A 57,671-nucleotide genomic window follows, 5' to 3' on the forward strand; every position below is an offset into this window, starting at 1 on the left:
GAAACGACCCGCCACGCGGATGTCGTTCTCCCGACCGCCACGAGTGTGGAAAAGGACGGAACGCTCACCAACCTCGAACGGCGCGTCCAGCGGACTCGACAAACGGTCCCACCACCGGGACAAGCCCGGCCGGACTTCGTCATCCTTCGAGACCTCGGCCAACGATTGATAGACGCTCGTGCCTTCGATTATTCGACCGTTTCCACGGTGTTCGACGAGTTGAGCCGGGTCGCACCGACTCATACGGAGATCTCATACGCAGATATCGACCGTCACGGGCGTCAATGGCCGTTCGACAGTGATGGCGTGCTGTATGAAGAGACGTTTGCTACCCCCAATGGGGTTGCTGTCTTCGGGAGCGCACAGCCGATGGTTGAACTCGACGCCGAGAGCGGACTCCAGCTGGTCGTCGGTGGCCGAACGAGCGAACGTCACGACGATCACCGTACGAACGAGCGGACGCTACGGATGCATCCCGCGGATGCGAGTGAGCGATCGATCGAGTCGGCCGATTCGGTCGCTGTCTCTCACCGATCGGTCACTGTCGAAGCCCCAGTGCAACTCGCTAGTGATCTCCGTCGCGGGACAGTGTATCTCCCAGCAGAGGTTGCAGATCCGCTTCTCAGGTGTGAGACGTCAACTGTCACCGTCAGACCGATCTCCAGTACAACACATACCCATCGATAAACAGGACGGCAAAGAGATCTCTCCATCGTTTTGACCTGTAGATGGCGTACGAACGGAACGTTGCTCGATGAAAGATAGGTCGTTTATCTTATACTACACTAGCGGTTTATAGGGTTGGACCCATGAATACCGGTTGGATGGTCCTTTTGGAGAACGTCCTCTTCGTATTCGTGGCCGGATTCACTACGGCCCTCGCAACCGGTCTCGGTGCGATCCCATTTTTCTTCTTCGATACGATCAGCGACCGCAGAAATGTCCTTCTTTGGGGTGTTTCGTCGGGGATCATGATTTCGGCGTCGGTGTTCGGACTCGTTGATGAGGGGTTGGCAAGTGGCACACCGTTGGATCTCGCCATCGGGACGGGCGTTGGTGTCCTGCTCGTTATCGTTGCCCACAATTTTCTCATCGACGCTGACATCGACCCACACGAGTACGAAAAAGCAGACTTCAACAAACTCGTGCTCATACTCGGGGTTCTTACCGTTCACAGTTTTCCCGAAGGCATCGCTGTCGGTGTCTCGTTTGCCGATCTCGGTTTGACAGACGGGGTTCATATTTTCGGTGTCTCCGTCCCGCTACTAGCTGTCTTTATGACGATCGCGATTTCGATTCACAACGTCCCGGAAGGCACTGCGATCTCGATCCCGTTGACATCGATGGGAGTTCCCAAGTGGAAGACGGTCTGGTGGGCGGTTTTTTCGAGCATTCCCCAACCGATCGGAGCCGTTATCGCGTTCGTTTTCGTCCGAACCGCACGAACGTTCCTCGCGTTCGGATTCGGCTTTGCTGCTGGGGCGATGATCACCCTCGTACTCACGGAGTTCGTCCCCGAGGCCCTGAACGTCGGGACGGACCTGCCAAATGGAGGGAAGCGTGAACTTATCGGTGGGATCGTCCTTGGGATCCTGCTGATGTTACCGCTCGCACTCGTTTGATTCCGGCGAAGAGCTTCATCGGCGCTGGAACTGCGAGCAGTTCCTTCCCCACTCCTGGTGGTGTATCACACGTTTCATATACCTGGCCACGAATCTTCTAGTATGAAGCGACGGCAAGTCTTGTCAGGGCTCGCCGCTGGCTTTGCTCTCGGCCCTGGCTGTCTGAAACCGTTCGACAGCGATGGAGAGAACGCTTCACAACCCGATTCGGACGGGCGGACACCGACGGCCAACGAATCTGATCGGCCGACGAACACCCAGACAGGAACGCAAAACAACAGTTCATCGCCGACCGGTTCATCATCCCATGGGGTGCTCATCGATACTACGAATCTTAAAACGTATACGAACGATGCGACCTCCTACAGCATCAAGTATCCCGCTGACTGGCAGCTTGCTTCCACCGAACCGAAGACCGTTCGAATCACTGATCCCGACAGCATGGCTCGCATGCTCATCCGGGTGAAAGACGGTGTTCCAAGCGTCGTGCCTCGTGAGACGATCATCACGACCGCTATCCAGCAGGCCAAACGAAGGTACTCTATCGATGAAGTTACTCGGCTGGATCAACGAGAGGTGACTCTCCCGAACGGTACGCCTGCTACGCTCGTCAAGACGCGGTTGCGACGGTCAGCAACCGATACAGTGATGCGGGGAACGTTCATCGTCGCTCACGTCGCCGAGACGGTCTATGCAGCGGGAGTTTTCGTCCCCGAAAAGGCCGTTACACCTTCCGTCGATGGGGCAATGACGGAACTCGTCACGTCGCTAACGATCCATTGATTCCGGAGCATACGTCTCCACGTTTTGTGTCTTTTCTTATGATCGTTCGAGCGGGTTCAGTCGGTCGATGCACTCCTGAAAAGCCAATATCCCCGGGGCGTCCACCTATTCGTGATCCAACGGCCCTTGGTCGACACGATTTTCCATCATGACTCTGCGGAGGAAGACGATGGAGAAACCGGTGCCAACCATCTCACAGCCCTAACTTCGGAGTGTAAACACGAATAGCTCCTCAGCAATTTTTGTTCTCTTGTTCATCGTAGAGATAAACCAGCCCAGATACGCATCAGGAATGGAGTTGGTATACGAGCTATCCCCGGTGCCAGTCGTCCATAGTGGAGATAGTTGGAGAGCGCTGTCGCTCCCCACTTTCCCGACGGGGAGAGTGGTTGCCTAGCCAGGCCCAAGTTGCAGATGGATCGTCACCCAATCAGCGAGCTCGCCAGCCGTGAGGACTGGCGGAGCGGTCTTGATGACCGGACTAGATGATGAGCCTTGCTGCCGGCCGATACCGTCAGGAAGCGGCGTACGGCTTTGAGCGTCGGCTTTGAGGCGTTCGCTGCCTGCCCGCTAGCATGGGACAACGGCTGGGTATTTGATTTCTTATGCATGACTGGACTCGAAATATGTATCTATATCGACAGTCTAAATTTCGCCGGTAGATATGCACGACGACCCTACCGAGCCGACTTCTGGCTTTCGAGAGTGATCGTGCATTGGAAATCTACTCCATCTTTGGCAGCTCTACAATCGAGTAGCATACGGAGAGGAAACCTGTATAGGTCTCAAACAATAAATCCTATACATATTTTAGATAGTAATATATTAAATAAATATAAAAAATATAGTTAAGGTTGAAATCAACATGAGTCGTTATCTGTTGTCGCTTCTCAGCAACGATCGTCGTGTTTGATCCGGATCAATCACGTATATCAATCGCTGTCTTGGATCAGTAACACGCTGGTGTTCCCCCTGCAATCACTGTAATAGCATCGATATGATGTGTTCTGGCTGTATTGGATCGGTTATTCGAGCAAACATCTCACCAAAGACTTAAGTCGGCTGCTTAAGTGGTCTGGGCTATGTCAGAATCCACTGACAGAACACGGCTGTCCCGTCCGACGGAGCTTCGTGTTGAATACGAAGAACGTCCGACGAACGTGGCTCCGGGAACGCGACCGCGGTTCTCGTGGCGAGTGGCGAGCGATCGGCGTGGCGGTCACCAAACAGCGTATCGGCTAATCGTCGGCCACGACCGTACGGCTGTCGAAAACGGAACCGGGACTGTGTGGGATTCCGGTCGAGTCGAATCCACGAAGGCGACGAACGTCGTCTACAGTGGTCCTCGACTCGCACCGGACACGGATTACTACTGGTCGGTGATCGTGTGGACGAACACCGGTACGACGGAATGGGCCGCTCCAGCGCGGTTCTCAACAGCTCTCGACAACGAGCAGTGGACGGGTGACTGGATCGCACATCAACCCGACGGTGGCGACACGAACGGATGGCGCAGCCAGTGGAACCCGACCGATTCAACCAGTAACGAGTGGGTCCAAATCGATCTTTGTGAACGTAGGGAGATCTCGTCCGTCGGTCTGCATCCGGCACAGCCGGTCGTCATCATCAGAACGCCGGACGATACGGTTGTGACGATGTCGTGGTTCGAGAACCCTCTCGATGGGTTCGGATTTCCCCGCGGCTACCGGATCGAGGTCGCCGATGATCCGGGCTTCGACGACGCTACGCTCGTCGTGGATACCACCGATTCGCTGGATGACGCTTCGGTCCGACGACACGAAGATCTCGACGCTCGTGGACGGTACGTCCGAGTGACAGCGACGGATCTATTCGATGTCCAGCCGTCGACGACCGTTGGTCACCGCGATACGGAGGTCGAACGACACACCGAACACGTTCATGCATGGCAGTGTTTCGCGCTTGCTGCGCTTACTGTCCACGATCGAACCGGTGAGAACCTCGCCCACGGTCGCCCCGTTACGGCCTCGTCGTCGGTTGAGACCGATACGTGGGGATGCGATCATCTCGTGAACGAACACGTAACGTCGCGGACCGCGTCTTCGTCACCGCTGTTGCGGACGGAGTTTACCCTCGATCGACCGATCGAGACGGCGCGAGCCTACGTTGCGGCCGTCGGCTACGGCGAACTCCACGTCAACGGCGATCGGGTGGGTGAGCGTCGCCTCGATCCCGCGTGGACGGACTACGAGCGGCGCGTCCTCTACGCCACCCACGACATCACGGACCAACTCACGGACGGAACGAACGCTTTGGGATTGTGGCTCGGACGCGGCTGGTTTTCGAAAACCCACGCATACTGGGTTGGTGATGGATCTCCACGAGGCCGGGTCGTTCTCACCGTGGAGTTCGAAGACGGTACGACTCACACGCTCACCACGAACGGTGAGTGGCGAGCGACCGAGAGTCCGATCCGTGAGAACGACGTTTACGACGGTGAATATTACGACGCGCGACACGAACAGGATGGATGGAGTTCGGCTGGCTTCGACGATTCGGCGTGGCGTCCTGCACGCGTGGTCGACGGTCCTGGTGGCACCCTCCGTCCCCAGCGGATCGAACCGATGGATGTCGTCGAGACGTTCGATGTTGAGGCAGTTCACGACCACCCAGCGGGACCCATTCTCGACTTCGGACAGAACCTTACAGGGTGGCTCGAAATCGAGATCGAGGGTGCTGAATCCGGTGCGGAGATAACACTCCATCACGCTGAGGCGCTCACCGACGACGGCGATCTCTCGACGATGGATCTCCGGACGGCGGACGCGCGGGACACGTACGTTGCGCGCGGGATAGGAATCGAGACGTACGAACCTCGGTTTACGTACCACGGATTCCGGTATGTTCAAGTGTCCGGCTATCCCGGCGAATTGGATCCGAACCGAGTGACTGCGAAGGTCGTTCACACGGCGATGGACCGGCGCGGGAAGTTCACCTGCTCGAACGAAGACTTGAATCAACTGCAACACAACGCCATCTGGGGACTACGCGGCAACACCCATTCGATTCCGGAAGACTGCCCCCAGCGGGACGAACGCTTCGGTTGGACTGGCGATGCACACATCTCGACCAGGGCGCTGTTGTTCAATTTCGATGCCGTACGATTCGATGAGAAATGGATCCGAGACCACGAAGACGCCGCGTCCCCGATGGGCTACGTCCCGGACGTGATCCCAAACAAGCACCAAGAAAATCCGGCAGATCCTACGTGGTCGATCACACGGGTGATGATACCGTGGTATCTCTATCTGCACGACGGTAACGACCGCATCCTCCGCGAGCAGTACGAGGGGATGCGGCAGTACGTCGACTACTGGTATTCAGTCGCGGATGATGGGATCGTTCCCAACGACTACGGCAAGTTCGGTGACTGGCTCGCCTTCGAGAATGCCGACGGCCGACGCGGACTGCCCCATGCCCTGTTCAACACCGCGTTCCTCTATCAGGTCATAGACACCTTTGTAAAGATCGCTGATGCTCTCGGCAACGAGCGGGACCGTGAGATCTATCGCGGCCGGGCTGACCACATCGCCACTGCGTTTACCGACCGTTTTTTCGATGCCGAGAAGGGTGTCTATGGTCCCGGTACGCAGTCGTCGTACGCTGTTCCATTGTTCGTCGGTTTAGTCCCCGATACGGAGACGGAATGCGTCGTCGAGAACCTCGTTGAGAAGGTGCGAACCGACGGTGAGCAGCTCACGACCGGTTTCCTCGGAACACGCCCCCTCATCCACACGCTCGCAACACACGGGCATGCGGATCTCGCTTACGAGATTGTGAGCCAACCGGACCAACCTGGCTGGGTGTACATGGTTCGAAACGGCGCGACGACCATGTGGGAACGCTGGAACTCCGATGAAAGCGTCGGTTCCGGGATGAACTCACTCAATCACTCGCCGTTCACCCATGTCTCCGAATTCTTCTATGCGATACTAGCTGGCATCCGGATGGGTGATGTTCCAGTGACAGAACATGTCACGATCGCTCCCACGCTGGTCGATGACCTCGACTGGGTAAACGCGAGCGTCGAGACGCCAAACGGAAAGCTCAAAGTCGCGTGGGACCGCGATGGGGACCGAAAATACCGGCTCACTGTGGGTATTCCGTGGAACACGTCTGCAACGATTCATCTACCGGACATCGGCGGTGCGATCGTGTCAGAGTCGGGAACGGTGCTCGAAGATAACACCGTCTCAGGTGTTCGTTCGATCGATCGAACGGACGGTACTCGGATGATCGAGGTGGGATCGGGCACCTACGAGTTCGTGGTCGAGCCGACGAGTTGATGCCGATTCGGCCGCCGACGCCCCGATTGATACTCCGACGACGTTTCAATACCAGTCTGAAGGTTTAGCGCACGGGTCAGGAAACGGTAATCGTGATCTCGTGGGTGGTGGTGTTACCCTCGTTGTCCGTGGCTGTCAGTGCGACGGTGTAGTTGCCGGGAGCGTCATACGTGTGGGCGTTCCACCAGCCGGTCGCAGTCGTACCGTCACCGAACGTCCAGTCTAACGCCGTGATCCACTGCCCGCTTCCCGACGTGTCCGTCACCTGGAACGTGATCTGCTCGCCGACTGATGCGGTGGTCGTACTGGGGTCTACCTCTGCGAGGACGGTACCCGATCCATCGTCATCCGTGGTCGTCGCCGCGACCGTCGTCGTCGCCGATTCGTTGCCCGCGCCATCGACTGCACGGACACCGATCTCGTAGCTCGTTCCTGCGGACAAGCTAGATACTGTCGTTTGGGTCATTCCCGCTGCAACGGTCTGGTTTTGACTTCCATCGACCGTCACTACGTAGTGATCTAGCCCGGAGCCACCGGTGTCCGAAGCAGTGTTCCAGGTGACGGTCACCGAAGAATTCGTCGTCGAACTCACCGATAGGTTTGTAGGTGTACTCGGCGCCGTCGTATCGTCATCCCCGCCCCCACTGCCATCGAGAGTGAGGGTGACAGTGGTGGTGCCTGCGGAATCGGTCACTGTCGTGGTCGTCGTGGTCGTATCGCCATCGGTTTCGGCAGTGATTTCGTGGGTTCCGAGGAACGCGGACGTAGAGTGGGTGCCCTGACTGTCGGTGGTAGCGGTCTCGTCGGTCCACCATTCATCGAACACCAGACCGGTCCAAACGTCGTACGCCGGTTTCTGCGACCAGTCCTGAGAGAACAATGGGGCTTCGTTTTCCCAGTGGCGGCCGTCCCAAAAGCCCCACATGATGAACGCGTCGACACCTGGATGGCTGAACGCCCCTCGAAGATAGTTCTCCAACATGTCGGCGCGCTCTTGGTCACTGGTCCAATCGTCGCCGTTGTACGTGTCGAATTCGGTGATTTTCACCCGAGCGCCGTGATCGGCCCATTTGTTGATCTCACTGGTGACTTGGCTGGCGCTGATCCGTCCGTCGGGATTGTCGTTGGAGTTGAACTCGCCGGTGCGCGCGGCGACGTGAGCCTGTAATCCGACCGTGTCGAGTTGGGTAGCGGCGGAGTTGATGTGGTCGATTTCGGTCTCATAGCGGCCGTCGGTGTACGCATACGGGAACTGATTGAAATCGTTGACACCGATGCCGACGTCCAATCCATTGGCGGCAATGACTGACGCAGCTTGACTATACCAATCGGCCAGCAACTGGGAGGTCCATGGGACGACCTCGCCGGTCCACGGTTCGTCAGTGTCGATCTGATCGCCGTAGACGCCCAGTTGGAGCTGATAGGTGTGCATGGCCTCGTTGACGATCTCCCACTCGGTGATGTCGTCGCCGTAGTGGGTGATGATGTCCTCGATATGCTGCATCGACCGGTCACGGATGGTTTGTGCGTCTTGGTTGTCGATGGCAGTTTGGATATCGTCTGGAATAGCACTTACACCATCGCGCCCCCAGATACAAACGTGGCCGCGCACGTTTAGTCCCTGATCGAGGAGCCATTGGGTTGCTTGGTCGGCTAACTGCTGTTCGTTCTCCCAAAACCTCCATTTGTGGCGGTTTTCTAACACAGTGGTGTTGAACAGCTCCGGGATGTACGTCCGATAGTTGTCGCCGGGACTGGAGTTGTTTATCAGGGTATTGGCGTTGACGGCAGTGCCGAAGTTGAAGGCGTGGGTTTGCTGTGATATAGCCACGTCGGCGTCAGGGACCGGAGACCCATCGGGATTTTCGACGACGATCTCCACGGTTCCAGTGCGGTGTTCCTGAATGCGTTCGTCGACCGTCTTCGAGGGATCGGCCGTTTCTGCCGTGGCCGGCTGGGACCCCAGTCCACCCAGAGCGCTGAGAACGCTCATACCGCCGAGTGCCCGCAGATACGCGCGGCGGTTGAGGTGGCTTTTTCGTGTCTCTGTCGCGTCGTCCGTCGATACCGATTGCTCATGATCGCTTGTCATGCTAACACATCACCCGTATGCAATTGATACATATACAATAATATAAAACTTATGTTCACAACAAATTTCATTTCTATATTTACACTATGCCTTCAATTCTGGATACGGAGTATGTAGACCAGTTGTTAGACGAAGCGAACGAAAACGGAACTCTGACAGTCCGATAGTGGGACAGTTTCTGGAAACCCCTTTTCGTCATGATGACTGCCTTCTATTCGCGTTTTTCGTCCGTCACTGCGTTCTCACCACACGTCTCTCTCGTCGATCGGTACTTGGTTATGGAATTTTCTATAGTGACAACCTCCGAACTCCCGTTCTCTTTATATCGAGGTGGATTTCAACCGTCTTTATTTGTTGTATGGGATTTTTATTCGGTGAATTCATCTAGTTAGGTAGGAGAAGTTCCGAATCAACGATTCGCACACGTTCTTCTATATAGGAACTCAACTGCTATGCAATAAAATACTCGAGGCTCGTATCGTACAGTATGTTTATGTCGGTCGTCGAGTGGTAGGCAAACGATATTCACTGGTCTTCTCGGCGAAGTCTCGCCCTTAGCTGTCTCATTCCCACGTAGGTAGCCGGTAAAGCGGATATTGATATTACACTGGTACGTCTGTAATGCTATTCCGTGCTGTCGATCATATCGGCTCCGGTATGTACGCAACAGAAAACCGAATCGGGTGTTTGCGAGTAGGCCGTTTCTAACGGACTGAAACGATGCGTCGGGATGGGGCTTCGATTACGGAACAGGCAAATCCACCCTCGGGAGAACACCATGGTTGATTTATCATGGCGAACCCTAACTTGTGGTGGTCTTCAGGATCGAAAAGACGTCTTGAGCGGTTGGTGAAAAAGGGGTTGCTCTTCGATTCACCGTTCCTGAACGACGAAATCAGCCCCCAACGAAGGAACTCCAGAGGAGGCTACCTGAAATCATCCGTGGCCGTCTTACGGTTGCTCACCTGATTGCTGATGACTGTGTAACCGGAGCTATCTACCGTCGGTCATGAGCGCTAACCGGTTGACCAACGATCACTTACCCACAGAGCGTTCTTTATTCAATCTCTGACGCAGTATTGGAATTAATTTCTAAATTACAATGTCGTGTCCCAGCGTGTGTAGTACACGTCGCGTTACTGGAGAGGGGTCGTATCGGGGTTCGCGTCCTCGGCGAGCGATCGCGGGAAAGACCGGATAATCCGGGGGAACCAGTCATGAATGAAGTTCTCGTCCTCGACAGTAATGGGCAGGCGGCCCTCAGCATCGTTCGGTCGCTTGGTAGGCACGGCGTCCGTGTCACAGCTGGAACGGAGCGGCGGTTCGCCCTCGGATCGGTCTCGAAGTACGCAACGGACACGTACCTCCACCCCGACCCGGCCGACGACTGTTATGCCTTTCTCGACCATCTCCGGACGCACTTAGCAGACAACGACTACTTCGCGGTCGTTCCGGTTACAGGGAAGACGACGTCACTTCTGTCCCGTCACAAAGCCGAACTCGAACGAACGGGAACGGTCGTCGCTGCTGAGGACTGGGAGACGCTATCACTCGTGTATGATAAGGCGAACACGTTCGATCTCGCCGCAACGCTCGATATTCCTGCTCCTGCGACGTTTACACCGGAGTCAGCCGACGATCTCGATCGGATCCGGGATGAACTGTCGTATCCAGCGGTGATCAAATCGCGGAGTAAAAGCATGTGGACTGCCAACGGAGAACATAAACTGAGCCGCGTCAACGACTCCTATTACGTCCGCTCACCGGACGAACTCTTATCGACCTACGAAACGATCCGTGAATCGAACGACGTGTTCGAGGAGTATCCGCCGCTGGTTCAGGAGTACGTTCCCGGTGAAACTCAGACTACCGTCGTTTTGGCTGACGAAGGCGAAATCCTCGCACATTTCCAAGAACGACGGCTTCGGACTGATCCACCGAGCGGGGGGAACTCGACGCTTCTTGACGGTGTCCGGAACCAGCGAATGTTCGAGCATGCCCGGTTGTTGATCGAACGATTGGAGTGGACTGGACCAGCACAGGTTGAGTTCATGAAACGTCCGAACGGGGAGTTTCAGCTCATCGAAATAAATGGTCGATACTGGGGATCGCTTCCTCTCGCGATAAACAGCGGGGTTGACTTCCCGTGGCTTCACTATCGACTGTTGCGCGGCGAGCGTCCACAGGTGGTGGGAAGCTATCGGACGGATGTCGTCCAACGCCGTCTGCTGTACGGTGATCTCAACTGGCTCCAACACCATCTCGCGGATGGTGATCTCCGTGCGTTCGGTCCGTTCTGTCGAGCATTCGTCGGTCCAAAGCACACATTCGTATCGATCGATGATCCACGTCCCACCGCCATCGCGCTCATCCAAGCAGTTGAACTTGGCACTGGACAGCTTTTGAAGACGCTTCACCTGACGTGATATGCGAGCCGTTGACAGACTTACGACTCGTGGCCGACGCACGCCCTCCTGCCGTAATAACACCTCTATATTTTCTTTTTCATTCTAATTGCTGGTATATCTGGGCTTTCAGCTTCGTTTGTGTTGATCTCCTCTTTTATCTCGAACCCACACGATTCATAGAATCCGACAGCGTTCAATGCTGCATATGTTTCGAGTGATTGTATGTTCTCTCTACGAGATCGCTTTTCGACATTTTCGATGAGGTTCTTTCCAATCCCGTTTCCAGTGTAGTTTTGATCGATGAAGATGCCAGAAAGATATCTTTCATCCAAACGAACGATAGAGAATCCAACTATCTCATCATCATCCTCCGCTATGATAGTATAATAATCATCATCGTCAAAGACTGCATGATCGATGTTCTCCGATCCATGATCGGATGACGCTAGCTGTTCTATCTGTTCTTCAGAATAATAGTCACCGGCTTGACTTCGGGTTGCAGCGACTTGTATTCGAGCCATCTCTGATGCATCGTCGACCCGTGCACGACGAAGTTCTATCATACCTATTGAACTGGTATCTATAATACTTATATGTTAGGTCTATTTCAATAAATATATGAAGTCTTATATATCATACTAGTAGAACGTTCTGAGTGGGATGTTCTGCACGCTAGATCCGTGGTCGATCTTGACATCAAAAAGGGAAGAACGTAGTGAAGAATCGGTACAACCATATGTACGAAGCAGTAGCATCTATCAACAGGAACGTTACAATGGCTCGGAAACTAGGAACGGAACGAACGCGGCGGGCTCTGCTCCGGAGTGGAGCGCTTGCGCTTGCTGGAGGGATTGCGGGCTGTACTGAAAGCTCAACGAACGCCGGTAACCCACAATCCACATCGACGGAAACGACGCCTCAAAGCACATCTACGGATAGCTCTGGTCGTTCATTTCCTTACCTCCACAGTGCATCAGGAACGACCGCATACGGTATTGCACTCGATGATAAGCCAGTGTTCGGACAGGACGATGCCCTCGTCGATATGTACTACTGGAGTGAACTGAACTGCAAGTACTGCAGCGAATTTGTGAAGAGGATCTTTCCGCAGATCCTCGAAAACGAAGTGGCAAATGGGACTCTCCGTGTCGTTGCGCTCGAACTTCCGTATAAAACGGAGAACTCGTGGCCAGCTGCTATTCTAACCACGTGTGTTTGGAAACAAGTCGCTGATACTGATCCGAACAAGTATTGGGAGTGGTATCAAACCATGTACGAGAAGCAAAAGGAACCAGGAAGTGGATGGGCGGACCAAGAAAACCTGCTCAATATCACGGAAAACGTAGGGATCGATCCATCTCCAGTCAAATCGTGTATCGATTCACAGGGAGACCAAATCAAACAAAAGATCGAAGAAGAGATCCCATCCCAGTCGAAGATACCGGGGACACCGGGCTTTATTCTTTTCAACAGAGATTCGGAGAAATCATCTAAGGTCGTCGGCACCCAACCGTACGAGACGTATGCAGCCAAAATCAAGGAAGTACAAGGAAACTGAATTTCAGTCATATGATGGGATATTAATGATATGAATCGATAGATATCTCGAACGTGAATCGTTCGATGATTCGAATTTGTCCGCTCAACTCGGGTACACAGCATATCACACCACTCTCGGTGTAGGAATTTGGATGGTTCTCTGAATCCGAGTAAGAGATGACGATATCGAAAATTCGATCAAGACGGAAATACCCTTGTGGTGCTATCACGACTATCAACACTTGCTTATGAGCGAAGACGATCCGTTCGAAGACCTCGACGTTCCAGAGGACCCGACGGCAGACCTCGATCGTTCGCTCCAGGAACTCACGGTGCGGACTGAACAGCGCAGATACGGGAAGGAAATGGTAATCATCGACGGATTCGAAACCGACACCGATCTCGATGATCTCGCGAGCGATCTCAAGTCGGCGCTCGGCACCGGTGGAACGGTCAAAGACGATCGTATTGAAATCCAAGGAGCCCATGAGAAACGGATTCGAGAACTACTTCGCGAACATGGGTATCAGGTCGAAGGATAGTTCTCGAAAATAAATTGGAATACAAGCTGTCAATCACGGATGGACGACGAGTTTACCGAAGATGTCGCGGTTCTGCATGTCTGCGAACGCCTGATCCGTGTCGGAAAGATCGTATTCGTCGTCGATCACAGGTTCGAGCGTACCATCAGCAAGGAGTTGAACGAGTGTCTGGAGATCCGTCTGTGTCCCCATCGTACTTCCGATGACGTGTTTGTGGTCCAAGAACAGTTGTGGGACGTCGATCTCCGATCGGCGACCGGCCGTGCGGCCACAGATCACCATCCGTCCCCCACGTCTGAGCACGTCGAGTCCCATCTCGGTGTATTCGCCACCGAGGTGATTGAGTACTGCATCTGGAGCACCGATGTCGGTGACTGCATCTCTAAGGGTTTCCGGGTCGTCCGTCTCGATGGTGAAATCGGTCCCGATCTCAGATAGCCGATCGAGTTTGGCCGCAGAGGTCGAGGTACCGATCGATCGTGCACCGACGGCGTCGACAAGTTGGGTTGCGGCGACACCGACCCCACCGGTCGCACCAGGAATAAACACGAGATCGCCCGGTCCCACCTTGGCACGCCGGAACATGTGGAGTGCAGTCATGTAGGCGGTCGGAATGGCGGCAGCGGCGGTCGTCTCGACGTTATCAGGGAGCGTCAGGAGTCGATCAGCGTCCACGACAGCGTGCCCGGCAAGTCCCCCGTGAAACAGACTGAACCGTTCACAGAGGTTTTCGGGACCTTCTCGACAGAACCGGCATGCACCACACGTCTGATTCGGGCATAATACGACGTGATCACCGGCCGATACTGACTCGACACCGTCGCCGACGTCCGCAACGGCACCGGCGATATCAAGGCCGGAGACGAACGGCAGGGCCTCTGAACTAACCATGGCCGAATCACCTTCGAGGATCCAGAGATCGTGACGGTTGATCGCGCACGTATGCACATCGATCACCGCCTCTCCCTCAGCTGGTTCTGGAACATTCATCTCTCGGACGGTCACGTCTTCCGGTCCACCGAATCCAGTAAACGCTGCAACCTTCATACGAACAGTACGGACGTATTCGGATTAGTTCTTCCGAGGCTGCATCGTGTTGAACATCTTGGGGAACAGCGTCCAAACTCCCGAGGGCGAATTGACGGTATTCCGAACGGTTGCGGATGACTCATCTATCGGGATGGATCGGATATCGTGGTTCGACGTGCTGACGCTGCTCTGGCCACACCACGTGTTTCTCATTCCCTTGCCATTGGACGACGACCGGTGTGTGACCGATCTGTTTACCCGTCTCGGCATCGATCCGAAAACGGCCGTAAAACGTCGTAAAGTCCGACTTTTCTGCGGTCGTTCGGAGCCGTCGTTGATCGATCGTTCCCGTGGTTGCATCGAAGGCTGCTCCTGTTGTAAGGCATCGTTCGACGATGAGTCCCGTAGCGAACGCTTGCATGGCTGGATACTCCACGGTCTCCACGGAAGCGTCTTCGAAAAGTTCGACTACATCTGCTGGCGACGGGCCGTAATCCGGACTCTCCCCCAAAACGAGTTCCCACTGACTCGGGCCGAACACGCCATTGGCCGTCTCGTCGAGCTGTTCGCCGAACGCCGAGATACCGGCGGCCACTACCCCGATCGCCTTCACGCGACAACCGCCGGTTTCCACTGCTCGCACGAATCGAACATCGTCTTTGAACGAGCCTGCTGCCAACACGAGATCTGGTGTCTCATTCTGAATGGAATCGACGATCGACGTGACATCATCCAGCGGTGGGTCCCATCTGTGTGTCGTACCGACCGTGAACCCCACTGTTCGAGCGTGGGCTATCGCACCAGCCGCAACCGTTCTCCCGAACGATCCACTGTTCGACCAGCAGACTGTGACCTGCGACGCTGATTGATCTTCGCGTTTGATCAGATCAAGAATCCCATGGAAATAGCGGCTTGCTGGTGTGAGAACGCTGACGAGCCACTGTGATCTCTCGTCGTAGAGGGCGTTAGTTGCGCCACTGTGATTCCATAGCACGATCTCGTGGGTTTCAGCCACGGGCGCTACGGCCCGCGTTAGACGGCTGGAGTACGGGCCGAGTAGAATATCGACGTCGTCGTCTCGAATCAGCCGTCGGGTCAGGCACTTGGTCGCAACCGGATCACTTTCGTCGTCGTGGTGGACCAACTTGAGCGGCAGTTGCAGGTCATCATCGAGTCGGATTCCCCCGCGATGGTTCGCCCAGCGGATCCAGCGTTTGACACCGGCAAGCGTTTGTTTCCCTTGATGGCTAAACTGTCCGCTCTGAGAGACGGGCAATCCGACGGTAACGCAGTCGGGTATCATGATTATTTTTCCTTCTCATTCAATGTATTATACTACGATCGCAATGAACCCACCGATCGATGGGTAACGACAGCTCTCGCGTTCATCGTGGTGTTGCGATTCGATCGACCAACGAACGAGGCCTTCGCACAGATAGTATGAAGTGGATGGCGAGCGATTCGTGTGGTATGGCCTCGATTCCATCCGAGTTTCATGATTTGTTTGAACAGAAAACGTTTGCACACCTTGCAACACTTACGCCTGATGGCTTGCCACACGTCACGCCGGTGTGGATCGACTACGACGTGGATGACGACCGTCTACTCGTGAATACGGAACGAGGACGACGAAAAGAACAGAACGTTCAGAACAACAGATCTGTCGGACTGAGTATGACCGATCCCGCGGATAGATACCGGGCGCTTTCGGTGCTCGGCACCGTTGATGAGATCACTGAGGACAACGCCCGCGAACACATCGACACGCTTGCTCAACGATACACTGATTCCGAGGAGTATCAACCACCAATCAGGACCACTCGGGTCCTCCTCAAAATACGGCCGGATGAAGTAGTCCCTCACGGCGGCGGGTGAGTCGGATACGAGCTTCGATCTTCCGTCTCACCGATCGCATTATCTTGTAGCGCGTACCTTTCATCTCCGGACGACCGAATCACGACTGTTTGCTAGGGAGATGCCATTCGATAAGACAGAAATGATTGAATGTATAATGGACTAGTTAAGTATGGTCCGTCAGGAGGCAAAGGGCGACGACCTTCCAAATGCTATCGTTACGAAATTACGCCTGTAAACACAAGTCGTTGTATCGTCTTCTGTTGACGGCACCTGTCAAGTATCAGCCGATTCGATCCCATTTGCTATCGAAGGCTACTGCGTTCTGGATGGTCAGGGATGGAGTTATCTGTCGAACACAATGGGCCGAGCACGTACGTGATCACGTACGGCTGATACTGTGGTTCGGCTCTCACTTCCACTGTTCGGTCACATTCATCGAGGTTCAAGAACTGTTCTATCACGTACTCAGACGAGCATCGTGTTTACCGTGATGTCCGTTCCCTCTAGCGCCTTCGAGACCGGACAGTTCTCTTTGGCCTCTTGGGCGTACTCGGTGAACGTCGATTGGTCGATCTCTGGAACTGCACCCTCAGTATCGAGTTCGATGCTGGTGATCGCGAAGTCACCGTCGACTTGTTCGAGTCGGACCGCTGCTTCGGTATGGATCCGCTCGGGCGCGTGGTCGTTCTCTTCGAGGAGCATCGAAAGCGCCATCGAAAAACAGCCCGCCTCGGCGGCACCTATGAGTTCTTCTGGATTCGTGCCCGTTCCTTCTTCGAACCGTGATTGAAACGAGTACGGTCCCTCGTATGCGCCACTTTCAAGCTCGACCGAGCCGTTGCCGTCCTGCAAACCGCCTTCCCACGTCGCTTCTGCGTTTCGTACTGGCATACTACATGCATCTATACGGGATTTTCGGACAATAAGGTACCGCACAGTATTTATACATATACATATAATAAAATTGTTATAACTAAGACACGCTTCCTCGGCTAACAACCCCTGCGGGAAGTTCTTTTCGGAGCACATCGTGTACGTGACAGAGAGTGTTCGCGTGCTCTACGATCGCTGTAAGCGTCTCCTTCGTGCTATTTCTGACAGTCGCTCATCGTTCGGACGACTTGTAAAAGCGCGGTCGGAATTTAGCATCACAACCCACGCACTATTCGATGGGACAGAGCAATGGTCGAATCAATCACACTCGAAACAGCCACAGAACTGATCAAGGCGGCAGAGCAGAAAGCTGAAGAGATCGACGTCCCGTCGGTCATCGCAGTCGCTAATTCGGAGGGAAACCTCATTGCCCAGCATCGGATGGATGGAGCGTGGCTTGCAAGCGTGAATATTTCCCGCTGTAAGGCGTATACTGCCGCTGCACTACAGATTCCGACCCATGAACTGGCAGACGTGACAACGCCTCGTGAATCCCTGTACGGACTTCAGACCACTGATCGGGGACGGATCGTGATCTTCGGTGGCGGCTTCCCGCTTGAACGAGACGGACAGATCGTTGCAACGATCGGTTCGAGTGGTGGTCAAGTAGTGGAAGACATGGAGGTTGCTCGGGCCGGTGTTGATCGGTTTGAGGAGATGAATGCGTAATGCACCTCCCTAGCGGTTGGTTACCTTCTGTAGTCACCCTCGTCGAGCCCCGTAGAACCGGTTTGGAGCCGATAGCGTTAGGAATCGTCGCCACATCTGTCGGCATACTAACTCGGAGTCAGGGACTACATGTCTGTATCTTATTATTATTATCATTTCTGTTCGTCTGAGAGCGCTGCGATGCAATGTCGTTGGGAACCGTCATTGCTAAACGCTGCTGCCAACCGCTCGCGCATGTGTGACCGTCTGAGTTCTCGTCGCCGTTCGGTGATAGATAGTTCTCAACTACGACCGCTGCACTGGCACTTCCCTGTTCGGCAGCAATTTCGCCGACCTCCTCGATCACTCGCTCGTGTGTCGCCGGTAGGCGTCATACCAGAAGCGCCGACCCATTTGGGGGACCGGCTTCTGTCCGCTGATCGACTCGGGGAGTGCAGCCCGGTCGACAAGTGCATCGAATCGGTTGAGCACCGTCCGTCGGGCGATGTGGCCGGACTCGGATCGTTGGGAGGGGAAGAGATAGCCGTTTCAGGTAGCCTGCTCGTCGAGTTCTTGTATCCGGGTCGTGGCCACTTCCTCTCCGAAGAGGATCGACACCTCTCCGGGTCTATTTTTACACCCATCGAACTGCACGTATAAACCGCCATCTCCGTCGAGAACGAGCTGGGAGCGATGGAGTGCGGCGACTTCCCATGAGCGTAAGCCCGCACGTAAGTTGCTAGCCGATAGCGCAGCGTATCCACTGAAGAGGCGCTCAAATTCCCACGTTCGCGGCGACTGTCGAGATACGCTTCGAGAAGAGTAATCGTCCGTTCGTGTTTGATCCCCCACTCGTATCCCTCGTCAGCGGCAAGTCTGAGATCATCGGCCCAGAACTCGCCGAACGTCCGATCGTGGTATTCACGTAAAGCATAAACGAGTCCGCGAAAGCTGTTGGCCGACAGCCACGCGTGGGTCGGTCGCTCAGTTTTGGAATCGTGACCTGCCTGTTCGAATGCTGGCGCGATCACCTCCCAGTAGATGTCGACGAGTTCAGCGAGATCGAGTAGTGTCCAGTGGATGTCGTCACTGACCGTGGGTGTCCCTTTAGTCAGTGTCTCCTCGGCCGTCATCGCAACCACCAGGACCTCCGTCGTTTACCGCGATCTCGACAAGTGAGTAGCCGTGGTGCGGGATGATCTGAGCCGGTCATTTTGTGCCGGTAAGCCGTTTCTCCTATATAGAAGATATGTTTTGTGGGTTCTCAGACCACTGTAGTCTGGTAACTCTACGGCTCATATCGTAAGAATATGTGTGACAGGAATAAACCTCATGTCGATATAGCAAATCCTGTATGCGAGCGTTCCCCAACTTCGGAGGATGGTTTTCTGTAAACGGTATTTTTCACTAGAATTTATCTGGAATTTGCCGTGTAGCGTCGATAGAGGGCTTCGTTCGGAATGCTACTCGATCCAGAACACTCGGATCAGTTTCTCCCAGAATGCTCGCTAGATCTGGAGAGTGATCCAGACGTAGCTGATGATGGCTAGGTAAGATTCCTAATGCACGGTTTTCTGTGAAATTTGGAGTTTCAAGCTAAATTTCGCGAGTGGCTATGCATGACGAATCCTACCTAGCCGACTTCAGATAGGTGCACGAGCCATCGGGCCATGCAGAATCGATTCGACGTTTTTCGACCGCGAGAACGCGAGTACACACTACTGTCACTGGATGAATTATCGCGTGCAGACACTGAAAACGACAGCACTCGTCGACACAGGAAGCCAGGCGATTCTCGGCATTCATTGTACGACGACGAAGTGCCACGATACCACCTCGGCTGGCAAGTCACCAACGGAACGCGGGCGACCTGCACAACCTCGCCGCCGGCGAAGGCTATGATTGGATGGCCTTCCGCGAGAATCTGCGTGAGAAGGGCGTGAGACCGCTGATCAAGTATCACCTCTTCCAACCCGTCGATCCGCACGTTATGCGCATGATTGACGGGCCTCGGTATCGCCAGCGAGTGATCTGTGAGACCGTCTTCTCCTCAGTCAAGCGCACGCTCGGCGGTAATGAGTGGGAAAAGGTTTGAAAGTCAGTCCACAAAAATGAGATAACTCGACGAGGGGCCGTACACCTGATACACGTCGTTCTAAGCGAGTCTACCGTTTACTGTAGATTCACTGTGATTTATCTCGATTGAGTCAGTGGCGCTCGAATTCACCCAATACACACTCGAATACGATGGTTTTGAGGCGGATTATATAAAGCTCCGCTTGCCGACTTACTCTGTCTGTGAACCGGCAGTAGATCGCTTCTACCACCGTTTTCTATGATAGCTCGCAGATCGCGTCTGGATCATTAGGGCCGAGCGTGCGCGGACCTGGTATCGTGACTTCCGTGAAATTTTGCTGATGTGTGTTATTTACAATATCAAGCGAAGAGTAACACCGTGAATCCACCGCTGTATGGTGATTCACCAGGACCCAGAAATCCATCCTCCGAAGTAGGGCTCGACAGTACGGCCCCGCCTGGATCATCTACATGCAATCGAACGTAGTGTCATTTGTAACTCTGCTGTAGTAGGATGATCACCGAGACACTGGCGAACAGATCGGGGAGGAACGTGAATGGTCCCGGTGTCACTGGCTGGTGAAAGCCAAACAACAAAGCGATCAACGGATTCGCCGTCAGTGCGTATAACATTAGCGAGACGATGAATCCGAGGAGGCCCAACGTGAATCGATTCGGCAATCCACGATAGATTCGAGCGTACGTCAATAGCAACATAATGAGCAGGACAGTGGTGAATGTCGAGAAGAATGTCTTCACGATCAATAGATCAGCGAGTGGCGGCCGTGGCGGCCGTGGCGGAACCGGTGCAGGGAAGAGGTATCGAGGGAGGACCACCGAAACGAAGAGAGCGATAACGAGTGCTCCAGTAACGTACGTTAGCGGCCGGACGATCGATCGTTCGTCACTCATCGTCGGTGAGAGAGGCCTCTTTGGCTATTTCTTCGAGCAAATCGAGATTGGATTCCATCCAGTCGGTAAGGAAATACATCTTTCCGTACTCATCTCCTGCTGTGGTAAGTATGTTATTTTCCTCTAACATTTCAAGATGGTGTTGAACGGTTTTGTAGTTCAGATCCAGCTTGTTCGAGAGCTGATTTCGGTTCATCGGTCGCCGGTTCAACGTTCGAATGATTCGCAATCGGTTCTTTCCACCCTGTGTTCCACCAATTAGCCACCACAGTAGCTGCCTCATCGACTCGCTTGGATTTCAACACTCGTGGTATGCGTGCGTTGCATCGGTAGTAGATACTAGAACCCTATCCGACCTACCGCAATCATCTACTTCCCTCTTACCTTTCGATGTGGGACCGTCCAATCAACCACCCCACTCTCGGGCGTTCGTGATAGCCTTCCAACGAGAGGGAGAGAGATCATCCAGCGATCGGCGTAGAACCCTGCTGCATCGACGCATTGTGGGTCGAATTTGTGCCTAATTTCTGCAGAATATACCTGTCTTTTTGGCAATAGGTTATGGTCGTTCGAGGGCCAGCACGATTCGTAACTACGTATGAGTTGTACATCAGTTCATAGCGGAACGTCGATTCACTGTCGTAATGGTTGCTATCGTCTCACTGTCTGCTGTCGGTCGGTTGGTAGGGGGGACAGTACGCACAGATGAGCGATAGTTCGCCGATCCACTCGCCGTTCGATAGCGTGTCGTCTCTCTTCGAGGAGTCGTTTTTAGAACGACTCGTACTCGGAGGGATCCTCTGTCTGTCGGCGATCTTGACGTTGTTCAGACTTCCCAGTGAGGGATACGGTAACCTCTATTATGCGGCGGCGGTCAAAAACATGCTCCGGAGCTCGGAGAATTTCTTCTTTGTGGCGTTCGATGCGGGCTACGTCACGGTCGACAAACCACCGCTCGGGCTGTGGATACAGACAGCTAGTGCGGGGCTGTTCGGGTTCAACGGCTGGAGTATGATTCTCCCCCAAGCTATCGCGTGCGTGCTGTCGGTGGCACTGGTGTATGTGCTGGTGGGGCGGACATTCGGATCGTGGGCAGGGGTTGTAGCGGCGCTGACGATGGCTCTGACGCCAATCGTGATTCCCACAAGTCGGAACAACACGACCGACATGCTGGTGGTACTGGCCGTGCTCGCCGGGGCATACTTCCTGCTTCGGGCGGCCGAAACTGGTCGTCGCCGGTGGCTGTTCGCCTCCATGACTGCGGTAGGGCTGGGATTCAACATCAAGATGATGCAGGCCTATCTCGTCTTGCCGGCGTTCTATCTCGTCTACCTGCTCGCATCACGGATGTCGGTACGACGTCGCTTTATGGATCTCGTCCTCGCAACCGGCGTGCTGTCGGTCATCTCGTTTGCATGGGCGACGATCGTCGCGTTGATACCAGCCGCCCAGCGTCCGTTCATCGGATCGACAGACACGAACTCCATCTTCAGCTTGATCGTCGGCTACAACGGCATCCAGCGCCTCCTTGGCATCAATCGAGGGATGACCAGTGGAGGCAGTGGTGGCGGCGGAATGGCTGGCGGTGGGTTCTCACACGGTGCAGCGGGTCCGTTGCGGCTGTTCAATCAACAGCTCGCCGGACAGATCAGCTGGCTCATCCCACTCGCATTGATCGGTCTCCTCATTGCAGGATATCGGTATCGGGATCGGTGGCCACTCGACGCGCAGAGTCGATCCGTCGTGCTGTGGGGAACGTGGTTTCTCACCGCGGCAACGTTCTTTAGCGTCGCCGGATTCTTCCATCGCTACTATCTGGTCATGCTGGCCCCAGCCGTCGCAGCCCTTGTGGGGATCGGGCTGACGGAGCTGTGGGACATGTACCGAACGTCTGGACCACAGGGATGGTTACTCCCCGGTGCGTTGCTCGTGACGGCTAGCGTGCAGGCGTACATTCTGCTCGATTATCCCACCTTTGCTGGCGTGCTGCAACCGGTCGTGCTGGGTGGAACGATCCTCGCAACAGCCGTTCTCGTCGTCGCACGCGTTCGGGAGGAATCGCACCGGGGAGTAGCAAAAGGGGCGGTGGTCGTGGCGCTCATCATCCTATTGGTTGCGCCAACGATCTGGGGAGCGTTCTCGATCGTCTCCGGATCAAACGTCACGATCCCGTCTGCGGGTCCGATGACGATGGATACCGGTGGATCGGCCCCGTCGGGTGGACCATCCTCCGGACAGTTCGGTGGGGGCGCTCCACAGCTCAATGGGAGCGGTGGGGCTTCGTCGTCGGTTCCGGCGATGGCCGGTGGGATGTCCGGCGCTGGACCGGCGACGTCGGACACCCAGACGAGTGACGCACTCACGTCGTATCTGGAAGCTAATCAGGGGAACGCGACGTATCTCGCGGCTGTCGATGGCAGCGCGATGACGGCCGCACCGATAATGCTCGCCACCGACGAACCCGTCATTTCGCTCGGCGGCTTCAGCGGGAGCGATCCGGTGATGAATTCGAGCGAACTGGCCACACTCGTAGCGCAGGGGGACGTCCGGTACGTCGTCACCAGTGAGAGACCGATGGGCGGCCTTTCTGGTGGGACGAACGACTTCATGGCGAACCGAACAGGAGGATCGCCGCCATCGGGCGGAATGGGCTCAATGTTCGACGGTGGCCAGCAGAGCGAAACCACAGAGTGGGTCGAGAACAGCTGTCGATCCGTACCGAACGATCAGTGGCAATCGGGCACCTCGAATGACTCGACGATCACAAGCTACACGCTCTACGACTGCAGCTCTGCGGTGAGTAGCTGATGGTCGATCGACCGTCGATTCGGAACCACATTTGCAGCCCAAGAAACGTTATCTCATTTCTCCTCGGCCTGGGGTTGTTGGTACTCACCGTGCGGAGTGTGACCACTGTCGACGTAGACGCCGTGCTGACGTCGCTCCAAGAGGCCGATCCACTCTGGTTCGTGGCTGCACTTTGTCTGTTCCAGGGTCTCGGAATCGTCCGCTCGCTACGCTGGCAGCTCCTACTAGAGAATGTCGGATACACAGTGCATGGCGATAGTCGAATCGGTTCCATCACCGAACTCACTCGGATCATCTATCTCGGATGGTTCGCAAACTGTGTGACAGTTGCCCGCCTCGGCGACGTCTATCGCTGTTCGGTGCTCCACCGCTCGACAGACGCCGATATCAGTGTCACCGCTGGTACCGTCCTCACTGAACGGATCGTCGACATAGCCATCCTGGTGGTAGCACTCGTCGCTACGGTCATCGTCGTCTTCTGGGGCGACGTTCCACCAGCTGTTCTTCAGGCGACGATGATCGGTACTGGGCTACTCATCGTTGTCATCAGTGGACTCCTCGTGATCGATCGGGCCGGAAGGTCGTTCGATCGATGGCTTCCAAGTCGTGTACAGAGGATCTATCGTCGGGTGCGGCGTGGAACGGTCGATTCGCTCGATCGGTATCCCCAGCTCGTCGGCTACACCGCGATCGGCTGGCTGTTCGAAGGGATGACTATGTATCTCGTCGGGGTCGCACTCGGTGTCGACCTGTCGTTTGGGGGTGCGTTCGTCGCGGCACTCGTCGGCGTGTTGCTCTCGACGATTCCGATCACCCCAGGTGGACTCGGCGTTACCGAGGCCGGGATCGCGCTCGTCCTCGGATGGGTTGGACTGGATCCGACAGCGGTCGCCGCTGTCACTATCTGCTACCGGCTGATCAGCTACTGGAGCGTAGTCGGCATCGGTGTAACGGTCTACGCGATCGGCTTATGGTATCCCATCTCCCTGTCGGTGAATCGTCGGACGAGAAGTACAGATCAATTGTAATTTAGATCATTATGAACGAAGCAGTCGACGTCAGCATCGTATTGCCCGCCTACAACGAGGAATCGACCATCGAAGCAGCGACGACAACGACCGTCGAAACGCTGGATTCGTTCCTGCCAAGCGATTCGTTCGAGGTAATCGTCGCCGAAGACGGCTGTACGGACGAGACACCAGAGATCGCCAACCGACTAGCAGACGAACATGATCGAATTCGTCACTTCCACAGCGATGGGCGCGCTGGTCGCGGCGGGGCGCTTTCACGGGTATTCGAAGCCGTCGACAGCGACGTCGTCGGCTACATCGACACCGATCTCGCCACCGATATGTCCCACCTCGAACCTCTCGTCGAGAGCGTTCGGAGGGGGCCATACGACGCAGCTACTGGCTCACGGCTGCTCCCCGAAAGCAACGCGAATCGATCTGTGAAACGTTATGTCGCCAGTCACATTTACAACGGCCTAGTTAGAACGTGTCTGTCCTCGACGATTCACGACCATCAGTGTGGCTTCAAGGTATTCGATCGGGAGCTCCTCGAAGCGGTTCTACCGACGGTAGAGGATCACCATTGGTTCTGGGACACCGAGATTTTAGTCCGGGCCCAGCGAATGGGTTTCCGGATCCACGAGTTCCCTGTCGTGTGGAACCCCGGTGAGGATACGAGCGTCGAGATCGTTCGGGATGGGGGATATATGGGCTATCACGTGTTTCGACTGGCAGTCCAATTCGTCCAGTAGTACGAATCCCCACAATTCGGCTGGCCAATCGAAATCGAGCGGGTTTCTCCGATGACTCTCGGTAATGAGCCATCCATCAGTAGAAAGCATCGTCATCGGGAGTGGCCCGACCGGTGATCAAGCTAAGCTACGGTCGACCCTGTCTGTTCGAGAGTTGCGTGTGGGCGCCGATCAATCCATCGTGGATGGATAGATCGACGATACGTGCATCCGTATCCACGATCGATCGGCGAACGGTTGCCGATTCGATCGTCGTTCCGGGAAAGACCACTGTCCGTTCGATGGTCGAATCGACGAGTGTCGCGTCGTCCATCACGTACACGTCGTCGCCGATGGTTACGTTCTCGAGCGTCGCACTCTCAGCGACGTATGACTCACCGTCGAGCTGCCAGGCGAGGGCTTCGAGGTAGCTCTCCTGCGTTCCGATGTCGAACCATGCTCCATCGAATGTGTAGGCGTGGGTTGACTTTCGTTCCTGAAGCCACTGGACGAACCACCCCGGTTCGTCTGGATTATTGCCTTCGGCGAGATAGCAATCGAGCAGCGATAACGTCTCTCGTGGGAATCCATAGCAGGCAACCGAAACGAGTGAGCTGGTTGGATCATCGGGTTTCTCCGAAAAGCCGACGACACACCTATCGTCGAGTTCCAGCACGCCGTAAGGCGTTGCGTTCTCGGGTGTGCCCACGTCGTAGGCTGCGATCGTGGGTGCTGCCCACATCTCGAATGCATCGATAAAATCGGCGATATCGAAGCTAAACAGGTTATCACCCCCGATCACAACCATATCGTCCTCGATGTCTTCTCGTTCAACGAGCCGGGTGAGTGCACCGACGACGCCGAATTTCTCCCGTTCGGCACTCGATCGTTCGATCGACAGCTGGGGTTTCTCGAACTCACTGTCACGGAGATACGTGCTGAATTCGGCACCGAATCGCTCGTTGGTGCTGACATATACCATCTCGATTCGATCCTCAATCTCCAGTTCCCGCAGGATGTGATCGATGACCGTCGCTTCGCCGACCGGAAGGAACATCTTCGGTCGATGTTTCGTAATCGGCCAGAGCCGCGTGGCGTAGCCCCCCGCGAGGACGACAGCTTTCATGTAGTTCCCTCACAACGTGTGGCGCCAAAGCAGTCGTTCGCGTTGCTCACAATGACAACGCCGGTGGTTGATCCATCGGCCGCTTCTCGTCTAGTAGTCACTTCTCCAAATTCCGGTTTCGTACGTGCGTGTCGTTTCATAGTAGCAGTGTCGTTCGTGTACGCTTCGAAGGGCAGTGAGCAGGTCCCGACAAACACAGATTCTGCCATTCGTCGCACACGTCGGGCGTAGAGCCACCCCAAAATGACGGTCGCTTCGAAGTGCCCATCGAAAGCTAACTATCGTTTCGGGTGTGTCTCCACGTGTATTGCCACCCTGCATTGGGTTATCTCTTGTCCGAAATTCCACATAATTAACCGGGGACTGAGGCACAAATGTGGCCAAAATCGCCAGCGCTTCTCGAGATCGCTCCCGGAAACAGCCCTCGGGATGCTATCGGTCATGGGAGGCAATGTGAAAATTATTTGGAAATAATTCATGTCCGAATTAGTAAACGATTACCACCGATCGTTTCATAGCGCTTGGTGTATGGTCACCACACAATTCTCCAGCCCACGGCAATTGACCTCATGCCTTTGGAAATCCCTAGAGTCCTTACGAACAGATCGTTCACTGGTTATAAACTGGCTTATTTATATCTTCACTAATAATAGGGATATTTAGCCAAAAACACGGCACTGTCTAGTTTAGCACTTCGTCGGCTGGCGTTCGTCCATCGAGCGATTGATGCGGTCTCTGATGATTGTAGTAGTGCACAAATTGTTCAATCCATCTGCGGGCACTCCGCCGACTGCCCACCCACGAGTTATGGAAACGGTCAACTCGCATTTTGAAGGTGTGATACCACTTCTCGATGAGGTTTCGGTCGGTATAGTCGACCTGTCCGTTCAACCCCAATCGAGCAAGGGCAGTCCGGTAGCCGAACTGATCGACGAGAAACACCGCCTCGGAGAGATCGTGTTTCTCGCGGAGTCCATGCAGGAACGCAGCTGCCGGATCGGTGCCGTGGCGTCCGAACAACTGGGCGTCGAGAATCAACTTCGTGTCGAGGTCTATTGCAGCGTACAACCAAGACCATTCACCGTTAATCTTGACAGCAGTCTCATCAATCGCGACCCGCGACGGCGGCGGGTCAGAAACGCTGTCAGCCAGCCGGTGTACCCAGTTCCAAACCGCTCCGTGAGAGCGTTCGACGCCGAGTTCTGAAAGAATAGTTGTTATCTCCCGAAGTGAACAACCGGTTGCATGGAGACGGACGGCGAACGCCCTGACGGGCGTCGTCGTCCGCTCATTCTCCCAAGATTCTTCTAAATCTGTATCGTAGCTCTCGCTGAGCAGGTCTGCGAGCATTTGATCCAACAAACTCAACGGCCTGCTCACCTCTCAAACTGGCTCAACTAGACAGTGCCTTCAGGTCCAATTCGTTCGACAGCTGATTGGTGTTCATTGGACGCTCTTCTAGCGTGCGGACGATCCGTAACCGGTTTCGCCCGCCACGGGAGCCCCCAATGAGCCACCATAGCAACTGTCGCATTTAATAGCATTAGAGACTACTCTGCGTATATAGATTTGTCTTTCTACTCAGCCGCTTTCGGGAATTAGAGATGCTCTGGCCATTTTGGGCTAATTTGTGCCCGACTCTTGTGGGATCAGTGCGTAAATTCGGAAATTGCTGATAAGCGTACGTACGCTTCTTCCCTGATATGGACGCGCGATCCGAGACCCAACCGAAGGGCAACGTGAAACGCAAGGCGCTAGAAGCCTATCTTCGTCGAAAAATCGCAGACGGACATCACTACTTCAAAAGAAGGAAAATAGCCGCAGAGACAGACCTGTCCTCGAAAGAAATTGGTGCTTTGCTCTTCCAACTCCAAGGTTCAGCGTCCGAATTTTCCGTTACTAAATGGGGTTACAGCGGTGGGACGACGTGGTACATCGAACGGAATTCCGAGTGACCCGAAATAGCCCGCAGTTCCCTAGTCTCAACAAACCGACTCACCCCATATTTCCAGAGATCCTTCCCACGCATGACTCAGTGGTCCGATCAACTCAACTCCGACACCGCGACTGCATGGCTCAAAGACCAATACCAGATCCCAGCTCTCCTACTCTTGGCAAGCTACATGTTATGGACTCGCATTCAAGGCTGGTCCACATTCGTAAGCAGCGGCCAAGTGTTATTCAGCGGCAATGACGCATGGTATCACTATCGGCAGGTTACGTATACCGTAGCAAACTTCCCGCAAACAATGCCGTTTGATCCGTGGACGTCATTCCCAACAGGAACCGTCTCTGGTCAATTTGGAACACTCTACGACCAGCTCGTTGCAACCGTGGCACTCGTACTCGGTGCTGGAAGTCCCACGGAACAAACCATCGGTCTCACACTCCTGTTCACCCCGGCAGTTCTGGGGACGCTCGTGATTATCCCCACGTATCTACTTGGACGACACTTTGGTGGCCGACTTGCCGGTATCGGCGCTGTCGTCGTCTTAGCATTGACCCCCGGTGCATTCCTTCAACGGACCATGGTCGGCTTCTCCGATCATCACGCCGCTGAAACATTGTTCCAGGCGTTTGGAATGCTGGCTGTAATGCTTGCCGTCCAAACGGCTGAACGTGAAAAACCCGTCTTTGAGGTGATTCAAGCGCGAGAGTTCCAAGCAGTCAAAAAACCATTCGTTCGCTCGATCCTTGCTGGAATTGCTGTAGCACTGTACGTGTCCGTTTGGCCACCTGGTGTCGTTATTGCGTTCATCCTTGCCGTATTCTATGGCTTACACCTGACCGCAGAGTTCATTCGTAACCGAAGCCCGGAACACGTCGCGCTTCAGGGGATCATCTCGTCACTGGTCACTGCACTCATCTTGCTTGTTCCGATGTCCACACTGGGACTCAGCTCGACGGATTTCTCACTCCTCCAGCCATTACTATTCGTTCTCGTTGCAGTTGGGCTCACGATTTTGGCTACCTTAGCTCGCTTCATCGAATCGCGCTCACTCCCGACAAAATACTATCCTGGCATTCTCGGTGGAGGGACGATTGCCCTTGCATTACTTGTTCGAGTGATCGCCCCAACACAGTTCGAGTACTTCGTCAGTCAATTCTATCGTATTTTCGGGTATGATGCGAGTGCCAGTGCTCGAACAATCGGGGAAGCACAGCCAATTCCACTCGACTCCGTCGAGACATTCATGCTGGAGTCGTACGGGCTTGCTTTCCTCGCTGCAGTTGCAGGAGCTGTGCTTCTCATTACGAAGTATCTTCGCGCCCAAGATTCACGGGGATCGGATGTCGCCCTCCTAGTCTGGTTCGCGTTAATGACGATGGCGACTCTAACCCAGGTCCGCTTCGACTACTACCTCATCATCCCAGTCGCCGTGTTGACGGGTGTTTGTATCGCCTGGGTCAGTCGAAAAACAGGGCTACAGAAGCTCGATAACGTCCGGAACATCAGTGCATATCAAGTAATTATAGGAGTGCTGATCGTCTCTCTTCTAGTTGGTCCATTCGTCTCGTCAATTGGAGCGAGTGGAGTGACTCTTGACTCAACGACTGTCGCAGAGAGCAACCAGCCAGGTGAAGTCACGGCTTGGGAGGACAGTCTTGCCTGGCTTCAGTCGAACACCCCTTCGGAAGGAACTTATGGAAACCCGAACGCAACAGCAATGTCGTACCAAGCGACGGTTTCACAAACTGCGGATTACGAATACCCATCAGGAGCGTACGGGGTGGTATCGTGGTGGGATTACGGCCACTTCATCACAACCCTCGGTGAACGGATCCCGGTTGCAAATCCGTTCCAACAAGGCTCGACGACCGCTGCGGATTTCCTCCTGTCCAGTAATGAAACCGCAGCAAACGACTTCGTCACTTGGGACGACGAGCAAGCGCAGTACGTGATGCTTGACTGGAAACTGACTACCCCCGGATCGGAAAAATATACCGCACCGACGGCCTTTACGACCGATGAAAACCTGACCTCAACAGATCTTGTCGAACCAGTGTACCAGTCAACGAATACTAGCATACAGTTTGCCGGGTACATCAAACAACAGCAACACTATGACAGTCTTCGTGTCCGTTTGTACCAATACTACGGAAGTGCGGTTGATACGCAACCAATCGTCGTTGACTGGGAAACTCAACAGGTACAGACATCGAGTGGCGACATCACTACTATCGCTACAACCCCGTCTGACGGCCAGTTCATCAAGCAGTTCGAAAATATGACTGCTGCCGAAGCATACGTTCAGAGTGACGGAACCTCACAGATTGGCGGTGTTTCCGGGCTGCCCTCCGACCGAATTCCAGCACTGGAACACTACCGGTTAGTTCACGCCAGCGACTCACAGTACAGCGTGTCTACTCTCACAGGAATATCTCAAGGGTCGTGGGTGAAGACATTCGAACGCGTGCCGGGCGCAGAGATCGACGGGCGAGCACCGGCTAATTCAACGGTTACTGCCTCGGTTCAGCTATCAATCCCGAACCAGAACTCAACATTCACGTATACCCAGCAAGCGGAAACTGGAGCGGATGGCGAGTTCACAATGACACTCCCCTACTCTACCACAGGATATGAGAATTGGGGCGTTGACGCAGGATACACCAACGTCAGTGTTCAGGCGACAGGCCCGTATAGCTTCAGTCTCACGAACACAACGAACGAATCCACGACGGCGGCCACTACGATTGACGTTCCGGAAGCGAAGGTAATTGGAGAAGACACAACCGCGATCAACGTTACCCTCTCTACTGACTGAGTGACATCGCTTCTCTCTATTGATGAGTAAAGCGAGCACCTCAGAGCTTGAACTTGAGGCGGTTCACTCGTAAGCAAGTCTAGATTCCAATAGTTCCTAACTTCGGAGAATAGATTTCTGTAAACGGCTTTTACTTACGCATGCTGAAGTGGAATTTGCAATATTATGCCACAAAAAGGCTTCTATCGGTATGCTATTCGATCTGTGATACTGTGGCAAGACTCCCTGAAAGCCCCTGACTAGCGCGCGATCACCTCTGTTTGTCAGAAGTTGGCTCAGTAGATTCGTAATGCATAGCTATCTGCGAAGTATAGATCCCGAGCCCAGCTGTGCATGAGCAATCTACCGCGATCTCGTTGACCACGAGCTGCGCCGCCGAAGCCGTCGGCGGGTCTGAAGTCTTCTCACCGACACGGTGAACCCACTGAAACGCCGCTTGATGCGAGCGGAAGACGCTGAAGATTTCGAGCGTCGCAGCCATCTCCCGAAGTGAAACACCCATTGAACGGAGCCGCACTACGATCGTTCTCAGGATGCTCGCGGTGCTCTCGTTGTCTCAATACTCAATAAAGGGCGTCTCGATGGTCTCTGTGAGCTGTTTTTGGAGGTTCACCCAGCCAGTCCAAGAACTGCTCATATATTGCCTAGACAGTACCGAAGACACCGTTTTTCATTCGTGGAACGATGTCACTTGAGTTGAACTGGAGAAGCTGTTCAACTTCGTGTTCAAATCCGAGTTCAGTGAGCCACCGTGCCGTACCGCTAGTGCGGATATCCGTTTTTATCGTTTCTTCTGCAGTTTCCGTGAGGTTACCCGAAAAATGACGCTTGACGAGTTCGACCCCGGCACTGTCCTCCGGTGTTGGATTCCCGCGACGGCCAGCGGCGACCAACCACACGTCACGACCGCGGCCTTCGAGAGCTGACGCGATTGCCGCAGCGTTGACCGTACTCGCAACAAATATCTCACGATCATAGCCGATCCGCTCGACCGCCCGCGTTCCATTCGAGGTCAGGATACCGACTGGCCGTTCCTCAATGTTGTGGGTGTCAAGTACCGATGGCAGCGGTCCTGAATCGAACCCGTCGATTGCCCGCCCCTCTTGCTCGCCAACAAGGAACGCGTCGTTAGTGGTCTCCGCAAAGGCGAGCGCGGTGTCGACATTGGCAAAGGGCTTGACATAGGCTGCATCCGCCTCGAACAGCTGCACAATGCTCGTCGAGGAGATGATAACGTCGATAACCACGAAGTCCCCGGCGGGCGTCGGTTCGGGAACGTCTTCGAGCCGGTCAAGTGTGTGTACTACGGGCTCGTCGGTGTTTACCTCCGTTCGCTCGTGGCTCATAGGGGCTGGTCTCCCTCGATGATGCTGACCGCCTGCTCGGCCATCGCCGGCACACCGTCGTCCATCATCTCGTAAAACCGGTTGTCACTATTGCCCATTAGATATCGTGCGTAGAACATCTCCCCGAGAGCGGCCATTTTGTAGACAGCAAGAGCTCGGTAGAATCGGTGGTTGTCGACCGTAAATCCGGTTTTTTCCTCGTACCGTTCGGTGAGAGCGGCACGCGTGGGATACTCGCCGGTGGTCAGGAACGGCGGAGAGATGGTCTGCATGATGGGTGGAAGCGGGTCCTTCTCTTCTGGCCAGAAAAACAACAGCCAGCCGAGGTCACAGAGGGGATCGCCCAGCGTACTCATTTCCCAGTCGAGCACGCCAGCGATTTCGGGAGGTGTTTCCGGTCCGAAAATCACGTTGTCGAGTTTGTAGTCACCGTGAACCAGCGCGGCTGGCGGATTGGTGGGAACGTTTTCGGTGAGCCAGTCCCCAACTCGTCCGATTTCTGGGACTTCCCGTTTGGCAGTCGTCTCCTCGAACGCCCACTCGATCTGTTCGGTCCAGCGCTTGACCTGCCGTTCGGTGAACCCCTCTGGGTCACCGAAGTCATCCAGACCGACTGACTCGTAGTCGACGGTGTGAATAGCAGCGAGCGTGTCGACCATTTCCTCACCGATACGACGCTGGTGGTCCGGGTCGTTGAATCGACCGGGTGCCGAAAATCGTAGCACATCGCCGTCGACGCGCTCCATCACGTAGAAGACGCTCCCAATGACCGACGTATCCTCGCAGGCCGCGACCGTCCGCGGCACCGGAACGTCGGTACCTTGGAGTGCGTCGATGGGAGTGTACTCTCGAAGGATGTCGTGGGCGGTGTCGGCGGTTTCGCCCGGCGGCGGACGACGGACGACCAGTTCTCGGTCGCCCCACGTCACGAACAGGGTCTCGTTCGAGAAGCCCTCCTCGTGGCGTTTCACGTCGAACGTCTCGGTCTCGCCTAGTTCGCTTGCGAGGAACTCCCGCAAACCGTCACGGTCAACGAGGTCGGTTACTTCTGTCATTGCAACTCAGACGTCCCCCGTGCGTACTCGGAGTTCTGATAGGTGATGTTCACACAGACTTTATTGAAAGAATCGAAGGTTAGTGTTGGGCCTTCTATACGAGGTCGTTGTCTGGATGAGCGGTCCTGAACGAGTGAACGTAGCTCTCGAGAGAAGGCAACTGCGGCGCGTCAGTTCCCGAGCTAACTATCAATATCCAGCAACTCGCGCGGCTCACCATCGCTATCACCAAAGCAACAATGATCAAACACGATGTATGCGTACCCAGCATCGTGGAATCGCTTGACGAATGCGGTCTCATCCTCGAATCGAAAATCGGTTCGGGACGCCCATCCTCCCTGAGGAGGGGAAAGCAACCATTATCACAGCTTTTCCTCAGATGTGGGGCAAGTTTTCCGTCAGGTTCTATGCGACGTGCAGCGTTTGCGTCACACCTTTCATCGTTACAGTGAGCGCTGAAATCCAAGTCCGTATTCACGACCCTTACGGGCTCCCTCGTATCGAAGGCTCAACATTAACTACCAGTTCTCTCGATGAAGCCAGTGTGGATATCAGATATCAGGACTCCGAGCGTGCACGAGAGGTCAGCGACCGAACTCGACGGTTCATCGATGAAGTAGTGCTCCCACAGGAGCGGGAACTGCTCGGCCAGCGCGACGAGCGCAGCGACGCCGACCGTCACGCGGAGGGCGAGCGATTGGTTGAGGAACTGCGCGAAGAGGCGCGCAAGCACGACGTGTTCGGTCCACAGATTCCCGAGAAGTACGGTGGCCTCGGTCTCGACTTCGGCGACCTGTTGCCGGTGTTCGAGCAGGCTGGCCGGAGTATCTTCGCCATGTCAGCGATGCATGTCGCCGCGCCCGACGAGGGAAATATGCATATCTTGGAGGAGGCGGGCACAGAAAAACAGAAGGAAGAATTCCTCCGGCCGTTGGCGAACTGCGAAGTCACGTCCGGGTTCTCCATGACTGAACCGATGAACGGGGCGGGGTCGGATGCGAAGAAGATCAAGACTACGGCGAAAAAGGACGGCGACGAGTGGGTCATCGACGGCCACAAGTGGTGGACGACACAGGGCAGCGATGCTGACTTCCTGATCGTTGCCGCCCGCACCGACCTCGACGCCCACCCCTACGTCGGTACCTCGCTGTTCGTCGTGCCGGGCGACGCCAACGGCGTGGACGTGGCTCGGGACATCCCTCACATGGGTGAGGCTGGGATTGCCCACTCCGAAATCATCTACGACGGTGTCCGAGTCCCCGAGGAGAACCTGCTCGGAGCCGAAAATGGCGGGCTTGCCATCGCCCAGCAGCGCCTCGTTCCCGCCCGACTCACTCATTGTATGCGTTTCATGGGGATGGCAGACCGCTCGCTCGACGTCGCGAAGGCCTATATGGACGAGCGCACCGCCTACGGCGAGCGCCTCAGCGAGAAACAGAACGCCCGATTTGAGATCGCCGACGCAGAGATGCGCCTGCATTCCGCCCGGACAATGGTGCGTCACGCCGCCCGAACCTACGCCGAAACGGGTGATGCGAGCACTGAGTGTGCGATGTCGAAGGTGTTCGCCGCCGAAACCGTACAGGAGGTTATCGACACTTGTGTACAGGCCTGCGGCGGCAACGGCATCGGGAAGGACCTCCCGCTCGCTGATTTCTACGAGAATGTGCGGTGTTTCCGCATCATCGATGGGGCCGACGAAGCACACTTGCGCTCGGTCGCAAAGCGCGCGTTCGACGACGAGGAAATCAAACCCGAAGAGGTCGAACACGTCACGCGATTCCGTGCTGATACCGATTTGACCAGTGTAGGAGAGGATGCATCATGAGCACGCTCGATAGATTCAGACTGGACGACGACGTGGTACTGATTACAGGCGCTGCCTCGGGTATCGGAAAGACCTACTCTGAGGCGTGTGCCGACACAGGTGCAACGCTCGCACTCGCAGACATCGATGCCGAGGGGGTCGAGGCGGTTGCCGACGAGCTCGATGCCGAGACGATCGCCATGGAGGTCGACGTCACTGACCACGAAGCGGTCGCCGAGATGGTCGAACGGGTCACGGAAACATTCGGCGGTCTCGACGTCGCTTTCGCCAACGCCGGTATCGGCCGACTGAGTTCACCAGTCAATGGGTACTCCATCGAGGAGTGGGATGACGTAATGGATGTCAATCTCGATGGAGTCTTCTACACCATCCGGGAAGCTTCTAGGGTAATGGAGGAAGGTGGAAGGATAATCACGACGGCGTCGGTGCTCAGTTCGGTCGCCTCTGAGTACCCCGGCGTCGCTGCCTACGTCGCCTCGAAGGGTGGCGTCGCTCAACTCACCAAACAGGCTGCCGCTGATCTCGGTAGACGAGGGATTCGAGTCAACGCGATCGCACCCGGGTGGACACATACCGGTATCGGTGGTGGCGCATTCCGCAAGGATTCGGGAATGGATGCGATGCACGAGCAGATGGCCGAGGAGACGCTGCTCGGTCGACTCGGCGAACCGGACGATCTGAAGGGTATCGCGCTCTTTCTCGCGAGCGATGCTTCGGCATACTGCACGGGGAGCGTATTCACGGTTGACGGAGGCTGGACGACCACATGAGACGAGAACTCCAACGAGCGGAGCCAACCGAACGTCGTTTCATCACCATCCAGTGTGCACCACACCCATGACAGTACCACTTGACCTCGTAGTGAGCGTTTCAGACCACGACTCGCTCGATGGAGTGGCCGCACAGGCCCGTCGTGCCGAGGAGCACGGCTTCGAGCGTGTCTCGGCTGGCGAGACGACTGGCTGGGATATGGTGACGACATTCGCCGTCATCGGCGAGCGAACAGACCATATTGGACTTTCGAACGACGTGCTCTCTCCGTATGGCCGCTCGCCGACCGTCCTCGCCCAGACCGCCTTGACGATGCACGAGGCGACCGGCAGGCGATTCAGGCTCGGACTGGGGACGAGTTCGCCCGCCATCGCCGAACGCTGGCACGGAGTAGCCTTCGACCGACCGCTTCGACGTCTCCGGGAGACCATCGATATCGTCCGGGCGGTGTACGAAGGCGGCTCCGTGAGCTACGATGGTGAGGTCTACCAGCTGGGCGGCCTTTCCTACGACCGGTCCGTGCCCGAGAATCCGCCACCGATAGACGTCGCCGCTCTTGGCCCGAAGGCTGTCGAACTCGCTGGGCGGTTCGCTGACGGGTGGGTACCACAGTTGTTTACTGTTGCGGGCCTCAATGAGCGAATGGATGACCTCCGACGCGGAGCGGAGTTGGGCAGCCGTGACCCAGCGGACCTACGGGTTGCCCCGCTCGTGCGGTGTTTCGCCAGTGATGACCCAGAGCGTGCCCGTGAGGAAACTCGGATGATGGTGGCCTTTCTCATCGGTGCGTACGGTCCCTTTTATGGCCAATCTATCGCCGAACAGGGTTACGAGGATGTCGTTGGAGAGATACGAGCCGCGTGGGAGGACCGGGATTTAGCTACCATGGCATCCGCGCTTCCCGACGACCTCTTGGATGGTGTTGCCGCTGCGGGGACACCAGAAGAGGTGTGCGAGCGAGTCAAGCAGTTCGCCAATATCGATAACGTGAGCGCGGTACGCATCGGCTTCGTCCGCGGAATGGGACCAAAGGACAAGCAAACGACGATGGAAGCACTCGAGGAGATACTGTAGCCAATCTCACCAGATATCTTCCTTCATCTGTCACAATGCCACAAACCGTTTCGATAGGTACCTACGAGTCCGGACGGCAGACCCGAGATGCGGGGATGTGTCCATCATCATTCCGGTACATTCATTGACGGTAGAGGAGAATGCTCCCGATCGTGGTGTTGACTACATGGGTGTTTCAGTCGTCGGTTGCGCGCGTCGCTACCGAAGCCGGCTTCGGCGGCGGCCACACAGACGGAGCTACTAAGCGGAGATGATTGACAGACACCCCATCAGTTCCATCTGCACCCCGCATGACGATCGATTCGTCGGAGATCATTGTTATATCCCAAGAACAACCGATATTGTGTACGCGAATCGAGAGAGTGACGTGACCGATGTGAGGCTCATCACTCACAGGTGTAAGGAGAAGTCGGGAACACTACTGAGCGGACAGACCACAGTATCTTCATCACCCAGGAAATGGCATGAAATGTATCGTAGAAAAATAGAGCATTACAGTGTAAGTAGCTATTCATTCCTCCCCAGTCTTTTGCCATGAGTGCCGCAAATGAGTCTGAACGGGTGCTTGATGATGGACTTACATGGCTCGAAACGGCGCCAACGCTCGTTGACTTCATTCGGGAGCTGAACGTGCATCTGTTCTTTCAGGACGAGGACGACGAGCGCTTCGAAATACTCGCGTACGATGCTGTCCCAACCGTTCGTGCACTGTTCTGCCGTGAATTCGCTGGGCTCTCGTGGCACGGCCTCTACGAGTGGCTCTCCACAGAGGACCGAGCCGTTCGGCTTGGCTTCGATCCGGCGAAGTTCGGCCCCTACAATACGGCTCCAACCCGTCAAACGCTCACGACCGCGTGGAATGTCCACCTCTCAGATGAGACCAAGCGTTCGATCCTCTCAGTGAGTGAGCGCCTCGTCGCTGCTGCGTACGAGAACGAGACCACCCTTGATCTCCGGCTACCCCGACACGTCGACGAGACCGATTCAGATCTCCGTGAACGACATGTCGGTGAGTTCACCACCGAGCAAATTCGCAAACACGTCCGGCATGCTCGCGAGACTGTCTTCGGTGCGTTCGACTCTGGTCGAGCCGGGAATGCGGTGTACCCCGACAGTCGCTTCGATGAACTTCAGGCACTGATGGCGCTTGGCGGCTCTGGAACGCCTCAGGGCCAATCGCGTATGGAGAATTTCTTCGGCGAGGACTACACGCCTCACGGAGATACCCACCTCCGGACGGTCAAGCAATACACGCCTGCAATGATTCAAGCAGGCTTCGATCGGTCGATCGACAATCTCCTTGACGCAGTCAATCATCTCCAGATCCTTCAACCACCCGTCACTGTCACCATCGACATTACGACCTGGCCCTACCACGCCGAGGACGACATTCCTGCCGAGGTCAGCGGCACGAAGCGAGCCGACGAGACAGCCTACAAGTTTGCCACGCTCTCGCTGGTCGGCAAGAGCATGCCGATCGTCTTGGCATATGCACCGGTGATCGAGAGTTCCGAGTGGGACGATAATCCACCACACCGTTACCATCGAACCGTGCGAAGACTAGTTCAGCGAGCGCAGGAATTTGTGACGATCGACCTCGTTCTCGCAGACCGTGGCTTCGACTCGATGAAGGTCTACCAGACGTTGGACAATCTCGGCGTTCGGTACCTCCTGCCGAAGATCGAACGCTCCCCCGAACTCGAGTGTATCGATCGGATGGACCAGGATGGTGAAGACGTTGCGGTTGAGCAGGTGAACGTCGCAGTCGAGACGGGCTCGCACGAGTGTCGCATCCTCTACGTGCCCAGGAGGGATGATGAGACACAGGCATTCATCACGAACGAGTCGATCGATCCCGAGGACGCCGAAGCATGGGTCGACCACTACGCCTATCGGTGGTGTATCGAAAACGAGTATCGCTCGATCAAGCAGGAATTTCTTGCAAGGACATCCTCGAAAGACCACGCACTGCGCATCTACTACTTCGTGTTTGGGATTCTGATGTACAACGTCTGGCGGCTCACGGATGTCCTGCTGAAAGCGACGGTGTCACGTGAGATCACCGACTATACGCCGGTTATCACAGCTGGTGAGTTGGCTGACTGGATCGCGATCCATCTCCAACTCGACGCTGGCTAAGCGTGCTGCACTGCCGTGTGGAGAACGTCACACGGAGCGACAGCTCTCGCCATAACCTCCGCTAGTCGGCGATAGTAGTGCTATCCACGTCGATTCCCAGTTCCATTCTCGAGGCACACTGTGCGACGAGATGATTTCTGAGACAATGTTCTGAATTGAAGGTGACGGCATCAATGTCCCGTTTACACTCCGAAGTCAGGGCGTTCCCAACTTCGGAGGATGGATTTCTGTAAATGGCCTTTTCTCACACTGATCGAAACGGAATTTGCGATACCGTGGCACGAGAAGGCGTCTATCCGTATGCTAGCCAGTCTCAGATACTGGGTCGAACACTCCAGTGAGTGGCTGGTAATCGTGCGATCTACTCAAGGCTCCTGAAGTCAGGCAGGTGGATTTCTCATGCACGGCTGGGATCGAAAACAACACCGGAGTCTAAATTACGCCGGGAGCTGTGCATGACGAATCAACCTAGCTGACCTCTGCTGTATCTAGTATTCAAAACAGTGTATTCTCGAAACAACTCCTGTGAGAATCCCGATGTGAGAACCTTCACCGATGTAAATTAAGCATCCCGGCTCCAATTATCCGCTATGGCAATCGTCGCAGAAATTCTCCTTGCGGACCGAACGCTCCCGTTAGTTGGTCTAGCGAGTTCAATGCCAAGTAACAACGTGCCGATCTCCAATATAATCCCGCTCGAAGATGGACGACTTCTCGTTGAAGTGACTGTAGCCGACAACTGGCGAAAGGCGTTCGAGCAGAGTGTCGATACCCAACCTGAAATCGTTGACGCGATAGAAATCGGACGGACAGCAGAAGGATGGTTCTATCGATTGACCATCGACGACGAATCTGGACTCGTTGTCTCTCACGACCACGAGAATTTTAGAGGCGTATTGATGAACGCGACGGTTACCGACGAAGGGCTGCGCCATCAGAAGGTGTTCTCCGACTACGATGCGCTTGACACGCACCGAGACCTCTGCGCGGCCCATGACATCTCGTTCGACTTGCTGAATATCGCAGCGGACCCCGAAAACCCTGGAGAACCAGATCAGTTTGGACTCACAAAGAAACAGTATCGGGCAATTTCGATCGCGTTCGCCCAGGGGTATTACGATTCGCCACGTGCTCTGTCAACGCAGGAACTCGCTAACGAACTTGGGATCTCTGGTCCATCTGCGTCTGATCTCCTCCGCCGAGCCGAGAAGCAACTCATCAGTCAGACCCTCGGTCCGATGTTGGCAGTAAATCCGCGTGCCCAGTAGCTATGCGGGCTGTGGTTCTTCAAGCTCAAACGTGACTCCGGTCAACTCTTCAGAGATATCCCAAAGACGGCGTGCAGTAGGATGGTCATAGGATGTCGCGTTTGAAACGACGCGAGTCGGGTTTCCTCGCATTTCTAAGAACCCGTCCGGACCGAAGTAGTGGCCCCCGTCGACGTTCTCAGCTGTCGCGGCATAAAGTGCTGGAAGCACGCCGGTAGAGGCGGATTGTGTGAGGAAGGTGTTTACAAATTTCGAAAATATTTTACGAATAGTAGAGGTCTCCATCTCGGAATCGCCGTCGGGGAGTTCTGTCGCCGACGAGCCAGGATGAGCGGCGACAGCAATCGTATCGGTCCCAATTGCGCGAAGTCGACGGTCCAGTTCGTACGTGAACAGCAAATTTGCGAGTTTGCTCTGCGCGTACGCCTCGAATCGGCCGTATGACTGTCTTCCGTTGAGATCGTCGAAATCGATTTCGCCAGTCCCATTTCTGTGGGCTACACTGCTCTGCATGACGATACGCGTCTCGCTGTCCGTCTCTAAAAGATGGTCAATGAGGAGTCCAGTGAGTGCGAAGTGTCCGAGGTGGTTAACGCCGAACTGTAGTTCGAATCCGTCTTCCGTCGTCGAGTACGGCGTCATCATCACACCAGCGTTGTTGAGAAGTACATCGAGTCGGTCGAACTCGGAATCAAACTCGGTGACGAACTGTCGAATCGATGCTTGGCTTCCAAGGTCGAGTTCCAGCACCGTCAGTGATGCACCGGTGGTCATTGACTCAATTTCTCGCCGTGCACGGTTTCCCCGCTCAAGACTCCGGCATGCCATGACGACGTGCGCACCCTTCTGCGTGAATGCCTTGGTCGCTTCGAATCCTAGCCCACTGTTCGCGCCAGTCACGATGACTGTGCGGCCAGATTGGTCGGGCATATCCTTTGCAGTCCAGTCATCCGATTGTGTCGACGTTTCCATCCTCTGATCAAAGTGAGTCTACGGTCCTGAGTGCTGTGCTAATATAGAAGTACATTTAAATACACTCTTGTGGAGGCACAACAGGATATGAATGAATATGAGTCGGCACCGGCTGTACCGATCTAGAGGATTAAGTCTGCGTAGCGTCTCCTACTTCCTATGACAGTGACTGCGGAACTCCTCATCAGTTCACCCTCGCTTCCGTTCGTTAGTTTCGCAGAATCGTTACCGTCCAATCAACTCGAGTGTGAACACGGCCTGTGTCTCGGAGGGGACTCTCAGGTGTTCGTCGTCCATCTCGACCCGGCTGATGGTGTTACCGAAGATGATCTCATTGCTCTCGATGAAGTAGTAGGGACAACCCCCATTGGACGCGAGAGCGGCAGGGACGTCTATCAGCTCAGCGTCAAACTGGAGGATATTGTTTCGGAAGCGTTCGTTCCCGGACGGTTCGCTAAGGCTCAGATAGAACTAACGATCATCACTTCAGAGGGCTGGTACGAAAAGAAGATATTTCGGGATTATGAGTCGTTCAATAATATGCGGAATCATTGCGATGAGCATGGCATTCGGGTTGATCTTATCTCGATCACACAAGATTCTCCGTCCCCAGATGAACACACACAGTATGGGCTAACTGACCGGCAATACGAGGCATTGGCGCTCGCTATCTCTCGCGGATACTACGATAATCCCCGACAGGCCACGGCCGGCGACTTAGCTGAGGAGATGGGTATTTCTCAACCCTCAATGTCGAATCTTCTTCGCCGAGGAGAGCGCCAGTTACTCACGTCGACGATCGGGACACAGCCATCGCTGACTAACCTTTCGACGTGACATTATCTTTTCATTTCTTCAATCATAAATTTATGGTATCAATTCCATTGATTATCGCTGTTTTCCCGCAAGCGTTGTCATATCGATATGTAATCCCATGCTTGAACCACTTCCTGAGTCTCTATCAGATGCTGCTATCCGGTACGCTCTATGGAGGGGTGTTCGGGCTAGGCGAAGGGACTTAAAGGGGGTTTTAGAATAGCATCGAATCCAAATTGCGTGCAGTCTACATTCAAATGTAGAAATGGAAACCGTCAAGCTAAACAACGATGTGGAAATGCCGATCCTCGGATTCGGTACGTATCAGATCGAGGATCTCGAAGTATGTGAACGAAGCGTCTCCGAAGCTCTCCGTACCGGGTATCGTCTCATCGATACTGCGTCCGGGTACGAGAACGAAGAGGTTGTTGGCAGAGCGATCGAGACGAGCGATGTGGCGAGAGAGGACGTGTTCGTCACCACGAAGCTCTGGATACAGGATGCTGGCTACGAAAGCACGAAGCGGGCGTTTGAACGGTCACTCGATCGACTAGGACTGGACTATCTGGATCTGTATCTGATCCATCAGCCCTTCGGTGACGTTCATGGCTCATGGCAAGCAATGGAGGACCTTTACAACGATGACAAGATTCGAGCTATCGGTGTTAGCAACTTCCACCCGGATCGCTTGATCGACCTGATCGTCCAGAACGAGGTCGTTCCCGCAGTCAATCAGATCGAGACACACCCCTTCTACCAGCGGATCGAAGACGCTGAGTTCCTGAGAAGGCATGAGATTCAGCACGAGTCCTGGGGGCCGTTCGCTGAAGGACGGAACAACCTCTTCGAGAACGAGGTGCTGGTTTCGATCGGCGAGCAGTATAGCAAATCGGCTGCACAGGTCGTTCTTCGATGGCTGATACAGCGAGGAATTGTTGCAATCCCCAAGTCAGTCCATGAGGAGCGGATGGTCGAGAACTTCGATATCTTCGATTTCGAGCTGAGTAATGAAGATATGACCACGATCTCAGAGCTAAATGAGTCTGAATCACTGTTCCCTGACCACCGGGACCCAGAATTTGTCAAACAACTGAGCGAAGTGGAAGCCGATACCTGAGCGCTCACGAGCGCTAACTCCTCTTCAGTTCCACCAGTCCTCAGCCGCTTTCCGATCGGATCGACACTGACGCAGTGGTTGAATCAGATGCTGACAGCCGTCCCGAACACCAGTTCATCGCCGAGAAGACCGACGAGGGCTGGCAGCAGGCCCAACCGTTTGTGACCGACGTCTTCGCGCTCGATCGGGGACAGAACTGGGAGATCCACGAGAACGCCTTCTGGGAGCAACATGCCTATATGGGGATGCGCGAGGACATGTACGCCCGCAGCGGTCCGGCCTCGTTCTCCCTCGATACGACGCGCGAGCGTATCCCAACTGGATCGACCCACCGCTACCAGATCGGGAAACCCTCCGTCACGGAGATCCGAGAGATGCTCCGGAACACCACTCGGATGCTCATTGCACGGGCTCGCCAGAACGGCGAACTCGACGGGTCAGTCTTTGCGGCCATCCACGTGACCAAGGGCTTCCCGTTCACTGGCGATACAGAAGATCACAAGGACGACATTCTCGGATATAAGGACGGCAACGAGTACTACCAATGGGCGGTGTGCAAGATCGTCGGGATGGATGTTCCGCTGGTCCTTGACGCCATGCCACGCGAGCGCGGCCAGTCGAAGCACGAGATCGTCGAGAAGCTTCTGTCGCAGGCAACCGAGATGGTCGACATCGACCTCGTGATGATGGATCGGGAGTTCGATAGCGAGTCGGTGAAGGACACCTGCGAGGAGTACGACGTTCACTACCTGAATCCGACGCGCATCTTCGCCACCAGCGACGAAGCAGACACCATCGCATGGATGTACCGCAACGGCAAGCGCTTCCACGTCACGGAGGGGAAAGCCGACGATGGAACGCCCACGCGCAAGCAGGTCTATCTCCCGAAGCAATCGAACTCGGATGATGAGGATGAGGACGACGATCTCTCAGCAGTCTGGACGGGGATGTGCGGTGAGTGGGAGTTTGAGGACATAGAGGGCGAACCGAGCGAGGGGATGTCGTTCTCGCGGCTACTGGCGGACATCCGGCGCGAAGAGGATGTCGAAGAGCGGAAGAAGAAAGCACAGGAGGGAGAGGTGGACACCAGCGAAACCGTCGTGTTCGAGACGAATCACCCCTACGTAACCGCCAGTAACGCCGACGATCAGCAGATGGACGGGAGGGCGTTCATCCACATGATCGAGCGCCTCATCCGATGGTATCGCCGCCGTTGGGGTATCGAGAACGGCTTCAAGAAGCAGAAGCACTTCATGGTGCGAACCACCTCAACTGAGTGCGACTATCGGTTCTTCAATTTCGCGTTCGCGTGCGTGCTGTATAACGTTTGGCGGCTGGTCGATCTGCTGGTGAAACTCGCCATCGACGGCGAGAACACGTCGTACGCACCGCGCGTCGATGCGAACCAGTTTCTGACCGTCGCCAAGCAATTCTACGGTCTCGACCCGCCTGATTGACGCCCGGCCACCTCAGTGACTGCCGGTTCGTGAGCGGCGGCACTGTTCAGCAGACGTTCATTTCACAGCCTGATCGGATGATTCCGAGATGTCGACCCGAAACTGACCAGTGGCTGTTTATCACGCTGAGAAAATGACCGAAACGAACACTCGATCCGTGCATTGATCGGCTACCTAGCCGACATCAGCGTATAACAACGCATATCGGTCACTGCCCATGATTGAGCCACCTCCCGATGGTCGGTATCACGGGATTGAATCAGTATAGCCGGATTGGCTTGCGCGTTCGAGCGCTATCTACAATGGCACATCTGAGGATCTCATTGCTTCCCCCTGAAACGCTTCGAAGAGTACCTCACGTCGCCAACGAATCCCACGTCTGTCAATTCCAACCCAGTAGTGTTATATTCGATAGTGTATTGATGACAACACCTTACGATATTGTAACGCGACAGACAACAATATCACATAGCTAATGACAGCAATTCCTACACCGATGAATAAGATATTTGGACCACATTCGTCACCGACGCAGACGCCATGTTCAAACCCATACCAGATTATGTAACACCCAGCTAAAACAACCGTAATGTCAAATACTGTTATTACATTTTTCTATCCCATTAATATGGTTTTGAAATATGGAATATGTAATACTCACTATTTGAACCAGAAGCGGAGGACAATGGCTATAGCCATGGATGTTTCCTCACTCTGTACAACAACGTATATAGACGAAAGTATAAGATTTCTATTAGAAAAGACTCGGGCGCAAACGGCTCTCGTCTCCGTTGCGTTACGGATTGATGGTAACACACTGACTGTCGAGACTTATGAAGCCCATCGTGATGACGCCATCCTCATGGTGGTGTCATTGCTCGTATGTTCGGCTAGAATGCGATTGAAGCGGCGATCGGACTGGAAACCGATGCTCGGGGGCTTAAACCGAGTAAAACGCTTGCTCGGCTCCGAGGAGTGTACAGTACGCGAATACGGGGTTGAATAGCACTGATCAATCGAGACTGAACGGCAAAGAGCTGGGCGAAGGCAAGTGCGATCGCGAAGATCCCCAGTTCGTTCCGATCGATTCGGTGGATATACGCCACAGTCTGTGGTTCTATGAGACGATCTCTCACTGAACGAACACGCGATCCACGATAGGACGACAGTTCGGAGCAACCCTCACCCTCTGATAGCTCGCTATCGCCGACACTGGCACGGACCCGAACAGTCTCAGTGATTGGGACCGTTCATGTCTGTATGCGGAACCAGCGGACACCACTGAGTCATACTGAACAAGCCGCGCTTGAGCGACTGTATGAAGACTACAAGCCGGTTGCAGGCAGTTTTTCACGAGCGGTGGCCGTCACCGCGCTTACAGAGCTCGATTGTGAGCCGTCCGTTGCCCACAGCGTTCTCGATCGGTTGCTCTCAAAGGGATATCTGTATGCCGTCGATGGGGACCTCCATATTACCGACAGTCCATAGCGAACGTGCTTCAACCTGACTGGGGTTCGTCTATAAGGTGCTGTGACTCGTCCTGAACCGCCTCGCATCGGGACGTAGAGCGTCGTTTCAATCCCGTGTTGGGTTTGTAGGGTGCTGTGACCATTGCAAACGAGGACTTAATATCGTTCAGGATGCCGGTGTCCCAGATTTGAAAGCGCTTGGTCTACTCAACCTCGGAACAATTGTGCTCGAGCACGACGACATAGACGGGGCAGAGGAGCACATCCGACGAAGCTTGGTCATCTGGGGCGAAACAGAGAACATTCAGTACAGGGCAATGGGACGTCTGTTTCTCGGTGTCACCATGCGCAAGCGCGGTGCTTTTGCTGCTGCTACAACCCACCTCACAGAGGCGTTGTCACTCTGTCGTGATGGTCACCCTTACGGGGAGGCGAAGACGCTGATCGAATTGGGTGAGACTGCCCGTGCGCAAGGGAACCTAGCACAGGCCAGTGAGCGTTTCGAGACAGCCATAGCGTTATACCGCGAGATGGGTGCTGTGCGCGATGTGATTGAGAGCGTAGAACGACTCGCAGCGATCCTCAAGAACCAGAACGAGGCCGAAACCATACGTGAACACTACGAAATGGCAGTTACCCTGGCTCAGGATGCCGAATTCGATGTGTCCGTATCGATCGACGAATATTGGGTGGTCGACGACGCAAGTGATAATGACGACTGAGATCGAATACTCCGTTTTCTAAGGTGTTTCGATAGACTGAACGTCGTTTGAGGTGCTCGCAGAGGTCATCGATATCGAGGGGAACTGACCGGTACCGACTCTGAGACACTTCCGTGATGCGATATCTGATGTCGGCTAGCTGGCCCAGCAATGCATAATTCAGGACGCTTTTAGGGAGACCGTTGGTTGGCTCTCGACAGTAGCTGAGGTCACAGCAGGCAAGAATGACGCGAACGCGTGACTCGACGAACTATGATTTCACTCACGACGTTCGTCTCGGAGCGTCAGCGAATCTATTGTAATAGATTTGCTGGCGAGACGACGATGAATATCATCAGTGCATTCGGGGACACGAGACGACTCACGGACGTTCGTTGAATGCGGCCTGTGCATATCTCGGTGTACGGCCCGATAAATTCAAGGACGCCGTCGCTTCAGTTGATGCACGTCTATGAGGTCGACCGACTTGATGATCTACTGGAGATAGAGACACGCATCGTTAACGTTGCCCTCGACTATATGACGGTCGACCTCCGTAGGGAGCAAAGTTGAGGAAATCGACGCAATCCTCGAGATGCTTCGACGTTCGGGTTGCTCCATGTCGCTGGCGAGCGCCTCGGTAGTGACTGCTTCGTCGTGGGCCATCCCCGTCTCGGAACTGGATACTTTCCGCGAATCTCTTGCACACGTTAGACACGGGGGAGTACCGAACGGCAGTTCCACCTCATTCTTGTTGCGAATTTAGGGAACACCTCAACCCCAATATAAACGAACAAAAAAGTATATGTATATGTTTTCAAGTAATCATTCACAATGTATCGATGACATAATTATTCATCCGGTCGTGGTCTCAGTTGTCGATCTATGATGCAGGACGACTCCGCTGACGTGACCGGCAGTACAGCATCACCTGACGAACCGACGAACAGCGATTCTACCAAGAGATCATCCCCCTTGACGAGCCAACCACTGAGTCGGCGAACACTATTGAAGGGAACAGCATCGGCAGCTATCAGTGTGACTGGGTTGGCTGCAGTCAGTGGGACCGCAGCCGCGGGAAGCTTTGGGTATGAATGTCATCATGAACCAGCACAAGCACCAAGTTGGTTTGGATATCTCGATCCATGGTCCCAATCTGAACATAATTTGCCGAATGCCTCCAATGGCCTCACTATCTATATTCATGGATTCCAAACTGGCAGACAGGGGGCAATTGATGACGGACACGAAGTATGGAGACACCTGCGTGACTTAGGCTATGAAGGATCCAGCTTTTCCTTTATTTGGCCATCCGGTTCTTCGGTAACCGATTGGGGGACAGCCCTCGAAAATTGCGACATGGTTGGCACATGGCTCGCAGACTATCTGCATGGACGTGGCTGGACGGGAAACAATGATAAACGTGTTAATCTTGTCTGCCATTCACTTGGCGCAAAGGTGGCTCTAGAATGTCTCGATTATCTTGCGGGGGTCCATAACGATTGGATAGATATCGTACATTTCCTTGGTGGTGCTGTGTATGATCGGAATGTTGGTGGAGGTTACAAGCCCGGTATACAACAGGGATGTTGGCATCTGCACAACTGGCATAGCAAAGATGATCCCGTTCTTAGGGATGTCTACCGGGAGATTATGGATGGTAAGTGGCCAGTAGGATATAAAGGTATTGCCACTGGTCCAAAACCAGATAATTATACTGATCATGCAACAGGAATGAAACAGCACTGTCAGTACATTGATTATAAGTATGGTGTGGTAGACGATTTAGCACCCACTATGTTAGGATTGCATCAATCTAAATAAAAATATAGAATTTCTTTACTATTTCTAGATATAATATTAATAAGGGTGTGTGCTATATAACCATAGGTGTTCATCAAGTGGTGATTCGATGAATTCAGTTTGTTGTACGAGGTCATATTCCGATTCTAACGACTCTGGCCCTTCCACACGTGCGTTCCTGATGGTGGCTGGGACGCCGATCTGTCGGTCGGTTCTGTAGTCGAGTAGACTAACGACCAGTATTATGGAATGATACACAGTGCCACGCCCAGACCAGTTAGTAGACATCACGGTCGACGCGGATATCGGTGCAGCGCCGCGCGACCAGTTCAGCACAGTTGCCCTCGTCGGGAGTCCCCCGACGAGTGAAGAACCAACAGATGGGTTCAACAACGCAACCCGTCATACCGACGCTGCAAGCGTCGCGACGGCGTTCGGTGATGGATTGGATGTCCACAACGCTGCGACCGAGGCATTCGCCGAGGACGTCGGCGCGGTGTGGGCGATCGTTCTCGAGGCGACTGAGACGACCGAGGTCGTCGGTGAGAGAGTGAATCGACGAACTCCGAGACCGTCTCGACCGTCCCTATCTCGAGGACGTCGCCGGTCGCGATTCAGGTCGACGGCAGCGGAACTGACGTGAGCGCCGTCACCGAGTCGCCACCGTCCCAGCCGTCGGCCGGAGAGGCCGTGTACAACGCCGACACGGGAGCGGTCGCAACCGGCGACTCGACGAGCGGGACCGAGATCGAGGTCACGTACACAACGCTCTCGTGGACGGCCGCCCTCGACGAGCTCGGTGCTCGAAGTAGTTCGAACGTGGTAAAGAAGGGAACCGAGTCCATCGCAAGGAAATGGCTAAAATCCGTTGTGTTTGTACTCATTAGATAGCAAAATGAATATTAGTGCCATGTTTGTCTGGAAAACCGTGCCAAACTCAGAATTTAGTGAATTCCAGTTTGCGTACAGCATTACTCATGAACTTGAATCAAAGGTATTTCTCTCGGATTCAGTTCCTCATTTTCCAACTCAGAATCAGGATGCTGATAGAGGATATGACCTGAATTGGCAAGAAGAACCTTCATCGCTTGCTGATCAGGCCTCAAGTAGATTGCACAATTACCAGCTACTTGCTGGAATATTCAGGCCAGTATCTGAGACCGACTAGCATACCGATAGAAGCCGTCTTGTGGCACGAATGTACAAATTCCATCACGACTTGCGTGAGCAAAAGCTATTTACAGAAATCTATCCTCCGAAGTAGGGGATTGCCACAACCTCGGAAGATGGTTTTGATGGGTGCCTTTTATTCGACTCCAGAGCTGATGAATCTGTAGATGTCTATTGGCTTTAGTGGTTCGTGAGTCAGAACGGTAGTCGATCGAGAGCGATCGGTAGCCTCGGACTCATTGTCATCTGTTTTTGATAGATTACTTATATTAATCATCCTCAAACCTGCCTTTAGATTTCTCATGACGATCCTCCTCTATCTAACCGGAGCATTACTGATAGCAGCGACTTTCAGTGCTCGTGGTTGGATACCAAAGCGTTTACTCCCTCGTAAACGGCTCCTCGTAGTTCTTCGCCATCTGCCTATTCGTGGTGTTAGTGGTGAGATGGACTATACCCCGATACTGACTGCGGATGAGTGTCTTGAACTCATTTCGTTAATGCTGATGCTACCGAATCAGATGCTGGACGTACAATTCGGTTCGTCCCTGGCGAGTGACAACGCTTTTGTGATTGTCCAACTAATGAATTTGAACCATCATCGAACCCATCCAATGAGTGGTATACCTACCTTACCTATCTGCGGAATCCTTCGATCCAACCAATACACGTCGCTGTCCGAGGATGAGTACGACTATCTAGTTCTAGCACTAAGCCCCGTAACCGTCAGTCACGTCGGGTGCGTTCAATTGAGAGATAATTATCACTCCTTCAGTCGAGGGTATTCCCAATCGATCGACTCTGCAACGGGTGAAAACAGATACGGATTTGAACTGCCGTTACCTGCCTTATAGGCTAGTGCTCTGTCCACGTTGAGTTATATCATAGTGAGGATTCATCGCAAACACCGAGCTCGTGTATTGGATTGACGATAGTATGTCACTTCCACACACACCACCATAGCGGATTTGAATTGGGGAACAATTGGTCATAATAACGAATGTCGGACCCCTTTGCGCAGACACTCCATGATACCTATTCCGATAACCAGCATGAATCACTGCGGTATCGAAACGGCGAGGACATGCGAGGGGTCGGTATCGAACGCTACTCCCAAGAATACGCTTCAGGCGAGGACGATTGGTTCCCATCATGGTTCGATAGCTCGCTCTTCGATTTGAGAGTGAGAAATGAGAAATATGTACGCACTTCGAGATATCTTCGAGCGCAATCAATTCGCATCAGCGCCTGCGATCGGTACCTAGATGAGTCTGTCCCGGTCGATGTAAGGTCTCGAGCAGCTTCTCGTACCGATGCCGATGAAGAGTGGGTCCTCACAGGCCTTGAACCATCGTTGCTGAATCTGTTATCAACTCGTGATAGAGCTACTTCAGCGACACCGGCGGTAGCCCCAGGATGTAGGTGAGACCATGAGTGAGTCATCTGATTTTCAGGTTCCAAATAACATTGGAAACCCTCTCCAGCATCTGATCGACCAGTATACTCGGTCCTACACGCTCCGCTATGGTATCGCTGCTATCGGGATGTTCTTCGCGCAGGTGCCACAGCGAGTACCGGCACTGGTTGTTGGGGTTGCACTTGACGCGATACTGTTCGCCGAGACTCCGTACACGCTTCCCTTCGTTCCGAATAGTCTGATTCCGATCGCTACTGAACCGCAGATTCAGTTCACTGTTGGGCTGCTCGTCGCCGCGTATCTCCTCGATACTGGGCTGAATTGGGCTGCCGGGCGGGTCAGTGGAACTGCTCGCTACTGGACGCTACACGATATCCGCGTCGATACGTTCGATGCACTCGTCACTCATCATCTACGGTTTTTCGATAACCGGCAAACAGGTGACGTGATGAGCGTCCTCAACAACGACGTCAGTAATCTTGCCCAGTTTAGCGAGAACGTCTTTCGAGGGATCAGCTTTCTCTCCCAACTCCTCGTTGCTTTTGGGTTGATGCTGACGCTCCAATCCCAACTTGCGGTACTGCTCCTACTCATGCCAATCATGCTAGCACTTTTGAGTCGGTGGTATACGACCCGCGTCGAACCGATCTACGAGGAGGTCCGCAAAAGTGTCGGGTTGGTGAACGCCCGACTCGAGGATAGCATCAATGGTATTGCGACAGTCAAGAGCTTTGCTCGCGAGGACGACGAACGCGCGGCCGTCGAAGCAGCGTCAAAGGAATACCGGGATCGAAAGTGGTCGGCTATTCGGCTTCGACTCACGTTCGATCTCAGCAGTTGGACGATTTCGTCGTTCGCTTTCATCGGGTTATTCGCCATCGGCTCATACATGGCTCTCAACGGCGCTCCGGCACTGCTAGGTGATTCGCTGACAGCCGGGGCGCTTTTGACCTTCCTGTTGTACACCAAATCGTTCTACCAGCCAGTCCGACAGCTCATGCTCGAAGTGCTCGACAGCTATGAGAACGCGCTGGCATCGAGCAAACGCATCGTCGCCATCCTTGAAAGTGATCGTCTCGATCCCGCTGCCGGGCATGATTTGCAGGTCAATGCGGGGCACGTCGAGTACGATACCGTTTCGTTCAGTTACGCCGGTGCCGACGAACAAACGTTGTCTGGAGTAGATTTCACGGTCGAACCGGGGTCACTCGTCGGAATCGTCGGCCCAACCGGGGCCGGCAAGTCGACGATTATGAAGCTCCTCTTCCGGTTCTACGATCCTGACGACGGGACCATCAGGATCGACGGGACTGACATTTGTGACGTGTCGCAACGTAGTCTTCGGGAACACCTCGGTTACGTCTCGCAGGATCCATTCCTGTTCTACGGGACGATCCGTGAGAACATCGCGTACGGCGTCGACGATACCGATCAAACCGCCATAGAGGAAGTTGCAACTCTCGCCGGTGCACACGAATTCGTCACGCAGCTCGGCGCGGGCTACAGCACGCAGGTCGGCGAACGTGGTGGAGATCTGTCTGGTGGGCAACGTCAGCGGATCGCTATCGCTCGTGCCCTGCTTCGGGACCCTCCTATCCTCATCTTGGATGAGGCGACGAGCCACATCGACAACGAGACCGAACGACAGATCCAACGGAGCATCGATGCGCTCGCCGGTGATCGGACGATATTTGTAATCGCTCACCGGCTTTCGACCGTCCGTAACGCTGATCAAATCATCGTCGTTGAGGATGGTCGGATCATCGAATGTGGCACGCACGAGAGTCTTCTTGATGACAGTGGGACGTACGCGGACCTCTGGCGGGTACAGGTCGGCAAGACGGATTCGGTTTCAGACACATTCCTTGACACAACTGTCGGTAATCGGAGTGGCTTCGATGGAGAGACAGAGGAGGTGTTTCGATGAGTGTCCGTGATCGAATCGTGGCCGGGACCGACGAGCAACAGCCACTCCTTACACTTGTCTGGAAGAGCAAGGGAAACGACCTCGGATATGCCGGCGTCGGTATCGTTACGTCGTTTGTTGCTCAGTCGTTGAGCAGCCTCGATATGTTCATCATCGGGTTAGCGTTCGATGCGGTATTCAACGATCAGGCATATACGATCCCGTTATTTCCAAACGGATGGATTCCAGGCAATCCGACTCAGCAGCTCGTCTTCACCGTCGCGCTTTTAACCGGAATCAAGCTCGTCGATTTGGGCTTTGGAATTTGCTCGGAGTGGGCATTCTCCTTGTTCGCACAGCGGCTACTCCACCGGATTCGCGTCGACGCGTTTGACACCGTCCAACGACTCAATATGAATTTTTTCGATCGTCACCAGACGGGCGATGTGATGAGCGTCCTCAACAGTGACGTGAACGCACTCGAACGGTTCTTGGAGTTCGGGCCCAGTCTCGCTACAACGGGACTCACGATACTAGTCAGTTCGCTCGTCTACATGGCACTGTTGAACTGGCAACTCATGCTCATTTCACTAACAATCGCTCCAGTTCTTTTCGCGATCAACAGCTGGTTTGGGAATCGACACGAGATCCGAAACGACGATGTCCGCGAAGAAACTGGCCGGTTGAATGCCCTCTTAGAGACGAATATCAGCGGTATTCAGGTAGTCAAAGCCTTCAGCGGCGAGCGCCACGAGACTCAGCGAGTCAGCAACCTATCTGACAGGCACCGAGTGGTGAACTGGCACGCCCACCTCGTCAATGTCCGTCACCAACCGTCAATGCGCCTCCTCGCTGGTGCTGCATTTATTGTCACACTGTTTATCGGGACCGAATGGGTTATCGATGGGGAATTTTGGGTCTTTTCGGGAACGCTCACTGCCGGTGAACTCATCCCATTCATGTACTACACCCAAGCTCTCGTCCGGCCGGTTCGTTTCGCCGCCTGGTTCACAGGATTGTACAAGGGAGCGACATCGGCAGCCAAACGAATACTCAGTGTCCAGCGTATGAACCCATCACGAGACGAAGAGAAGACAGATTTTATTAATCCAGACGGACATATCACATATAATAATGTCTCATTCAGCTACCCTGGCACCGACGAACCGGTGATTCATGACATAAATATCGAGATCGAACCAGGCGAGACAGTCGGATTTGTCGGCGAAACAGGAGCTGGGAAATCGACACTTCTCAAATTCTTATTCGCATTCTACGATCCGGACGACGGGACGGTTCGTGTGGATAGCACCGATGTACGCGATCTCTCACGAACATCGCTCCGACGCTCGATCGGCTACGTTGCGCAGGACCCTTTCCTCTTTACTGGAACGATCCGTGAAAACATCACATACGGGGTCGATGAGACTGCCGACGACACTATCGTTGCAGCTGCGAAAGCGGCGGGTGCACACGAGTTTGTCAGCCAGTTGGATGATGGGTATGATGCACAGGTGGGCGAACGTGGTGTGACGTTGTCGGGGGGACAGCGCCAACGGCTTGCCATCGCTCGGGTTCTCCTCGCGGATCCACCGATGTTTGTGTTCGATGAGGCGACGAGCCACGTGGATAACCGTACCGAGGTCCTTATCCAGCGGTCGCTTGATGAGGTGACCGCCGATCGGACCACGCTTGTCGTGGCCCATCGACTCTCAACTGTCCGCAATACCGACCGGATCGTCGTTCTCGATAGCGGCGAGATTATCGAGCAGGGGACACACGAGGAGCTTTTGGACCGTGATGGGACGTACGCGGACCTCTGGAACGTTCAGGTCGGGGCAGTCAGTGAGTAGTATCCAGCGGTTCAGATATTGTTTACTACATAACACACGCCTCTCCAACGCTTAAATGAAATAATATATTTACATCAAATATATAACATATGAGAAGTATTGAATACTCTGAAAGAAAGTACACATCAGGATCATCCAAGGTATGGACACCTTCGAATGAGGTATATTTTTATTCAATAATTCTATAATAACACATATTGATTCTGGGTTCTGTCGCTTCGTCGCCACACAGTGTTTCTATCAATGAACTACAGTCGGGGATTTTATATCATTCTGAAGGTACGATCATAGCGGTCGCGATCCATTTTGGGACGCTTCACCTTTGAAATGCTTGGTGGTACCTACTCGTAATCTGGCTATTGCTAGAAGAGAACGGCTGTCATCAACGGCCCAGCAATAGCTCATGATGGTCGTTGTGGGTGGATAATGAGTATACGGATAGTACGTATATTGATATAATACTTGTAGGAATGGCTTTTTCCGTTTCTGTGTGGACGCTGATCGAGACGTGGACGAAGAACATCCCCGCACTATCAACATCAGTGTGATCCAGGGAGATCCGACGGAAGGGATGGATTCTCAAACTGGACGATTGACCGATGCGTATTGTGTTGGTATCAAGCTTCAGGAACATCTCCGCGAGGGAGCTTCTCTTGGTGAGGGGTTGAAGGCGATTGATGGGCCGTTTGATCAGCTCAATGACGGCTATCCGGCGTGGCATCCTGCATCCTACTCATTCCACGGTATGCTCAAACTCTTTCTGTATCGTGAGATAACAGGGGAGAGCTATCGATCGCTTGCCCGCTCTCAGGACCGAGCTAGTGTGTTCGGCCTGAATCGAATGCCCGATGAATCGGTTCTGTCGCGGACCTGGCGCAAGCGCTTCGACGCGGCCGTCCGGGCATTCATCACGACAGCCGCGCACTTCCTCGTCAAAGAGATTCATGATACTACAATTACTGTTCCTGCCGTGCGGCCAAAGGAGGAGGTACTCGATGCGGACACTGGTGGCTGTTCGTCGCCTGGTGAACCAGACGCTTCAGGAGATATGTTCACAGGCGAGGAGATTCACCGCACGACCCGTCTTGCCCGAACCTATAGCTTTGAGGCGTTCGAGTCCGGGAGAGCCGGGAACGCCACCTACGAGGATACTCAATTTTTCGAGCTACAGACGTTCATGGGGATGGTTGGGTGTGGCACTGCACAAGGTGCCGCTCGCTTCCAATTTCGGCGCGGGAAGGAGTATGGCCCGCATGGGGATACCCACCTCCGTGCAGTCAAGCAGTTTGAGCCTGCGACGCTGATCGATGGCTTCGACAATGCCACGGAGCGACTGCTCTCGGTCATCCAATCCGAAGCGTCGTTTCGTCGCCCAGTGACAGTAGCGATCGACATCACGACAGTGCCGTACTACGGCGATGTCGAGGCGATGCCGATGGTGAGCGGAACCCCCGACAGAGACCGAAGAGCGCTCAAATTTGCGACGTTGTCGATTGTCGGTTGGAATATTCCGCTTGTCCTCGCTGTCGAGCCGGTCCGAGAGAGTTCACCGTGGGACGAGAATCCGCCGAATCAGATCCACCGCGTCGTCCGGCGATTAGTCCGGCGGGTGAAGGAGTACGTGCCGATTGAGAGGGTGCTCTGTGACCGTGAGTTCGACTCGATGCAAGTCTTCCAGACGCTCTCGAGTCTGAATGTGAACTATCTCATCCCGAAGCGAATGACCAGCTCCGAACGGGAGATGATCGAGACGATGGAAGCAGATGGGCAGGAGGTCGCCGTCGAATCGACGTCGGTCCACGTTAAGACAGGCTCGCATCCGATGCGATTCCTGTACGTCCCATCGGTCAATGGTACGGGAACGACCGTGTTCGCAACGAATCTCCGGGTCGGATCTGACGAGGCCGAATCACTCTACTGACGCTACAACCGCCGGTGGGAGATCGAGAATGAATATAAATCGATCAAAGGTGATTTTCTGGCGAAGACATCCTCAAAGGACTACCGTGTCCGCCTGTTCTATTTCGTCTTTGCGGTACTCCTGTACAACATCTGGCGACTCACTGATTTTCTGCTGAAGGCAGGTGTCGACGGAGAGATGGACTATGCTCCGGTACTGACTGCTGGCGAGTGCGTCGAGCTCATTTCGTCAGCGTTAATTCCACCCGACTAAGCGACTGACCTATCGCCGAGGTAGCGGCTCGTGAGTGGTGACGCTCTCCAGAGTCGCATAAATTAGTACCAGTTCCCATAAACGACCCGAGCACGTCGGGAAAATCACTAGACACGGATCTAAATCAGA

At 54.5% G+C, this 57,671-nt stretch carries 41 protein-coding genes and 7 pseudogenes (1 of these 48 cut by a window edge); 31 read left to right on the top strand and 17 right to left on the bottom strand.

Annotated features, from left to right (window positions below; all coding sequences use genetic code 11):
- The 4 genes from MW046_RS17625 to MW046_RS17640 all read left to right on the top strand — a co-directional run.
- Positions 1 to 687: the 3' end of a molybdopterin oxidoreductase family protein gene (locus tag MW046_RS17625; RefSeq protein WP_247995832.1), read on the top strand. It extends 1,263 nt beyond the left edge of the window; the window shows 687 of its 1,950 coding nt (coding positions 1,264-1,950); its start codon lies off the left edge, out of view; the stop codon is at positions 685 to 687.
- A 137-nt stretch (positions 688 to 824) separates the two neighbouring features.
- A complete protein-coding gene (locus MW046_RS17630) occupies positions 825 to 1,622 on the top strand; it encodes a ZIP family metal transporter (RefSeq protein WP_247995833.1) in 798 nt (265 codons plus the stop codon).
- 102 nt (positions 1,623 to 1,724) lie between these two features.
- The gene (locus MW046_RS17635) at positions 1,725 to 2,405 is read left to right on the top strand and encodes a PsbP-related protein (RefSeq protein WP_247995834.1); all 681 of its coding nucleotides are present in this window, start codon (positions 1,725 to 1,727) and stop codon (positions 2,403 to 2,405) included.
- 1,082 nt (positions 2,406 to 3,487) lie between these two features.
- The gene (locus tag MW046_RS17640; RefSeq protein ID WP_247995835.1) at positions 3,488 to 6,730 is read left to right on the top strand and encodes a family 78 glycoside hydrolase catalytic domain; all 3,243 of its coding nucleotides are present in this window, start codon (positions 3,488 to 3,490) and stop codon (positions 6,728 to 6,730) included.
- Positions 6,731 to 6,806: 76 nt separating this feature from the next.
- Here MW046_RS17640 and MW046_RS17645 read toward each other — a convergent pair whose 3' ends face one another.
- Complete coding sequence (locus MW046_RS17645) at positions 6,807 to 8,822, bottom strand: endo-1,4-beta-xylanase (RefSeq protein WP_247995836.1); 2,016 nt, start codon at positions 8,820 to 8,822, stop codon at positions 6,807 to 6,809.
- A 1,217-nt stretch (positions 8,823 to 10,039) separates the two neighbouring features.
- Between MW046_RS17645 and MW046_RS17650 the strand changes: the two genes are divergently transcribed.
- Positions 10,040 to 11,248 (top strand): carboxylate--amine ligase, encoded by a 1,209-nt coding sequence (locus tag MW046_RS17650; protein WP_247995837.1) that lies wholly within the window; start codon positions 10,040 to 10,042, stop codon positions 11,246 to 11,248.
- Between the two features lie 65 nt (positions 11,249 to 11,313).
- Here MW046_RS17650 and MW046_RS17655 read toward each other — a convergent pair whose 3' ends face one another.
- The gene (locus MW046_RS17655; RefSeq protein ID WP_247995838.1) at positions 11,314 to 11,793 is read right to left on the bottom strand and encodes a GNAT family N-acetyltransferase; all 480 of its coding nucleotides are present in this window, start codon (positions 11,791 to 11,793) and stop codon (positions 11,314 to 11,316) included.
- Between the two features lie 212 nt (positions 11,794 to 12,005).
- On the opposite strand from MW046_RS17655, the gene MW046_RS17660 reads away from it, so the two are divergent.
- Both MW046_RS17660 and MW046_RS17665 read left to right on the top strand, forming a co-directional pair.
- Complete coding sequence (locus MW046_RS17660) at positions 12,006 to 12,788, top strand: DsbA family protein (RefSeq protein ID WP_247995839.1); 783 nt, start codon at positions 12,006 to 12,008, stop codon at positions 12,786 to 12,788.
- Positions 12,789 to 13,017: 229 nt separating this feature from the next.
- Complete coding sequence (locus tag MW046_RS17665) at positions 13,018 to 13,311, top strand: SUI1 family translation initiation factor (RefSeq protein ID WP_247995840.1); 294 nt, start codon at positions 13,018 to 13,020, stop codon at positions 13,309 to 13,311.
- A 33-nt stretch (positions 13,312 to 13,344) separates the two neighbouring features.
- Here MW046_RS17665 and MW046_RS17670 read toward each other — a convergent pair whose 3' ends face one another.
- Together MW046_RS17670 and MW046_RS17675 are read right to left on the bottom strand one after the other, a co-directional pair.
- Positions 13,345 to 14,358 (bottom strand): alcohol dehydrogenase catalytic domain-containing protein, encoded by a 1,014-nt coding sequence (locus tag MW046_RS17670; RefSeq protein WP_247995841.1) that lies wholly within the window; start codon positions 14,356 to 14,358, stop codon positions 13,345 to 13,347.
- A gap of 121 nt (positions 14,359 to 14,479) precedes the next feature.
- A complete protein-coding gene (locus MW046_RS17675) occupies positions 14,480 to 15,643 on the bottom strand; it encodes an amino acid ABC transporter substrate-binding protein (RefSeq protein ID WP_247995842.1) in 1,164 nt (387 codons plus the stop codon).
- Between the two features lie 167 nt (positions 15,644 to 15,810).
- Between MW046_RS17675 and MW046_RS17680 the strand changes: the two genes are divergently transcribed.
- Positions 15,811 to 16,215 (top strand): pyridoxamine 5'-phosphate oxidase family protein, encoded by a 405-nt coding sequence (locus MW046_RS17680; RefSeq protein WP_247995843.1) that lies wholly within the window; start codon positions 15,811 to 15,813, stop codon positions 16,213 to 16,215.
- 447 nt (positions 16,216 to 16,662) lie between these two features.
- On the opposite strand, the gene MW046_RS17685 is transcribed toward MW046_RS17680, so the two are convergent.
- A complete protein-coding gene (locus MW046_RS17685) occupies positions 16,663 to 17,088 on the bottom strand; it encodes an OsmC family protein (protein ID WP_247995844.1) in 426 nt (141 codons plus the stop codon).
- Between the two features lie 291 nt (positions 17,089 to 17,379).
- On the opposite strand from MW046_RS17685, the gene MW046_RS17690 reads away from it, so the two are divergent.
- A complete protein-coding gene (locus MW046_RS17690; RefSeq protein WP_247995845.1) occupies positions 17,380 to 17,799 on the top strand; it encodes a GlcG/HbpS family heme-binding protein in 420 nt (139 codons plus the stop codon).
- A gap of 281 nt (positions 17,800 to 18,080) precedes the next feature.
- Here the strand turns inward: MW046_RS17690 and MW046_RS17695 are convergent, their stop codons facing one another.
- Positions 18,081 to 18,911: a hypothetical protein gene (locus MW046_RS17695; protein ID WP_368411452.1), complete on the bottom strand. Its 831-nt coding sequence runs from the start codon at positions 18,909 to 18,911 to the stop codon at positions 18,081 to 18,083.
- Positions 18,912 to 19,429: 518 nt separating this feature from the next.
- Here MW046_RS17695 and MW046_RS17700 point away from each other — a divergent pair.
- Both MW046_RS17700 and MW046_RS17705 read left to right on the top strand, forming a co-directional pair.
- Positions 19,430 to 19,849, top strand: a pseudogene (locus MW046_RS17700) (transposase); the annotation flags it as partial.
- 298 nt (positions 19,850 to 20,147) lie between these two features.
- Positions 20,148 to 20,237: pseudogene (locus MW046_RS17705) on the top strand (IS5/IS1182 family transposase); the annotation flags it as partial.
- A gap of 106 nt (positions 20,238 to 20,343) precedes the next feature.
- On the opposite strand, the gene MW046_RS17710 reads toward MW046_RS17705, so the two are convergent.
- Complete coding sequence (locus MW046_RS17710; RefSeq protein ID WP_247995846.1) at positions 20,344 to 20,766, bottom strand: DUF8036 family membrane protein; 423 nt, start codon at positions 20,764 to 20,766, stop codon at positions 20,344 to 20,346.
- Positions 20,759 to 21,049, bottom strand: a complete 291-nt coding sequence (locus MW046_RS17715; protein WP_247995847.1) for an ArsR/SmtB family transcription factor — start codon at positions 21,047 to 21,049, stop codon at positions 20,759 to 20,761. Before MW046_RS17715 ends, MW046_RS17710 begins: the two co-directional genes overlap by 8 nt.
- 422 nt (positions 21,050 to 21,471) lie before the next feature.
- On the opposite strand from MW046_RS17715, the gene MW046_RS17720 reads away from it, so the two are divergent.
- The 3 genes and pseudogenes from MW046_RS17720 to MW046_RS17730 form a co-directional block, all read left to right on the top strand.
- On the top strand, positions 21,472 to 23,574 hold the full coding sequence (locus tag MW046_RS17720) for an ArnT family glycosyltransferase (protein WP_247995848.1): 2,103 nt from the start codon (positions 21,472 to 21,474) through the stop codon (positions 23,572 to 23,574).
- Complete coding sequence (locus tag MW046_RS17725; RefSeq protein ID WP_282190256.1) at positions 23,574 to 24,602, top strand: lysylphosphatidylglycerol synthase transmembrane domain-containing protein; 1,029 nt, start codon at positions 23,574 to 23,576, stop codon at positions 24,600 to 24,602. Before MW046_RS17720 ends, MW046_RS17725 begins: the two co-directional genes overlap by 1 nt.
- A gap of 11 nt (positions 24,603 to 24,613) precedes the next feature.
- Positions 24,614 to 25,312: pseudogene (locus MW046_RS17730) on the top strand (dolichyl-phosphate beta-glucosyltransferase); the annotation flags it as partial.
- A 151-nt stretch (positions 25,313 to 25,463) separates the two neighbouring features.
- On the opposite strand, the gene MW046_RS17735 reads toward MW046_RS17730, so the two are convergent.
- The 3 genes and pseudogenes from MW046_RS17735 to MW046_RS17745 all read right to left on the bottom strand — a co-directional run.
- Positions 25,464 to 26,441, bottom strand: a complete 978-nt coding sequence (locus MW046_RS17735; RefSeq protein ID WP_247995850.1) for a nucleotidyltransferase family protein — start codon at positions 26,439 to 26,441, stop codon at positions 25,464 to 25,466.
- A gap of 681 nt (positions 26,442 to 27,122) precedes the next feature.
- The gene (locus MW046_RS17740; protein ID WP_247995879.1) at positions 27,123 to 27,791 is read right to left on the bottom strand and encodes an IS6 family transposase; all 669 of its coding nucleotides are present in this window, start codon (positions 27,789 to 27,791) and stop codon (positions 27,123 to 27,125) included.
- Between the two features lie 61 nt (positions 27,792 to 27,852).
- Positions 27,853 to 27,975, bottom strand: a pseudogene (locus MW046_RS17745) (ArsR family transcriptional regulator); the annotation flags it as partial.
- Between the two features lie 169 nt (positions 27,976 to 28,144).
- Between MW046_RS17745 and MW046_RS19790 the strand changes: the two are divergent.
- Complete coding sequence (locus MW046_RS19790; RefSeq protein ID WP_438268218.1) at positions 28,145 to 28,396, top strand: DUF7123 family protein; 252 nt, start codon at positions 28,145 to 28,147, stop codon at positions 28,394 to 28,396.
- Between the two features lie 72 nt (positions 28,397 to 28,468).
- Positions 28,469 to 31,207, top strand: coding sequence for an oligosaccharyl transferase, archaeosortase A system-associated (locus tag MW046_RS17750; RefSeq protein WP_282190257.1), 2,739 nt, complete (start codon positions 28,469 to 28,471; stop codon positions 31,205 to 31,207).
- 644 nt (positions 31,208 to 31,851) lie between these two features.
- Here the strand turns inward: MW046_RS17750 and MW046_RS17755 are convergent.
- The 3 genes and pseudogenes from MW046_RS17755 to MW046_RS19795 form a co-directional block, all read right to left on the bottom strand.
- Complete coding sequence (locus tag MW046_RS17755) at positions 31,852 to 32,553, bottom strand: 2-phosphosulfolactate phosphatase (RefSeq protein ID WP_247995851.1); 702 nt, start codon at positions 32,551 to 32,553, stop codon at positions 31,852 to 31,854.
- The gene (locus MW046_RS17760) at positions 32,550 to 33,608 is read right to left on the bottom strand and encodes a phosphotransferase family protein (RefSeq protein ID WP_247995852.1); all 1,059 of its coding nucleotides are present in this window, start codon (positions 33,606 to 33,608) and stop codon (positions 32,550 to 32,552) included. Before MW046_RS17760 ends, MW046_RS17755 begins: the two co-directional genes overlap by 4 nt.
- A gap of 185 nt (positions 33,609 to 33,793) precedes the next feature.
- Positions 33,794 to 33,904 (bottom strand): annotated as a pseudogene (locus MW046_RS19795) (alpha/beta hydrolase); the annotation flags it as partial.
- A gap of 254 nt (positions 33,905 to 34,158) precedes the next feature.
- Here MW046_RS19795 and MW046_RS17765 point away from each other — a divergent pair.
- The 5 genes from MW046_RS17765 to MW046_RS17785 all read left to right on the top strand — a co-directional run bounded on the left by MW046_RS17765 (position 34,159) and on the right by MW046_RS17785 (position 40,688).
- Positions 34,159 to 35,436: an acyl-CoA dehydrogenase family protein gene (locus MW046_RS17765; RefSeq protein WP_247995881.1), complete on the top strand. Its 1,278-nt coding sequence runs from the start codon at positions 34,159 to 34,161 to the stop codon at positions 35,434 to 35,436.
- Positions 35,433 to 36,206 (top strand): SDR family NAD(P)-dependent oxidoreductase, encoded by a 774-nt coding sequence (locus MW046_RS17770; RefSeq protein ID WP_247995853.1) that lies wholly within the window; start codon positions 35,433 to 35,435, stop codon positions 36,204 to 36,206. Before MW046_RS17765 ends, MW046_RS17770 begins: the two co-directional genes overlap by 4 nt.
- Before the next feature lie 67 nt (positions 36,207 to 36,273).
- Positions 36,274 to 37,281 (top strand): TIGR04024 family LLM class F420-dependent oxidoreductase, encoded by a 1,008-nt coding sequence (locus tag MW046_RS17775; protein WP_247995854.1) that lies wholly within the window; start codon positions 36,274 to 36,276, stop codon positions 37,279 to 37,281.
- 534 nt (positions 37,282 to 37,815) lie between these two features.
- On the top strand, positions 37,816 to 39,420 hold the full coding sequence (locus tag MW046_RS17780; protein WP_247995855.1) for a transposase: 1,605 nt from the start codon (positions 37,816 to 37,818) through the stop codon (positions 39,418 to 39,420).
- A 590-nt stretch (positions 39,421 to 40,010) separates the two neighbouring features.
- Complete coding sequence (locus tag MW046_RS17785) at positions 40,011 to 40,688, top strand: helix-turn-helix domain-containing protein (protein WP_368411453.1); 678 nt, start codon at positions 40,011 to 40,013, stop codon at positions 40,686 to 40,688.
- On the opposite strand, the gene MW046_RS17790 is transcribed toward MW046_RS17785, so the two are convergent.
- Positions 40,689 to 41,660: an oxidoreductase gene (locus tag MW046_RS17790; RefSeq protein ID WP_282190258.1), complete on the bottom strand. Its 972-nt coding sequence runs from the start codon at positions 41,658 to 41,660 to the stop codon at positions 40,689 to 40,691.
- Between the two features lie 159 nt (positions 41,661 to 41,819).
- Between MW046_RS17790 and MW046_RS17795 the strand changes: the two genes are divergently transcribed.
- From MW046_RS17795 to MW046_RS17815, 5 genes and pseudogenes are all read left to right on the top strand, one after another.
- Positions 41,820 to 42,497: a helix-turn-helix domain-containing protein gene (locus MW046_RS17795; protein WP_247995858.1), complete on the top strand. Its 678-nt coding sequence runs from the start codon at positions 41,820 to 41,822 to the stop codon at positions 42,495 to 42,497.
- Between the two features lie 244 nt (positions 42,498 to 42,741).
- On the top strand, positions 42,742 to 43,593 hold the full coding sequence (locus tag MW046_RS17800; RefSeq protein WP_247995859.1) for an aldo/keto reductase: 852 nt from the start codon (positions 42,742 to 42,744) through the stop codon (positions 43,591 to 43,593).
- A gap of 47 nt (positions 43,594 to 43,640) precedes the next feature.
- A pseudogene (locus MW046_RS17805) lies at positions 43,641 to 45,050 on the top strand (transposase); the annotation flags it as partial.
- A 1,260-nt stretch (positions 45,051 to 46,310) separates the two neighbouring features.
- Positions 46,311 to 46,538, top strand: coding sequence for a hypothetical protein (locus tag MW046_RS17810; protein ID WP_247995860.1), 228 nt, complete (start codon positions 46,311 to 46,313; stop codon positions 46,536 to 46,538).
- A 169-nt stretch (positions 46,539 to 46,707) separates the two neighbouring features.
- Positions 46,708 to 47,241 carry a tetratricopeptide repeat protein gene (locus tag MW046_RS17815; RefSeq protein ID WP_247995861.1) on the top strand — a complete coding sequence of 178 codons (534 nt, stop codon included), beginning with the start codon at positions 46,708 to 46,710 and terminating at the stop codon, positions 47,239 to 47,241.
- A 474-nt stretch (positions 47,242 to 47,715) separates the two neighbouring features.
- Here MW046_RS17815 and MW046_RS17820 read toward each other — a convergent pair whose 3' ends face one another.
- Positions 47,716 to 47,886: a hypothetical protein gene (locus tag MW046_RS17820; protein ID WP_247995862.1), complete on the bottom strand. Its 171-nt coding sequence runs from the start codon at positions 47,884 to 47,886 to the stop codon at positions 47,716 to 47,718.
- A 219-nt stretch (positions 47,887 to 48,105) separates the two neighbouring features.
- Here MW046_RS17820 and MW046_RS17825 point away from each other — a divergent pair, with 219 nt between their 5' ends.
- Both MW046_RS17825 and MW046_RS17830 read left to right on the top strand, forming a co-directional pair.
- Positions 48,106 to 49,044: an alpha/beta hydrolase gene (locus MW046_RS17825; protein WP_247995863.1), complete on the top strand. Its 939-nt coding sequence runs from the start codon at positions 48,106 to 48,108 to the stop codon at positions 49,042 to 49,044.
- Positions 49,045 to 49,282: 238 nt separating this feature from the next.
- A complete protein-coding gene (locus tag MW046_RS17830) occupies positions 49,283 to 49,666 on the top strand; it encodes a hypothetical protein (protein ID WP_247995864.1) in 384 nt (127 codons plus the stop codon).
- Here the strand turns inward: MW046_RS17830 and MW046_RS17835 are convergent.
- The gene (locus MW046_RS17835; RefSeq protein WP_247995865.1) at positions 49,638 to 49,907 is read right to left on the bottom strand and encodes a hypothetical protein; all 270 of its coding nucleotides are present in this window, start codon (positions 49,905 to 49,907) and stop codon (positions 49,638 to 49,640) included. The two genes, MW046_RS17830 and MW046_RS17835, sit on opposite strands and share 29 nt — an antisense overlap.
- 1,716 nt (positions 49,908 to 51,623) lie before the next feature.
- Here MW046_RS17835 and MW046_RS17840 point away from each other — a divergent pair.
- The 3 genes and pseudogenes from MW046_RS17840 to MW046_RS17850 all read left to right on the top strand — a co-directional run bounded on the left by MW046_RS17840 (position 51,624) and on the right by MW046_RS17850 (position 57,542).
- Positions 51,624 to 53,537, top strand: a complete 1,914-nt coding sequence (locus MW046_RS17840; RefSeq protein ID WP_247995866.1) for an ABC transporter ATP-binding protein — start codon at positions 51,624 to 51,626, stop codon at positions 53,535 to 53,537.
- Positions 53,534 to 55,369, top strand: a complete 1,836-nt coding sequence (locus MW046_RS17845; protein ID WP_247995867.1) for an ABC transporter ATP-binding protein — start codon at positions 53,534 to 53,536, stop codon at positions 55,367 to 55,369. Before MW046_RS17840 ends, MW046_RS17845 begins: the two co-directional genes overlap by 4 nt.
- A 571-nt stretch (positions 55,370 to 55,940) precedes the next feature.
- Positions 55,941 to 57,542: pseudogene (locus tag MW046_RS17850) on the top strand (transposase).
- The last annotated feature ends 129 nt before the right edge of the window (positions 57,543 to 57,671 follow it).

This window comes from Halocatena salina (assembly GCF_023115355.1).
In the GTDB taxonomy this organism is placed as follows: Archaea; Halobacteriota; Halobacteria; order Halobacteriales; family Haloarculaceae; genus Halocatena; species Halocatena salina.

What these genes read in the sequence shown, in the direction of transcription:
- MW046_RS17750 (WP_282190257.1), top strand. Translation starts at nt 28,469, where the DNA reads ATGACTCAGTGGTCCGATCAACTCAACTCCGACACCGCGACTGCATGG.
- MW046_RS17715 (WP_247995847.1), bottom strand. Translation starts at nt 21,049, where the DNA reads ATGAGGCAGCTACTGTGGTGGCTAATTGGTGGAACACAGGGTGGAAAG.
- MW046_RS17650 (WP_247995837.1), top strand. Translation starts at nt 10,040, where the DNA reads ATGAATGAAGTTCTCGTCCTCGACAGTAATGGGCAGGCGGCCCTCAGC.
- MW046_RS17685 (WP_247995844.1), bottom strand. Translation starts at nt 17,088, where the DNA reads ATGCCAGTACGAAACGCAGAAGCGACGTGGGAAGGCGGTTTGCAGGAC.
- MW046_RS19790 (WP_438268218.1), top strand. Translation starts at nt 28,145, where the DNA reads ATGGACGCGCGATCCGAGACCCAACCGAAGGGCAACGTGAAACGCAAG.
- MW046_RS17785 (WP_368411453.1), top strand. Translation starts at nt 40,011, where the DNA reads ATGGCAATCGTCGCAGAAATTCTCCTTGCGGACCGAACGCTCCCGTTA.
- MW046_RS17675 (WP_247995842.1), bottom strand. Translation starts at nt 15,643, where the DNA reads ATGATACCCGACTGCGTTACCGTCGGATTGCCCGTCTCTCAGAGCGGA.
- MW046_RS17680 (WP_247995843.1), top strand. Translation starts at nt 15,811, where the DNA reads ATGGCCTCGATTCCATCCGAGTTTCATGATTTGTTTGAACAGAAAACG.
- MW046_RS17740 (WP_247995879.1), bottom strand. Translation starts at nt 27,791, where the DNA reads ATGCTCGCAGACCTGCTCAGCGAGAGCTACGATACAGATTTAGAAGAA.
- MW046_RS17725 (WP_282190256.1), top strand. Translation starts at nt 23,574, where the DNA reads ATGGTCGATCGACCGTCGATTCGGAACCACATTTGCAGCCCAAGAAAC.
- MW046_RS17645 (WP_247995836.1), bottom strand. Translation starts at nt 8,822, where the DNA reads ATGACAAGCGATCATGAGCAATCGGTATCGACGGACGACGCGACAGAG.
- MW046_RS17825 (WP_247995863.1), top strand. Translation starts at nt 48,106, where the DNA reads ATGATGCAGGACGACTCCGCTGACGTGACCGGCAGTACAGCATCACCT.
- MW046_RS17665 (WP_247995840.1), top strand. Translation starts at nt 13,018, where the DNA reads ATGAGCGAAGACGATCCGTTCGAAGACCTCGACGTTCCAGAGGACCCG.
- MW046_RS17760 (WP_247995852.1), bottom strand. Translation starts at nt 33,608, where the DNA reads ATGACAGAAGTAACCGACCTCGTTGACCGTGACGGTTTGCGGGAGTTC.
- MW046_RS17640 (WP_247995835.1), top strand. Translation starts at nt 3,488, where the DNA reads ATGTCAGAATCCACTGACAGAACACGGCTGTCCCGTCCGACGGAGCTT.
- MW046_RS17660 (WP_247995839.1), top strand. Translation starts at nt 12,006, where the DNA reads ATGGCTCGGAAACTAGGAACGGAACGAACGCGGCGGGCTCTGCTCCGG.
- MW046_RS17710 (WP_247995846.1), bottom strand. Translation starts at nt 20,766, where the DNA reads ATGAGTGACGAACGATCGATCGTCCGGCCGCTAACGTACGTTACTGGA.
- MW046_RS17720 (WP_247995848.1), top strand. Translation starts at nt 21,472, where the DNA reads ATGAGCGATAGTTCGCCGATCCACTCGCCGTTCGATAGCGTGTCGTCT.
- MW046_RS17655 (WP_247995838.1), bottom strand. Translation starts at nt 11,793, where the DNA reads ATGATAGAACTTCGTCGTGCACGGGTCGACGATGCATCAGAGATGGCT.
- MW046_RS17635 (WP_247995834.1), top strand. Translation starts at nt 1,725, where the DNA reads ATGAAGCGACGGCAAGTCTTGTCAGGGCTCGCCGCTGGCTTTGCTCTC.
- MW046_RS17630 (WP_247995833.1), top strand. Translation starts at nt 825, where the DNA reads ATGGTCCTTTTGGAGAACGTCCTCTTCGTATTCGTGGCCGGATTCACT.
- MW046_RS17845 (WP_247995867.1), top strand. Translation starts at nt 53,534, where the DNA reads ATGAGTGTCCGTGATCGAATCGTGGCCGGGACCGACGAGCAACAGCCA.
- MW046_RS17780 (WP_247995855.1), top strand. Translation starts at nt 37,816, where the DNA reads ATGAGTGCCGCAAATGAGTCTGAACGGGTGCTTGATGATGGACTTACA.
- MW046_RS17795 (WP_247995858.1), top strand. Translation starts at nt 41,820, where the DNA reads ATGACAGTGACTGCGGAACTCCTCATCAGTTCACCCTCGCTTCCGTTC.
- MW046_RS17735 (WP_247995850.1), bottom strand. Translation starts at nt 26,441, where the DNA reads ATGAAAGCTGTCGTCCTCGCGGGGGGCTACGCCACGCGGCTCTGGCCG.
- MW046_RS17690 (WP_247995845.1), top strand. Translation starts at nt 17,380, where the DNA reads ATGGTCGAATCAATCACACTCGAAACAGCCACAGAACTGATCAAGGCG.
- MW046_RS17800 (WP_247995859.1), top strand. Translation starts at nt 42,742, where the DNA reads ATGGAAACCGTCAAGCTAAACAACGATGTGGAAATGCCGATCCTCGGA.
- MW046_RS17775 (WP_247995854.1), top strand. Translation starts at nt 36,274, where the DNA reads ATGACAGTACCACTTGACCTCGTAGTGAGCGTTTCAGACCACGACTCG.
- MW046_RS17835 (WP_247995865.1), bottom strand. Translation starts at nt 49,907, where the DNA reads ATGAGTACAAACACAACGGATTTTAGCCATTTCCTTGCGATGGACTCG.
- MW046_RS17840 (WP_247995866.1), top strand. Translation starts at nt 51,624, where the DNA reads ATGAGTGAGTCATCTGATTTTCAGGTTCCAAATAACATTGGAAACCCT.
- MW046_RS17670 (WP_247995841.1), bottom strand. Translation starts at nt 14,358, where the DNA reads ATGAAGGTTGCAGCGTTTACTGGATTCGGTGGACCGGAAGACGTGACC.
- MW046_RS17770 (WP_247995853.1), top strand. Translation starts at nt 35,433, where the DNA reads ATGAGCACGCTCGATAGATTCAGACTGGACGACGACGTGGTACTGATT.
- MW046_RS17820 (WP_247995862.1), bottom strand. Translation starts at nt 47,886, where the DNA reads ATGGCCCACGACGAAGCAGTCACTACCGAGGCGCTCGCCAGCGACATG.
- MW046_RS17695 (WP_368411452.1), bottom strand. Translation starts at nt 18,911, where the DNA reads ATGACGGCCGAGGAGACACTGACTAAAGGGACACCCACGGTCAGTGAC.
- MW046_RS17755 (WP_247995851.1), bottom strand. Translation starts at nt 32,553, where the DNA reads ATGAGCCACGAGCGAACGGAGGTAAACACCGACGAGCCCGTAGTACAC.
- MW046_RS17790 (WP_282190258.1), bottom strand. Translation starts at nt 41,660, where the DNA reads ATGGAAACGTCGACACAATCGGATGACTGGACTGCAAAGGATATGCCC.
- MW046_RS17810 (WP_247995860.1), top strand. Translation starts at nt 46,311, where the DNA reads ATGCGGAACCAGCGGACACCACTGAGTCATACTGAACAAGCCGCGCTT.